This is a genomic window from Thalassotalea fusca (assembly GCF_053485835.1).
In genome coordinates this window covers 1-57,671 of the sequence record NZ_JBQRUN010000005.1, presented here as the reverse complement: position 1 = coordinate 57,671, position 57,671 = coordinate 1, and the positions used below count along the sequence as shown (strand labels likewise).

The window sequence follows — 57,671 nt, the reverse complement described above, 5'->3', positions numbered from 1 at the left end:
AGCCGATCCGCTCGTTTAATTCTATGCTTTTCCTTTGCTCGTGAATTAATACCTCGACCAAGATTAGTCACAGTGGCATTAGCGCCAGTTAACAAGCTTTCAATCGAAGAAATTAAGGAAGTTCTTCATCTAGCATGCATATTGGGGGTGACAAGGGTTAAAGTTTTCTTCAGTATAGGGAGAGCATTCATGGTGTTTCCAGTTGGTTAGTTTTGTTTGGCGATAGATCTGATCACCAAACACCATGAATGTTCCCTCATTTTAAAATTATTTAATTGATATATAAGAAATATTTGTGGGGATAGCTCAGGGTCAGAGTCAATAAACTGTATGCTTTGCTTGAATGTAAGTTTGGATTTTCGTTTAGTTGATTCTGACCCCAGTTCGATTTTGATTTGTAAGAAAAGTTCAAATGCCTAAGACATTTGCACTTCTCTTACATGTAAGCTCGAAGTTCAACCACACAGCGTTTGTAAATTTCCCCCCATCGTATGGCTAGTGTTATTTAAAGTGATTTTATCACTTACCAATAGCGCAACATTTTAAGTAATCCTAACTAGAAGTACCTAGTACTTGCTGATGGCGTTATTGGCATAGTAATTCTAAATATTCGATAGTTGTAACTATCAAAGTTCTCGACGTCGCATATTCGGGGCTTGTTATGAATTTAAATGATTTATCTAAAAAATTAGTTCTTTATAAATGCTAATATTTGTTAATACTTTCTAATATAGGCTATACGTACGCTTTTGATTAATAGATTCTAGTTACGCTCATGGTTTTACGAGCGTCTTACAACTGAAAGTTTCCTGTGGTTTATCCTTATGGGAAGTGAAAACTTAAATATGGCTAGCTAATATTTGTGCGTTTAACCTAGTTAATTTTGACGGTACTGACGCATACACATGAAGAGTGTTTTAGTGACATATTTAACTTAGCCAAAATCAGAGGGAACTGTATTTTATAACTTATAAAGCAAAAGGATTCTATTGTGAAAAAGACACTATCGACTATAGTTTTTTCTTCAGTTATAGTCTTAACTGGCTGTTCTTCAACGGGGGGGGAAAGTAAAAGGAGGAGCTGAAATCAAGAATACTCCTAATGGACAAGAACAAAGAATATGGGTTGAAGGGGAAGTAACGTTTGGAGCTAGGTTACTTAGAAACGCTGGAAATTTAATTGCGAGCCTAACAGGGTTTAGTTATGAAGATTGGATGGGATTAGATCCTAGTATCTATTCATTGACTATCGAAGATCCTAATTCTACTTTTACAATAGTCCAGAATAATGAGGCTATTGTGAGTGTTTATAGTGGAGGAGATTTAGTGGACTCTAAAAGGTTCAGTTTGAATAAGTCAGGAAGTGTGTTAACTTTCAGTAACTCTTCATCGGTTAAATCATGGTCACAACAATTTGTGGATATAGCGGATAAAGTGGTAGTTGAAGTGGTTGCATCGACAACTAATTTAACAGCAAACGATGTATTGGTTGCTGCAAAATGGAAAGAGCGTAATAGTATATTGTCCAGTCTTACTTATAGTGTTCCTGCATGTCCTGGAGAACAATACCCAACACCAGAACAACCATATTGCGGAAATTATTAGTAATAATTGGTGCGTGACTTTTTACTAGTCACGCTTTTTAATTGTCATGAAAACCGAAAGTCTCTCATTAGCGCTAATATTAATTCTTGTATGTGCATGTTCTTCCTCAAGAATAAGTTCGCCAAGTAATTATGAATCCAAAATTTCTCACTTTTTGAGCTTAGAAGAGAATATTAGCCTAACTTCGTTATTTACTTTACCCGGTCAAGAGTATGGGCGCTCTAATTTATTCACAAAAGAAAACGCCATAAAAATACTGAGTGTCGAAAAGGAATGGATTAAATCTAATTTTTACGTGGAGCGTAGAATCAAAGATTGTTTTGACAGTGAAATATTCAATTGGAACAGTATTGATCGCATTTTTGCCGATAAGTTATTGCCTCGTAACGAATATTTGTTCAATGTATATATCCTAGATAGGAAAAGTTTCAGTTTCAATAGTCGTTTGTCCGACAATCAAGAGTTAGACATCTACTTTGCGCTGGATGAATGTAATAAAGATGGTGCGGCTAATACATTTAAAACTATCAGAAATCAACTTGTTCATGAATTGTCACACCTGATTTTGCATTCTCAAAAAACACCAATAAAAATATCAGATAGGAAAGAAGAAGAGTATGCTCACACTTTAGAAGTATGCAATACAATTAATTCAGCTGCTTTCACAGGGCTCAATTTTAGCCAAGACTTTAATAGAAACTATTCAATAGACATTTATAAAGCCAGAAATATAGATTTCCAAAATGCAGAAAAGCTATCTGAATTAGGGAAGATAGATGCACATATTAGGGCTCAAGATATATCAGAAAGTATTATTGCTTATGAAATTGACAAAGAGTTATTCACTAACGAGTTTAAGGCACGCTTTTGTGAACCTGTTATCAAAATCTATCATATTGATTAGCTTTAGTTCCTTTGCAATTTATTCATCGGAAAACCAAGTTTTTTACGGTGAAAGAGATGAATTGATGAATATCGATTCTTGTTACGGCAATCTATGGCTTGATCACATTAAAGGTAAGAGGATAAACATTAATGACTGCAAACTATGTAGTTCAAAGTTTTCAATATCTTATAATTGCATACACTTCAAAACAAATGAACTTTGGTATGAAAAAAAGTACTTGAGTGCTTCAAGAGTGTTGGAAGCTTTCTTAAACGGAAAGTATTTAGGTAGCGAAGAACTTGGGTTTGTACGAGTCCCACTAGAAGAAAAAAGTCAACTCTTAAATTACTTATCGAAACATCGTTTCAGTGATACTAACTTATCTAAAGAAAAAAAGTTATTCTTTGATGATTTTGAAACAACAATACGAGTGGATGGTGTAGATATAAATTTTAGAATTGATACCGCCGCTAGATATTCGACTATTACCAATATTTCAGCTAATTCTTTCACAACAGGAATAGCTACTTATAGCGGTAGAGATGTAAGTGCGGAAATTGCTATTCTACAGACTGAATATGGATACCCAATTGTTTCTTTTGTTGGGTTAGGAGATAATTTACTAGGCATCGACTATTTACTTAATTTTGCTTTACTCGAATTCGCAAATGGTCTTGAAACCGATCATAACTATGAAAAAGAATTGTTTATTGATGATGCAAATATGTTTTTTGACGGTGAGATTACTATAAAAGGAGAAGTATTTAAGAGTCGTAATTTTTGTATAGATACTGGGGCAACTCAGTCTATATTGATGCCCAAGTTTTACAAGAAAGTTCGCAAATTGATAGAAAAAAAGCCTATAAAAAAGCTATCAGCGAATGAAATAGATGGTGAAATGAATCAATTGGGAAAAATAGTAGATCTTATTACTTTAGCTGTGGACGGTAATGAGATTGGTCAACCTAGGGATATTCCTATACTGTTCAGAAGCGGTACGTCCAGCATATGTGATATCATTTTAGGGAAGGATATTCTTGTAAATAGAATAAGTTATATTGATTTTGAAAACAGAAAGTTATCATTAGAGATACAAGAATAGGCTCTTATATATATGGGGTCACAAATTGAGTTAGTTCAGACTCTGGCCCCAAATAGATTGGTGCGAATGTTAAAATATTCGCCCTGAGTAGGAGGTACGACGTATCGAAGGGTAGTTAACCATTCAGACTAAAAATCACGGTAAACGTCACCAACCAAATACTAATGGCAATGATGCTTGGTCGCCAGAACACAGCCGTTTGACGCGGCTTATCCGATCGACCCGTGATAATGGTTTTAATGATATTTTCGCCTTTGAATAGGTGCCAAATTGCTGCCATCACGTGCAAGGCGATGAGTATCAGTAGCCAATCAAAATTTTGTTTGTGCAGTGCCGTTAATGTCAATGCCAGTTCGTCATTAATTAAATTATAAAGTGGACCTTCATAAAGCACTTCATCGGTACTGAACAACCCTGTTGTCAACTGCAGGCACAAGCTTAATAACAACGCGATAACCATATAGCTAGCTAATGGATTGTGGCTGACATAGTCATGGTTCTTGGTTTTTGACCGCAGGTATTCTTTTACTTTCTTGTGATGTAACGCTAGTTGGCTAAATCGAGCCGTTTGGCTGCCTATAACGCCCCAGATTAATCTGGCGATTATAAGTGCAATTAGGGCATATCCATACTGAAAATGACGCTCAAAATCCCCTTGGTCTGCGCTGTACCATAATAAACCTAGGAGAATAATTTGGCTGGCATGGAAGAGACGGATAAATCCGTCCCATACCTTATTGCTCGATGACATTACGCGTCACAGTCCATCTTAAATGCTTTGTGGCCTTGCTTGCTAGCGCTGCCAACAAGCTTTAACGCAGCCTTTTTCGCCATTGGGTTGTTTGCTTCACTTAGCTGTACAACGGCATCTTTTAATTTTTTCATGCCTTTCTTGTATTTTTCTACTAAACCTTTTTGTTCTTCAGTAAGCGAAAGGTTGTCAGAGATCTGTAATGGAATTAACTCACTGCCTTGATCAATTAATGTCAGCAAATTACCTGTTATTTCAAGCTGCTTTGACGTGTCATTTTCTTTAAGCGCCTTTTTATATGCCTTCATCGCATCTTTCATGTCACCCATGATGCCAGAGAGTTCAGTTTCACCACACTGTGGGTGAGCTGCGTAGGCAGGTGCCAAAAATGTTGTTGCTAGTAATAATGTCGCAAGTGTTTTTTTCATATTTACATTCCGGTTGTTTTTATTTGTGAGCGTTAGGTTCACATTTCTAATAATCGGATGCATCTTAGCGAGGAATTCAATTGCTGACTAGTTTAACTAGACTAATGGTCGATCTTGTACGATTAGTGTACTTATCCGCACACGAAAATTGCAGCGTTGTGTTATAACTGCCTTCACTAAGCAATAAATATTTAGCCAACATTAATTTGTTGTTTGCTATTTTTGCTGTAAATATTCTGATACATCGAAATTATATTCTCGGCAAATTGCCGAATTTTCGAGCATTTTTAAATAGAGAACACTTTTATTCCTTTTTGGAATTAAAAAGCCTTTTCTATTCTTTTTGTTTTTAAATGGAAACGTCTATTCTTGCATCATTATTTTGTAATGGGTGAATTGACGGCATGTTGTCAGATCAACAGAATTTAAATCAAACGATGTTAGACGCCAATCAACTGGCGCAGTTAAAAGACGTAACCAGTAAATTAACACCACTTCAGTTGGCGTGGGCAAGTGGTTATCTTGCAGCTAAAAGTGAAGCTGGCAACGTGTTGCCTGTCGCTGCAGCAAGCGCTGTTCAGGAAGCGTCTGTTTTGACTGTGTTATATGGTTCTCAAACGGGGAACTCGAAGGGCGTAGCTAAGGCAGTAGCAGAGCAAGCTCAGGCATTAGGTTTAACTGTTGAACTGAAAAATATGAGTGAGATCAAGCCAAAAGGCTTCAAAAATCTTACACATGTGTTGATTGTTGCCAGTACTAATGGTGAAGGCGAGCCGCCTGATGATGCCATTGCATTGCATGAATTTTTAGGTTCTAAAAAAGCCCCTAAGTTAGATCATTTGCATTACAGCGTACTTGCTCTAGGCGACAGCAGCTATGAGTTTTTCTGCCAAACAGGTAAAGATTTTGATGAATACCTGAGCAAGTTAGGCGCCAAACAAATTTCACCGCGCGTTGACTGTGACGTAGATTACGACGGCGATGCAGAGACGTGGTCGAAAGGTGTTTTAGCGCTAACAAAAGAACTACTTGGTGAGCAACAAACCGCAAGTAACGTTGTACCTATGCCAACTGCTGCGGCTGAAAGTGTTTACAGCAAAACTAACCCTTATGCCGCCGAGTTAAGCGTGAGCCAGAAAATCACTGGTCGCGACTCAGCAAAAGACGTTCGACATATCGAAATTGACCTAGGTGAATCTGGATTAACTTATCGTGCGGGCGATGCACTAGGTGTGTGGTTTGAAAATGATGACGAATTAGTCGCTGAGATCCTTGAATTGATTCAGGTTAAACCGAGTGAGCAAATTAAGGTCGGTGATGAAAATTTGGCTATCGCACAAGCACTTCGTAGCCAATTTGAAATAACGCAGTCAACGGTAAATTTCGTTGAGTTTTGGGCGAATCACACTAGCGATGAATCATTGTTAGCATTGCTAAATGATAAAGCCAAGGCGCGTGATTATACGAGCAACCATCAGATTGTTGAAATAATCAAAGTTGCACCAAAAGCAATCGACGCTCAAAGCTTCGTTGAAGCATTGCGCAAACTTACACCGCGTTTATATTCAATTGCGTCAAGTCAGGCAGAAGTGGAAGAAGAAGTCCATTTAACCGTAGGTGTGGTTTCTTATGAGCGAGATGATGTGGAGCGTATTGGTGGTGCGTCAGGGTTCCTTTCTTCACGACTAGAAGAAGGTGGCACGGTAAAAGTATTTGTTGAGCACAACGACAATTTCAGATTGCCAGAAGACGGCAATACACCTGTCATCATGATTGGGCCGGGCACAGGCGTTGCGCCGTTCAGAGCCTTCATGCAAGAGCGTGAAGCGCAAGATGCACAAGGGGATAACTGGTTATTCTTTGGTGATCAAACGTTTACACAAGACTTCTTGTATCAAGTGGAATGGCAAAACTACCTCAAGTCAGGTTTGCTGACGCGCATTGATTTAGCATTTTCTCGTGATCAGAAAGAGAAAATTTATGTACAGCATCGTTTAAAAGAACAAGCGCAAGACGTTTTTGCATGGCTTGAGCGTGGTGCACATGTTTATGTGTGTGGCGATATGAGTCGTATGGCAAAAGATGTTGAGCAGGCATTAACAGAGATAATTGCTGAACAAGGTCAAATGTCTGACGAACAAGCTGTTGACTATTTGAAAGAACTACGTAACGCGAAACGCTATCAGAAGGACGTTTATTAATGACTACCGAAAACCAAGCAGTACAATTAGTTGTTGAAGGCAAACTTGCTGATAACGAACGCTTAAAACGTGAAAGTAATTTTTTACGCGGCACGATTGAACAAGATCTAAAAGACCCCATTACCGGCGGTTTTACGGCTGATAATTTTCAGCTAATCCGTTTTCATGGCATGTACCAACAAGATGATCGTGATATTCGTGCTGAGCGTGCTAAACAAAAGCTTGAACCATTGCACAATGTGATGCTTCGTGCGCGGATGCCAGGCGGCATTATTACGCCTAAGCAATGGTTAGCGATCGATGAATTTGCCACAGATCATACAATGTATGGCAGCATTCGTTTAACGACTCGCCAAACCTTCCAGTTTCATGGGGTGTTAAAGCCGAATATTAAATTGATGCACCAAACGTTGAACAAGATCGGTATCGACTCAATCGCAACTGCTGGTGATGTAAACCGAAACGTACTATGTACTACGAATCCGGTTGAATCTGAGTTACATCAGGAAGCCTACGAGTGGGCGAAGAAAATCAGCGAGCACTTACTACCAAAAACACGCGCCTATGCAGAGATTTGGTTAGATGGTGAGAAAATTGAAGGTGGTGATGAAGAGCCAATCTTAGGCAGTAATTACTTACCGCGTAAATTTAAAACCACGGTTGTGATCCCTCCGCAAAACGATGTTGATGTACACGCTAATGATTTGAACTTTGTGGCAGTTGCCGAAAATGGCAAGTTGATTGGCTTCAATGTCCTTGTTGGTGGTGGTCTTGCAATGACCCACGGTGATAAGTCTACTTACCCAAGAAAAGCCGATGACTTTGGTTTCATTCCGCTTGATAAAACACTAGACGTTGCGGCTGCAGTGGTTACTACACAGCGTGACTGGGGAAATCGTGTAAATCGTAAAAATGCGAAAACTAAGTACACGCTTGATCGCGTTGGTACTGACGTATTTAAAGCGGAAGTAGAAAAACGCGCGGGTGTCGCATTTGCTCAAAGCAAGCCTTATGAATTTACTAGTCGTGGCGACAACATTGGTTGGGTAAAAGGGATTGATAACAAGTATCACCTAACGTTGTTTATTGAAAATGGTCGTTTGCTTGATTACCCCGGTAAACCACTAAAAACAGGTGTTGCGGAAATAGCGAAGGTTCACCAAGGTGACTTCCGTATGACAGCCAATCAAAACTTGATCATTGCGGGTGTTCCAGAAGCGCAAAAAGCGCAGATTGAAGCGATTGCTCAACTGCATGGCTTAATGAATGCGTCAACAAGTGAACAGCGCAAAAACTCAATGGCGTGTGTGGCATTTCCAACGTGTCCACTTGCGATGGCTGAGGCTGAGCGTTATTTACCGGGATTAGTAACAGACGTTGAAGGATTGTTGGCTAAGCACAAAATCCCTGATGAGCATATTATCTTGCGTGTTACTGGCTGCCCTAATGGCTGTGGCCGTGCGATGCTAGCGGAAGTAGGCTTAGTCGGTAAAGGTCCTGGCAAATACAACATGCATTTAGGGGGCAATATTGGGGGAACCCGTGTGCCGAAAATGTATAAAGAAAACATGACAGAGCAAGCAATTATCGAGGAGCTGGATAGCTTAATCGGTAAGTGGGTAGCCGAACGTGACGAAAATGAAGCATTTGGTGATTTCGTGATTCGTGCCGGCGTTATTCAAGAAGTGAAAGTAAGTAAGCGAGATTTCCATGACTAAAGTGGCAATTAATAATCGTTTTCCAGCATCTCTTCCCGAGCCGTGGTTAAATCAATGGAATGAGTTACTTGAAAAACAAAGTGCGACAGAGCGCGTAGAGTGGGCGATGGAAAATCTCCCTGGCGCTTTTGTTTTATCATCGAGTTTTGGTATTCAATCGGCTGTAATGCTGCATATGTTGACTCAAGTGGATGCTGATATCCCCGTGATCGTAACTGATACTGGGCATTTGTTTCCCGAAACCTATCAATTTATTGAGCAATTAACAGAGCGCCTGAATCTAAATCTTCATGTATATAGCGCCAAAGAAAGTGCCGCGTGGCAAATGGCGAAATACGGTGAAGAATGGAGCAGAGATTCAGACTCGTTAAAGGCCTATAATCGTCGGAATAAAGTAGAGCCATTAGAGCGAGGCTTAAGCGAACTAAACGCTAACACTTGGTTTTCAGGTGTTCGCCGACAGCAAACGTCACATCGTGAAGGCTTACCTGTTGTTAGTATTTTACGCGGTCGATTTAAAGTGCACCCAATTATCAATTGGTCAAACAAAGATGTGCATGAGTATCTAACCAAGCACAAGTTGCCTTATCACCCGTTATGGGACAAAGGTTATGTTTCGGTTGGCGACACGCATAGTACCCGCCCGTTAACTCTGGGGATGGATGAAAGTGACACGCGCTTTGCCGGATTGGCACGTGAGTGTGGTCTACATACCGATGGTGGTGGTATTTAGCCACTAAGTTAATAGAATAGAAAGCCGAGCCAGTACACCTGCCTCGGCTTTTATGTACAGGCCCTTCGACGAGCTCAGGATCGAACGGTTAAGGTATGACGTGGTGCCATGGATGGCAAGGAGCGTCGATGTACAGGCCCTTCGACGAGCTCAGGATCGAACGAGAGTATGTATTAGACTGGATGACTTAAACTAGCTTTATTCCGTTCGCCTTGAGTAGGAGGCACGACGTATCGAAGGGGGAATGTTTGTTCACGCCCTGACAATATTTAACTAAGACGTAATCGAAAAATGGTGCTGCAGGTGATGCTTCAGCAAGCTCAGGTAATCCGAATCAGGACTATCTGATATTAGTCGCGCCAATTCAACGCCTATTGGTGTAAATTTATAAAAACGCAAAATACAGTCGGATTTTGTGGTAACCAACGACAAATTTTGGCCATTGTAGTTGAAATTAACCGCTTCTTCTTTAGCCATAGGTGAAGATTCAGTTTCTTGCTCATATAGCAAATGGTTATCCGCGAGCGTCAATATATCGCTATAGCTAAAGCCACGTTGACTCAAATTTATCGTTTGTTCTCTCTGTTTATCGAAAAAATTGAGTAACCCAGGAATTTGATAGCAACCAGAAATGATACGAATATTCTTTCCTCTGTTATCTCTTACAGACAAGTGACAAGCTTTGGCTAGTAATTTTGCCTCATGAATGCTCATAGTCTTAAATGCTTGGAGGGTTTTTATCGAAAAAGCGCCCGGTTGTGAGAGTTCGCCTGCCAGAATTTTCGCCCAGAGATCTTGCATGACGTTGCTGCTTATGTCTTCAGCAAGCTTGGTAAACTGAGAAAACCAATCAGGATCGGCGCGTTCAGCAGCTTCTTCGGTAGAACAATACGGGATAGCTTTATGAACAATGGATTCAAGGTTTTGTTGTTTGCGTAATCGACTAATTCGCGCACGCTTTGAGGCGCGATCTTCGAGCGGCATTTGCTTTTGTTGTTCCAACATGCCCCCGTCAAGAGCGAATGTTCGGGCTAGCGATAATAGCTGCATCTGAGTTGAGTGACTATTCGTTTTACGATCGGTTGTTTGTTGTGTGGCCTGAGTGACAACCTCTGTTTTACTATCGCCATCTGTGCTTGAAACTACTGGAGTGTTTGTCTTGGGCGGGGTAACTTTCATCATAACTCCTTTTCGCTACCAGTAACCGTCGAGATAATTCGCTTTACTGCATGCTACGCCTATTATTTCTTGGGGTCGAGCCTAAAAAATAATTATCTTTATTTACAATAGTGATCAATTGCAATATATCCACTAAACTTTACTGATAGTTAACATACCATTGATAGAATTCATTTTATTGTATTGTTTTGTTGAATAATGTTTTAGTGACTCTTATTATGTAGAAGATAGTACACTAAAATTCATAAAAATATTCGTTACTTTTACGATTTGATAATAGGCCAATTTCGTATTGGGTTTTGAGGGCAATATGCAGGTTTCTGAAGATACTAACGACGATTTTTTGTTTATCGATGATAGTGACGAAGATGAAATTCTTGATGAATCGGGCGCGGATACATGGAAAGTACTGATAGTCGATGATGACCCTGAGATACATTCAGTAACTCAGCTAGCATTGTCTGACCTTGTCGTTTTAGGTAAGCGGTTAGAATACATTCATGCGTATTCAGGTAGAGACGCTTGCCAGCTGATTGAGCAGCACAATGATATCGTATTAGTGCTACTCGATGTTGTCATGGAAACTGACGATGCGGGCCTAAATGTTGTTAAACATATTCGAGAAACGTTGCTGCGCCAAGATATTCGTATTGTTCTTAGAACAGGGCAGCCTGGGTATGCGCCGGAAGAGAGCGTAATTAAAGATTACGACATCAACGATTACAAAACTAAAACAGAACTCACCCGCCGAAAACTCGTTACCACAGTTTACGCTGCTATCCGCTCTTACCAACAAATTGATACCGTTACCCAAAACCGCACAGGCTTAGAAAAAATCATTGCCTCATCGGCTGATTTACTTGAACTGCATTCTGTACGCGAATTTGCTGAGGGCGTTCTGACCCAAATTAATAAACTGGTAACGGCAAATACCAGTGTGTTCTGCGCGCGGGGGCAAGGTATTGTTGAAGGCGCGGACGACTTAAGCCTGTACATTCTAGGCCAGCAAGGATTGTCATCAATTCTAGTGAGTCAGAAACTAGATACGCTTAAAAACTTATCTGTACAAAATCAAATTTCTACGTGTTTTCAGCACAAACAGCATCAATATGAATCAGGTGGTGTTGCGCTTTACCTTAGCAGCGGTGGTTTTAGAGCGGTTGTTTATTTAGAATTAATTGGCGCATTATCGGATATTGAACGTCAGTTGCTTGAAGTGTTCATGACTAATATTGCCGTTGGTTATGAAAATGTTCATTTGTTTCAAAAACTACGCAATGCGGCTTACAAAGATTGGCTGACCGACTTACCAAATCGTCTTGAGTTTGTTAATTTACTCGATGAATTTGGCCAAAGCCAAGACAACAATCTAGTAGCAGGACTAATCGACATCAATCACTTTAGTGATATCAACGACGGCTTAGGACAAGATGTAGGTAACCAGCTACTCATGGCTGTAACTTCGCGCTTGAAAGCGTTAGGGGAACGTTGCCAGTTTGCTCGAGTTGGTGCCGATGTGTTCGGCATTATTGGCCCGAATGATTGTGTTACGCCGGAAAAACTTGTCGACTTATTTACCGAGCCGTTTTCTGCTGGTGAGCAATTCTTACCTATCAATGCCACCATTGGTTTATGTACTAAGGAAGATGCGGCAACTCGCGGCGTTAAAATTCTTAATCAAATTAACATTGCACTTAATCTTGCCAAAAAGAGCCACCAAGATCATTTTGTCTATTACAAAAGTGAAATGGAAGAGAAGACTTTATGGCGTCTCGACAAGATCCGTCAATTGCGTACAGATTTTGCTGAAGGTCGCCTAGAGCTATGGTATCAGCCACAATTAAGTTTAGAAACTGGTAAAGTAATTGGGGCGGAAGCACTGCTACGTTGGAAAACAGTTGACGGGAAATTTATATCACCTGCCGTTTTCATTCCATTAGCCGAATACTCTGGGTTGATTATTGACATTGGTGATTGGGTAATTCATCAAGCATGTAAGCAAATTAAAGAACTAACGCAGCAAAATTATGATCATGTTGGCATTTCGGTAAATGTGTCTATTCCGCAATTCAAGCGTGATAACTTTGTAGATAATATTATTGGGGCTATTAAAGAGCATCAAGTGCAGCCCAGCAAACTTGAACTGGAAATCACTGAAAACATTTTAATGGATGAGCCGCAAGTGGTTATCGATGCTTTAGTTCGTTTAAAGCGTGAAGGCATCAGTATCGCACTAGATGATTTTGGCACGGGGTATTCATCTCTCAGCTATTTACAAAAACTTCCTTTAGATCGTCTAAAAGTTGATAGATCATTTGTTACCGATATTACTCAACCGGGCGAATCTTTGATCGCCGACACGATTATCAATTTAGGCAAGCAGATGAACCTCAAGGTTATCGCTGAAGGTATCGAAGACGAGCAGCAGCAAGCACATCTAAAAGCGCAAGGTTGTCACGAAGTGCAAGGATTCTTCTATGCTAAACCCATGCCTAGCGACGAATTTTTAGCTTTCTTAAAGGATAACAGTTAGGTTACATTGCTCATTGTTATTCGATTTTTCTTGAATGTTGCAATGCAAGCTGAAATAAAAAGCACAATGATTTCATTGTGCTTTTTTATTGGTGCTAGTTAACTGTTGAAGATAACTTCTTGAGTTCTTTATGTCGTAATTCAATGCCCGGTTCAGGATTTACCGGTATTAGTGAAGACAAAATCAATGAACACAGCGCAAATCCAGCACCTACATAAAATACCCAAGAAGGGTTGGTTAACCATACCAACCCTAATAACGCCGGAATGAAAACGGCAGCGATATGATTAATTGAGAAACTCACCCCTGCTGTTGCGGCAATATCTTGTGGTTGCGCTATCTTTTGAAAGTAAGTTTTTATGGCAATCGCCAAAGCAAAAAACAGGTGGTCAATCACATAGAGAACAGCGGCTAATGTAGCGTTTTCGGCCAAGCCGTACGCGATAAACAGAATGAACAATCCTATATATTCAATTCGTAGTACAGTGCGTTCGCCAATTATGCCAATTAGTTTGCCTATCTTTGCAGCAAACAACCAGTTGAACACGTAGTTAATGAGATACAGTAGACTAATTTCAGCCACGCTATAATGAAACTTTTCCACCATCAAGAAGCCCGCAAACACCACAAAGATCTGCCTTCTCGCACCGCTAAAAAATGTGAGTGCGTAAAACAGCCAGTAGGACTTCCTCAATACAATTCCTTTGTGTTGCTCGTGAGTGATAGGAAAAGATTTAAAGCTCATAGCAATAAACAACGTCATTACTAGTGCGGTGCCACCAAATAATAGGTAGGTGGCTTGGTAGCTCCACGCCCAAGTATCCATCAATAGGTAAATTGAGCCAAATGCAATTAAAGAGGCCGCTGATTTCGCGGCTAACATGCGTCCCATAAAGTGCGCAGTTTCTTCTTTTTTCATCCACTGCATTGTCAGTGATTGATTGACAGTTTCGTAATAATGAAAGCCAATCGACATGATTATGGTAGTAATATACAAGCCATACTCAGTAGGAAAGTAACCTGTAATTGCAACACCAAAAGCCGTTATGCCGAGAGATAGTACAGCTAATTTTTGCTCCTTGATAAACAATAAAACATAGATAGCAGTAAATGCCAAAAAGCCAGGGATTTCACGTAGGCTTTGTAGAATGCCAATTTCTTTACCTGTAAACGCGGCCTTCTCAACAACAAAGTTATTGAGCAATACCATCCACACAGAAAAGACGAGTGGCAAAATAAACGCCATAGCAAGTAGCAGGTTTTCAGGTTTATTCGTGAAATTTGTTAACAGCTTCATTAGTATGTTCCCTAAAACCCCTTCGTTGTGGTCATGGTTAACGCTAGTAAAATCAATAATGTAGCAAGGCGGTATTCAGCTCGAAATATATGTGAACAATAAATAAAAATTTTGTTACATTTTAGCTTGCTTCACACGTGATTCACCTTGTAATGATAAATGAGGCGATTTATATTGATTCTAACACGAATACTTGGCGTCAAATATTAGCAATATAAGACGTATAAGAAAAATAAGAAATAAAACAAACGACAGCAGCAAAAGGAGGTTCAATGATAAAAATTGAACATGTCAATCGCCACTATGGATCGGGTGAGACGCAAGTGAATGCATTGTCTAATGTGTCATTACAGATTAACAAAAATGAATTTGTTGCCATCATGGGAACGTCTGGGTCAGGTAAGTCGACTCTGATGAACATATTGGGATGTCTGGATTCACCAACATCGGGCGAATATTGGCTTGATGGAAACTCTGTAAAAGCCATGGATGATATTGAACTATCCCGCATTCGTAATCAAAAGATTGGATTCATATTTCAAACATTTCATTTGTTACCTCGATTGACTGCACTCGAAAACGTGATTTTGCCACTGCGTTATACCGACACATCACCAGAAGAGGCGAAAGAGCGCGGCGCAGAAATGTTGGCAAAGGTTGGTTTAACTGAACGTGGGCATCATAAGCCATTTGAAATGTCTGGGGGGCAACGCCAGCGTGTTGCAATCGCAAGGGCGCTGGTTAACCGGCCTAGTGTGATATTTGCGGATGAACCAACCGGTAACTTAGACTCTAAAACTTCATATGAAATTATGGATTTACTCTGTGATTTACATAAGCAAGGACAGACCATCGTGATGGTAACGCATGAAGATGATATTGCTTCATATGCCCAACGTACGATACGCATGAAGGATGGTCAAATTATGGAGGATAGCCTGTGTCAGGTCGCGTAATATCACTTATCTCTCTACTTTTTATCTTTAACTGCAGTGCCTCAACGCCTGTTGTACTAACAGGGCAGATCAAGGCAAGTGACAATCAAACGTTTTATGCGCCAAAGAGTGATACTTGGCAAGTACAAGTACAGTGGATGAAACCTGAAGGAGAAATAGCAGAAAAAGGCGAGCTCGTGGTCGTGTTTGACAGTGGCATGATCCAAAATACGATTGAGCAAGAAAAGGTGAGTTTGCATGCAGCGAAAGAAGAACTTCATCGTACTAAAAGTTCGGCAAAACAAGCTATGTTAGAAAGCGAATTTGCGCAAAAGCGCACCGCACTGCTGTTAGAGAAAGCGAAAATAGACGCCAACATAGGGCAGGAACATATAAGCCAGTATGATTATGAGCAAAATCAACTCAACTATGAAAAGGCGGTAGTGGCCAATGCCAAAGCTAAAGAGCAACTCGCGCAAACTAAGATCAAAAATCAGGTCGATATTAAGAAGCAAGAGATTACGGTATTAAAGCTGGAAGAAAGCTTGCGTTATAACGAAGCAAGACTTGCCAAAATGAGTCTCAGCGCAGAGCGCAGTGGCCCTGTACTATATGCTAACCATCCTTGGAATGGTGAAAAAGTATTTGTTGGTATGACAGCTCAGCCCTCATGGAAAATCGCCGAGATTCCTTCAATGAATGGTTTATACATTGAATCTTGGGTGCATGAAGTTGACTACAAGCACATGATAAAAGGCAAACAAGCCGCGATAAAACTAGATGCGTATCCTGCACATACTTTTTCAGCGAGCATAGATGAAATTTCGACGCAACCCGAAGAGAGAAAAGATTGGGGAAATGACGTTTACTATCGGGTTAGGTTCCAATTTGAGCGCCAACCGGATATTTCACTCGTTCCTGGCATGAGCGTTCAAATAGCATTAGCAGGAGCTGCGTCATGAGAAAAGCTATACTAATTTCTTTATTCTTACTTGTAGGCTGTGGCGAAGACAATATCACCACAGTTGAGCGCAAATCTTTGGACGTAGTGGTCAATGCGAGTGGTGAGTTAGAATCAAAAACTACAGCAATCATAGCGCCACCATCAGTTTCGCGCATGTGGCAATATAAAATTAACTTCTTGATCCCCGAGAATACCCAAGTGACTAAGGGAACAGCCGTGGTGTCGTTTGATGATAAAACAGTTAGTGACTCACTAACTGACAAAAAATCTGAACTAGAACGCGCACAAAAAGAACTTGAAAACAAACGACTTAAAGAAGAAGAAACTGAAGAAGAACTTGTCCTTGCGGCTGCTGAAATGGACATGGAATACGAAAAAGCAAAACGACGGGCAGAAATTGTTGATAACAGTCGTTCGGAAAATGACCGTAAGAAAGTAGCAATAGATTTTACCATTGCCGAAAATGATCTATTTCTTGCAAATGAAAAACTGAAGTTTCATCGTGAAAATACCAAACTTAACCTCAAGCTAGCGCAAGGAAAAGTCGATAGACTTACCGCTGAAGTTAACGGTCTACTGCACGATATGGAGCGTCTTAAAGTCGTCGCACCAATAGACGGTATGGTGATTTACAAAGCCAATTGGCAGGGGGAAAAGCCTGCGGTAGGAGAGAGTGTGCAATTTGGCCAGCCAGTTATTGAGCTTTCGGTTATTGAAGAAATGCAAATTAAAGCGCAAATCAACGAGCCTGACAGTGGCAAAGTGAAAGTAGGGCAACTAGTCAAAGTCGTTGTAGATGGTGCGCAAGAATATGCGTTCAATGGCAAAGTTGAAAGTTTGGGCAGAGTTTTTCGCGATAAATCTTATCAAGACAAACGACGAATAGTCGATGCAATCATATCGTTTTCGCCAACAGAAGATTTTGTTGCTCGACCGGGTATGTCAGCCCGTATTGAAATTATCACTAATTCCCTAAATAACGTTTTGGCGATTCCAGCCGATAGCATTCGCTATCAAGATGAGCAGCCGATGGTTACCGTAAATTCAACTTTTTCTAGTGAACAGCGAACTATCAAAGTTGAGCAAGTCGTAGGTAATAGCGCTATTGTCAGCGAGGGATTGAAAGAGAATGAGGAGATAGTGCTGTGAAAACTCGTCTAAAAAGTGTGGTTGCGAGCATTATCTTCATTGGCTTGAGTGCCTGTTCTGATAGCGTTGAAAAACCACTGGTTTACCAAGTAAACAAACAGACTGTTGCGGTGAATGTGCCCGCAAAAGGTGAGCTTTTTGCCGCCAAGGCAACGGTGATCACTACGCCTATCACCAGTAACGGTGTACAAAATATTGCATGGCTTGCCCCTGAATTTTCCCGCGTGAAAAAGGGCGATGTAATCGTACGATTCGATGGCGAGGCAATGCAGGTTCAAAGCCAAAAGAAACAACATGAGCTGGCAATTACTGAACAAGATATCTTGGAAAAAAACGGTGCGTTAGAGCAACAGTTGTCCATTATTAATAAAGACATTGGGGTTGTTGACAAAGAAAAAGACTTTGCTGATAGATTTTCTATTGAAGATATCCGCATACGCTCAAAACTCGATATTCTTGAATCGATGCAGAACAAGGAATATCTGGGCACCAAGCAAGCGTACCTTCAATGGAAGAATGAAAGTTTTAGCGAAAGTTCTGAAGGTGAGATAGGTTTGCTCAACATGCAACAACAACAGCATCAGGCAAAAATCAATCAACTCGCAGAAGGACTCACTCAGTTGGAAGTGTTGGCACCACATGATGGCTTGTTAGCATACAAAGCAAACTGGCGTGGTGAAAAACCACGCGCTGGACAATCCCTATGGCCTGGGCAAAAAATCGCTGAGCTTCCGGATGTTAGTGACATGAAAGCTAAATTGCATGTCGCTGAAAGCGAGGCTATTGGGCTGAAAGAGGGGCTAGAAGTGACTTTTTATTTGAATGCTCATGCAGACAAAGAATTCAAAGGAACTATTGAATCAGTCGCTACGTATCCCAAATCCATCAAACGTGGCGATCCAAGAAAATATTACGAGGTAACGGTGACGCTAGCAGAGCAAGCCCCATCGCTATTTGTGCCGGGTCGAAAACTTGCTGCAACCATTGGTGTTCATGCCGCGAGTGAAAAGCTAGTGGTGCCGCTGCAAAGTATTCACACCGCTGAAAATCAGCATTTTGTTTATGTATATCAAAATGGTGATTTTAACAAAGTTCAGGTCGAACTCGGTATCGCTAACTTAAGCGTGGTAGAAGTGGTAAATGGCATAAGCGAAGGGCAAGAAATCGCGTTAACAAATATGGAGCAAGGGTCATGAAATACCTTAACATGCTAAAAGATACTTGTGCAGAACTTGCCCAACACAAACTAAGGACCTTGTTAACTTTATTGGGGATGATTTTTGGTGTTGGAGCCGTCATTGCCATGCTCAATATCGGTGAGGGGGCTGAGCGTGAGGCGCTGAAAATGATCGATACCATGGGCTTGCAAAACCTGATTGTTGAAGCCAAATCCTTTGAAGAAAAAGAGCTAAAGGAGCAGCGTAAGCATTCATCTGGGCTGTCAATTCGCGATGGTGAAGTGAGTGTAGAGTCATTGCCTTTCATTGAGCAGTACAGTGCGGAAAAAGTCATTGATACATACTCTATCTTTAGTGCACACGGTAAAAGTGATGGCGAGGCCGTTGGCGTTAGTCCAAACTTTTTTGAACTGTCTGCGTATGAGGTGAGTGAAGGGCGCGTGTTAAATGTGTCGGATGACCGCCATTTTGCACAAGTCGCGCTTATTGGCGCGGCAATGTCAGACCAACTGTTCCCAATGGGAAATGCCATTGGGCAATATATCAAAATTAATCACTTATGGTTTGAAGTGGTCGGGGTTTTGCAGCGTCCTTACCTGAAAAAAGAGGAGTTTCAAGGGATAAAACTTGGCGGTGAACAGCATCGGGTTTTTGTGCCATTAACTACTGCTATCCATAAGTTTCCAAGCAAGTTGCTCGAAAGCGAAGTGTCTAGTTTGAAATTACAAGTGAGCAAAGATGTAGACCCAGTAAAAGCTGCACAGGCTGTAAGTCACTTGTTGACCAGGCGACACAATGACGTCAACGATTTTGAGTTAATTGTGCCTGCGGCTTTGCTCGCACAGCAAAAGCAAACCCAGCAGATATTCAATATCGTGATGTCGTGTGTTGCGGGTATTTCGTTGCTTGTTGGTGGCATTGGTATCATGAATATCATGCTGGCAACGGTATTAGAGCGCACTAAAGAAATTGGCTTGCTGAGAGCCATCGGTGCAACGCAAAAAGACATCCAAACACAATTTATTGCAGAGAGTTTCACGATTTCGATTCTTGGTGGAATACTAGGGGTGGTATTTGGTATTTTACTGTCAGAGCTGATCTCATTTTATTCGGAATGGGCAGTATCTTGGTCGCTTGGTGCCATTGTGCTGTCGTTCTCAATATGTGCAATGGTAGGGGTTGTATTTGGTGTGTATCCAGCGGTAAAAGCGTCGAAGCTTGATCCAATTGATGCGCTGCAAAGTGATTAATGCGATTATAGCGAGAATGCACAGGAGAAGCCGATGAATTCGGCTTTTCTATTTAATTTATCTCATAGCGAATCAAGCAACTTATTACTCTCACCATAAGCTTAGCCCTTTATATTCATAGCGAGTTGTTTAGTTTGATACGTTCGATTAAAACGCCCGTTTAAAATATTTGCTTTTCATTTTGTTTCAAGGCACACTCAGTCGACTATTATTAATAACAACCGAAAATTCACCCAAAAATATGTGAGGAGACAGGCATGTTATTTCAGGGCAAAAGCCTTTCTGCCGAGTTACTGGAAGACGGTATCGTTGAATTTAAATTTGACGCTGAAGGTTCAGTAAATAAGTTCGATCAGGCAACATTTGAAGAATACATTGCAGTAGTAAATGCAATTAATAATTGTAGCGAAGCAAAAGGGGTACTCGTTACTTCAGGTAAATCAGCTTTCATCGTTGGCGCTGATATCACCGAATTCTTAGAAACATTCAAGCAGCCAGAAGAAGCCCTAATCCCTTGGGTGAAAAAAGCCTCTGACGTTTTCGATTCATTTGAAGATATTCAATTACCAACTATCGCAGCTATTAATGGCTTTGCCTTAGGTGGTGGTTGTGAGATGACACTCGCCTGTGATTTTCGTATCGCAGACACCACAGCCTCTATTGGCTTGCCTGAAGTCAAATTGGGCTTGATGCCAGGTTTCGGTGGTACGGTTCGTTTACCACGTTTAATTGGTGCTGATAATGCGATTGAGTGGATGTCGACAGGTAAAGCGCATAAGCCAGCACAAGCATTTGCTGTGGGTGTATTAGACGCTGTAGTTGAACCTGAGCAGTTACGTTCGGCAGCCATTAAAATGTTGAAAGACGCGATTGCCGGTAAGTTAGACTGGCGCGCTAAACGCCAGCCTAAGCTTGAGCCGTTGAAATTGTCCCCTACTGAAACAGTGATGACATTCAACACCTGCAAAGGCATGATTGCAGCAAAAGCGGGCAAACACTATCCGGCACCTATGCTGACGGTAAATACGATTGAAGCTGCGGCAGGATTAGATCGTGCTGGTGCGATGGCGCTTGAGAATCAGGGCTTTGCCAAATTAGCAAAAACAGAAGCCGCAACGGCACAAATTGGTTTGTTCATGGCCGATCAGGTGATCAAAGGCAAAGCGAAAAAAGCAGCCAAAACCGCTACCAAATCAGTGGAGCGCGCAGCTGTTTTAGGCGCAGGTATTATGGGCGGTGGTATCGCTTATCAGTCTGCGTCTAAAGGTACACCAATTGTCATGAAAGACATTAACAACAATGCGCTTGATCTTGGCTTAACTACTGCAGCAGGTTTGCTGAGTAAGCAAGTTGAGCGTGGTCGTATGGACGCGAAAAAGATGGCTAAAGTACTCAACAACATTACGCCAACTTTAAGTTATGACAGCGTGAAAGATGTTGATATTGTGGTCGAAGCGGTAGTTGAAAACCCAAATGTGAAAGCAGCTGTCCTAGCCGAAGTAGAAGCACAGGTAGCAGATGATGCTGTTGTTGCATCAAACACTTCAACGATTTCAATTGATTTACTGGCGGAAAGCGTTAAGCGCAAAGACAAGTTCTGCGGCATGCACTTCTTCAACCCAGTGCACAAAATGCCATTAGTAGAAGTCATTCGTGGTAAAGAAACTTCCGACGAAACTGTTGCTACGGTAGTAGCGTACGCCGCTAAAATGGGTAAATCACCGATTGTGGTTAATGATTGCCCAGGCTTCTACGTAAACCGCGTATTGTTCCCTTATTTTGCGGGCTTTAGTCAATTATTACTTGAAGGTGCTGATTTCACTGCCGTCGATAAAGTGATGGAAAAACAGTTTGGCTGGCCTATGGGCCCTGCTTATTTACTTGATGTTGTGGGTATTGATACCGCAGATCATTGCACAGGCGTCATGTCGGCTGGATTCCCAACTCGCATGAAGAAGATTGAAAATGATCCTGTGAGTTTGTTATATCGTGAACAGCGTTTTGGCCAGAAAAATGGTGCCGGCTTCTATGACCATGGAAAAGACAAGCGAGGTCGTCCAACCAAAGCACCTGCAGAAAAAGCGTATGAGCTATTTGCAAGTGTTACAAACGACAAGCAAGAATTCACAGCTGATGAAATTATCGCTCGCTTGATGATCCCAATGGTGAATGAAGTGGTACGCTGTTTGGAAGAAGGGGTAGTAGATACCGCCGCTGAAGCAGATATGGGCTTGATTTACGGCTTAGGTTTCCCTCCGTTTAGAGGTGGCCCTATTCGTTACCTAGAAACATTAGGTTTAGATAAGTTCATTGAAATGGCCGATAAATTCGCGCATTTAGGTGAAATTTATCAAGTGACTGATGGTATGCGTGAAATGGCGGCGTCAGGCAAGTCTTACTTCAACACCGACGTAAAAACAGCGTAAGCTTAGGAGAATAACATGAAAGAAGTCGTGATTGTCGATTGTATTCGTACACCGATGGGACGCTCCAAAGCGGGTGTTTTTAGAAACGTACGTGCAGAAGCTTTATCTGCACACTTAATGCAACAATTATTGGTACGTAATCCCAACTTAGATCCTGCATTAATTGAGGATATTATTTGGGGTAACGTGAAGCAAACTAAAGAGCAGGGCTTTAATATTGCCCGTAATGCTCAGTTACTAACAGATATTCCAAAATCTGTTGGCGCGGTAACGGTAAACCGTTTATGTGGTTCTTCAATGCAAGCACTACATGATGCAGCTACGAGTATCATGGCTGATCAAGGCGATGTGTTTATCGTGGGCGGTGTAGAGCATATGGGTCACGTACCTATGATGTACGATGTTGATTTTGATCCGGCACTAAGCAAATACATTTCTCGCGCTGCGGGCAACATGGGTTTAACTGCAGAGCTCCTAGGACGCCAACATGGTGTTACGCGTGAGCAGCAAGATGCTTTCGGTGCGCGCTCACATCAACGTGCTCATCAGGCAATGTTAGAAGGTCGTTGGGCAAATGAAATTGTTGCAACCGCAGGCCATGATGACACTGGTGCATTAGCGATGATTGAACATGATGAAGTTATTCGCCCGGAAACAACAGTAGAAACGTTATCTGGGCTACGCCCGGTATTTGATCCAGCAAACGGTACAGTAACGGCAGGAACGTCGTCTGCGCTTTCTGATGGTGCATCGGCGATGCTAGTAATGTCTGCTGACAAAGCTAAAGCACTTGGCTTAACACCTAGAGCGAAGATTCGAGGTATGGGAGTTGCAGGTTGCGATCCATCTACTATGGGTTACGGACCGGTGCCAGCCACTAAGAAAGCACTTAAACGTGCTGGCTTAACGCTGGAAGATATTCAACTGGCAGAATTTAACGAAGCGTTCGCTGCGCAAGCGTTATCTTGTGTTCGTGCATTAGGCTTAGAAGACAAGATGGACGATATGATCAACCTTAACGGCGGTGCGATTGCGTTAGGTCATCCGCTGGGCTGTTCAGGTGCGCGTATCTCGACGACTTTGATCAACTTAATGGAAGGGCAAGACGTTAACATTGGCTTAGCCACTATGTGTATTGGTTTAGGTCAAGGTATCGCAACGGTATTCGAACGCGTTTAACCGTTAAACTTCTTAGATAATATGAAAAAGCGATGGGTTTTAGCCCATCGCTTTTTTTTCGGGTGAACGGAAGGTTAGTTCCCGTTCGCCATGAACCGGACGCACGACGTATCGCAGTGTGCGTGCCTCCCAGTTCACCTAATTCAAGATTACGTAATTCAATATTACCTAAACATGGCCAAACACATTTCTTTCACACTAGGCTCTTTGCCATACATCGTCATTCCTGATTTAAACAGCTTACCGGCGGCTGTACGCATCCAATAACAAGCTAATAAACCAAGTGCCAGAGATAGCAGCGGCTCCCAAAGGGCAACGTCAACTAGCGACATTTTTACTGGCATGGCAACAAATGATGTGATCGGTAAATAACTTAATACCGCCAATGCCCAACCACTAGGCGTGTCCATAGTGATAAAGGTTATGATGAGTGGTAACAATGGTATCAGCATAATGCTGGTCTTGGCGCTATGATTAGGATCGTCAATCGCAGCAGCAACTGCCGCCATAAAGGCCGTGCATAAATATAGCCCCATGCATGCGAACAGCATAAACCAAGGGAGCATTTGCCAGTCAATAATCGACAGATCAAACGAACCGTTGTAAACCACAACAGAAAAGAAAGCGTAACTGATCATACTCGTTATCAGCATTGTTATCATGGCTTTTACCGCATGGAACAACTGACCTAATATTTTACCGTCAATCCAGGTTTGAGCGTTCATACAGGCATATAACTGCTCGGTTACGCGCTGTTGTTTCTCGCCAGTGATGCTGACAAAAATCAATCCGAATGAAGTAAAAATACCCACACACATCAACACGATAAGACCAATGGCAGTAAAAGTCGCAGGGCTATTTTCTGACTTAATTGATTGATCAAGGTAAACGTTTTCAATTTGTGCTGACAGCTGAATGGCTGCAAGTTGCTCAGGCGCAAGCCCTAAGCTCTTCGCATAGTTGAGCGTAAATTGTTGTTGAAGAATAGGGGTTAATTGATTCAACCATTTTTGTTTATCACGGCTATGCACAACCACCTTTGCAGGTGACGGCTGTGCTGTATTGGTTGCTAGTTCATTTTGCAATTCCAAAACCGCATGCCATTCCTCGTTTTCTTGAAGCTGTGTGAGCAATGCCTTGGTTGGTTCATCGGATGAAATAAACTTAAATTCACCTATTTGTTGGTTTGCCATAGCCAATTGGCTTGGCACAACAACTTGATATAAAGTCTCGGTGTCGTCTTTGACTTGTTGCCACACGAAAATAATAAGGCCAAATGCAAGTAAAATAAGTTTTGAAACAAGCTCTTGCTTCCATTTGAAAAAGTGCATGAACTCCCATTTAGCAACGAGAAGCGTTTGTTTTGTAGAAGAGTTTTTACCAGACATCTTAAGCAGCTCCGTGGTTTTCAATGGCGTTTAAATAAAGTTGGTGAAGGTCAATTTTGGCGCTTTGTAAGCCAACAATTTCTCCAAGCTTTGTTAATTGGTCAATCAGTTCGTTCACCATTTGATTGTGCTTTAAACGCACTTTAATTTTTACGTCGTCAATGTGGTGAAGTTCAAATGCTGCAAGCTGTTCTTGTGCGTGCACTTTATCAATACATGCTTGATATTGTGCGGTAAGTTCAAGTGAAGTATCAGCTTCGCTTTGAATTTGCTCCAGCGAGCCATAAAACACTTTTTCACCTTTGTTCATTAGCAGCATTCTGTCGGCAAGCTTTTCTACCATCGCCATTTGGTGCGCACTGAGCAGTACCGTCATACCTTTAGCTTTTAATTCAGAGAGAAACTGCACGACCTTTTCCTGATTAACCGGATCCAAACCAGAAAAAGGCTCGTCAAGAATTACCCACTTGGGTTTATGTAACACAGCAGTAATCAGCTGAACCTTTTGCTGATTACCTTTAGAAAGTGATTTGAGTGGCTGGTCATGGCGGTCAGATAAGTCGAAACGCTCAAGCCAGTATTCCGCTTCTTTAATCGCATCTGATTTTGCGACTCCATGCAATTGCGCAAAGTACAGTAGGTTTTTCATGACCGACTTTTCAGGGTATAGACCGCGATCTTCAGGCAAATACCCTAAGTTGTGACTTGGAATCGCAGAGTGTTCTTGTTGACCATCACGAACAATAATTTGACCTGAATCAGGGGAGGTAAACCCTACCAGCATGCGCACAAGAGAAGACTTTCCTGCGCCATTGGGGCCAAGTAAGGCAAATATTTCTCCTTCGTTTACCGTGAGAGATAGTGATTTGATTGCCGTGACATTGGCGTAAGTCTTTTTAACGTTATCGACAACGAGTTCCATTTATATTCCTTCAACTTGTTGGTGAGCTTTAGTCCGCGTAGTCTCAGTGATAACAATTTTATTACAATATTTTTCAATTAATTTTTTACGGTCGAAAATGAAGTACGTCTGATAAACGTGCTAAATCATCGATTTGAATGATATGAGTGGTTGTTTATCCAACTGAATACGCTAGAATCGGCAGTTCTAATAAAAATAGTGATGAGGAAACTATGCGAAAACTAACCCCTGTTTTAGCGCTTGCAATGGGAATGTCGGCAACTTCTGTGTTTGCCAGTGACACTATTACCATTGAAGATATACCCAAAATTCAATCAGTTATTCAAAGTACGGTAAGCCCAGATGGTGATTGGGTGGCATTTACCCGTTCAGTACCGCGTACCCTGTATGTCGACAAAGATGGTCGTAATTTCAGTAACTTGTTCTTAGTGAATGACAAAGGGGAAGAGAAACCGTTCATCACAGGCAGGCAAAGTGTTAGCAGCTTACAATGGTCTGCTGACGGCCAATTCGTATACTTCCTTGCCAAATTTAAAGAAGATAAATTCACCAAGCTTTACCGAATTCCGGTCAATGGTGGTGAACGTCAGGCGGTATTAGCACTAAAAGACAGCTCTATTTCCAGCTATCAGCTAAACCCAGATGGCAAAACTGTTGCGTTACTTGCTATGCCTGCAAAAGATAAGTCCGAGAAAAAGCTTAAGGAACTAGGTTTTAAAGCCGAAGTTTATGAAATGGGGCTTAAAAACAAGCAGTTGTTTATCACTGATTTAGCGGTTCAAGCGAAACCTGTTACTTTGGACGCCGTGGGTGTTGAACAATATGTGAGTCAAGTAAATTGGTCTCACGACGGCGAACAGTTGCTAATCAAAACACAAGCGTCAGCATTGATTGACGACTCGTATATGAAGTCGCAATGGCACGTGCTTGATGTAGACCAGCAAAAAGTCACGATGTCTTTTGCTACCGAAGGCAAGTTGGGCACGGCTGAGTTTTCACATGATGATAAATACATCGCGATTATTGGTGCGCAAGATAAACATGACCCTGCTACAGGACGCTTATATTTAGCTGAAGCCAATACAGGTAAAGTAAGCGAATGGTTACCTGATTTTAAAGGGCACGTAAGCGATATTGAGTGGGCAAATAAATCAAATAGCTTGCATTTCGTTGCGAATATTGGCACTCAAAGTGTGGTAGCAACCATAAAGCCAGGTTCGAAGAAATATAAAACGTCTGTGAAAGCGGGCAAGATGATTGCGTCTAACTTGTCTATTTCAGATTCAGACAAAACCATTGCTTTTAAAGGCCATACAGCTACGCATCCAAACGAAGTGTTTATGTTGCGTGGACGCAGCAAAACAACACGTTTAACCGATTCAAATGAATGGCTAAACGATAAGCGCTTTGCCAAGCAAGAAACGATTTCGCTAAAAGCGCGTGACGGTGTTGAAATTGACGGTGTACTAATCTACCCACTTGATTACAAAAAAGGTGAGCGTTACCCGCTTATTATGTCTGTACACGGTGGTCCAGAAAGCCATGATAAAGACGGTTGGTTAACGGCATATTCTCGTCCGGGTCAAATGGGCGCTGCGCGTGGTTATGCAGTATTTTACCCAAATTACCGTGGTTCAACGGGTAAAGGTGTTGAATATTCTAAGCTAGGTCAAAACGATTATGCTGGTAAAGAATTCAACGACTTAGTTGATTTCAAAAACCACTTAGTTGACATGGGTTTAGTTGATACTAAGCGTGTAGGTATTACTGGTGGTTCATATGGTGGTTATGCGTCTGCATGGGCGGCAACCAAATTAACTGACCATTTCGCTGCGAGCGTAATGTTTGTAGGTATTTCTAACCAATTATCTAAGTTTGGTACGACCGACATTTCTAACGAAATGCATTTAGTACACGCACGCTCTTATCCTTGGGATAAGTGGCAATATTACTTAGAGCGTAGCCCTATTTACTGGGCACATCAGTCAAAAACACCATTACTAATCATGCATGGTAAAGACGACCCACGTGTACACCCAGCACAATCAATGGAAATGTACCGTTACATGAAGGTACAAGGGAAAGACGTGCGTCTTGTGTATTACCCAGGCGAAGGCCATGGTAACCGTCGCGTTGCGGCACAATATGACTATAGTCTTCGTTTAATGCGATGGATGGACAACTACCTAATGGAAGGCAACAAAGCTATGCCTGACTATGAAATTGATCATAAAGGTAAGTTGAAAGCTGTGAAAGACGCTGACAAGAAGGATGCGGCTGAGAAAGCTGAATAGTTTTTACCTTTAGTTGAAGAACAGAAGCCCTGAAATATCAGGGCTTTTTTATTTGTGTTTTTCTTAATTGGTATTAAATTCAACTAATAGGTTACTTTCACATAGGTTACTTAATGACTGATTATATTGACGGCTTTGCCTTTCCAATATCCAGCAACAATATAGACGACTATAAGATTCTGTCTGAAAAGATCGCGTGCATTTGGATAGAATATGGTGCACTGGAATACCGAGAATATATTGGCGACGATATGCAAATCCAAGGCACTCGTAATTTTACAGAGACGTTGGATAAAGCAAATGACGAAGTTGTTATCTTTGGCTGGGTTAAGTTTGAGTCAAGAGCGTCACGCGACTTAATACATGAGCAAGTCGCGTCTGACCCGAGAATAGTAGCGCTAATGTCGAAACATGATACCGGTTTTGATGCAGCGCGCATGGCGTGCGCTGGGCTTAAATCTTTAGTATCTGTAATCTCGGATAATTAAACTTATGCATTGATTTTCGTAATGTCTACTAAGTGCTCACTCAGCAAGAAGACTCAAAATATTCCGTTCGCGCTGAGTAGGAGGAACGACGTATCGAAGTGTGTGTAACCAGTAGAATTACACGTTCACGCGATAATAAACAACGAGTTCACCCTCAAACAGTGGGTCATCATTTATCGCTTCTTTGATAAAGGTCATACCCAGTTTTTTCATTACCGCAATAGAAGCAACATTCTCTTTAACTGCAATTGCCGAAAAACTTTTGATGTCTTGTGTTTTGGCTATTTCAGTCATTAGATGCTTGGCAGCTTCAGTGGCATACCCTTTACCCCAGGTATGTTGGAAAAATCGCCAACCTGTTTCCAAATCTTGCTCGTCAGGTTTTCCTTCGAAAAAGCCCATGGGTCTCATTAAAATGAATCCCAAAAACTCACCCGTATCGGTTAACGTTACATGCCATATACCCCAGCCCTTTTCTGGTGTCGCGTATTTCTCCATGCGAGGTATCCAGATATTCTCGATTTCTTCCATCGTCGTTGGTTTACCACCATTTAGGTGTTCCATAACAGCCGGATCTTGATCTAAATCGAATAAATCCTGCTTGTCATCGCGCGTGACAAGACGGTATGAGAGTCTGTTTGAAGGTGTGATTTGCATGAAACTTCCTTTTGACCATTTTGAGGGATAAAAAAACTCAGCGAGTGCTGAGTTTTCATATTATTCTTTTTGCTCAATGCAAATCAATTGATTTTTATCGATTAAGCGAAAGATTCTTGCAGTGGTGGAACAACTTGTTTCTTACGGCTCATTACGCCGTCTAACCACACGCGACCATCTGTCGCTTTGGCGCCATAAGCGCGTTCTGAAAGGTTTTCATCGTCACTTACGTAAAGTAGTTCTGAACCTTCTTTCATGATGTCGGTAAGCAGCAATAACACACTGTGGCGATCGCCCTCAGTTTTAAGCGCAGCAAGATCAGCATGAAGGTCATCTTTCATTTTGTCGAAAATGGCTAAATCAATTACTTCTAATTGACCAATGCCGACTTTGTTACCGTTCATGTCAAAGTCTTTAAAATCGCGCAGAACTAAATCTCTGATTGGTGTACCTTCAACAGCAGACTTCACTTTGAACATTTCCATACCCAAAGCTTTTGGGTCTTCAATACCCGCGATTTCAGCCAATGCTTCAACACACTTAATGTCAGCAGTGGTACACGTTGGTGATTTGAAAATTACCGTATCGCTTAAAATAGCGCACATCATTGCACCCGCGATATTCTTTGGAATTTCAACGCCGTGGAAATCGTACATCATTTTGATGATCGTATTGGTACAACCAACAGGGCGGATCCAACACTCTAACGGGGTAGAAGTCGTAATATCGCCAAGTTTGTGGTGATCAATAATACCTAAAACAGTTGCTTCGTCGATATCATCTGGACCTTGAATGCGGTCAGAGTGGTCAACGACGTAAATGCCTTCACCTGCAAAGCTGGTTTTTAATTCAGGCTTTTCAAACCCAAATTTGTCCAAAATGAATTGAGTTTCAGGCGACAATTCACCTAAACGCGCAGGAACGGTCTCTTCACCGATCGTTGTTTTAAGGTATGAAAGTGCAATCGCAGAACAGATTGAGTCTGAATCTGGCACTTTGTGACCTACAGCATATGCTGGCATAAAAATGCTTCTCCGAGAAATATAATTTGAGTAATAACCCTATTCTAACAAAAACTCTCGCGGCTCTACTAGTATTGGAAAGGCAAAAGTTGCACACAATTTCATCGATGAAAGAATTGCTCACAGTCTGGTAGGGAGCAGGCCAATAAAAAGGCTGAATCCATTGTTCAGCCTTTGATCACATTTTCTTATTTAAAAATATGTTAGTAATTGAGCTTGCTGGTTTTTCCTGAAAACACACGATACGCAAATATGGTATAACCTATGATGATTGGTAGCACGATTACCGCACCACCAAAAATTACCATTAATGATTCTCTTGAACTGGCTGCATCGAAGATTGTCATTTTATTTGGCACTATGTAGGGATAAAAGCTATAGGCAAGGCCGCAAAAGCACAAAGTAAAGATAACAACGGCGGCACTAAACGGATACCAACAGCCAATGTCATCTTTCACGGGCACGCGTTTCAAATACAAGTGCGTAGTAACAAAAGTAAAGCCAAATAGCACAGTGATAGGTACTAAAATAAACACCTGCGGAAAGCCGAGCCATTTTTCCTGAATTTGTTGGTCGATGGTTAAATTGGCGATACACACAGCAACTATACCGACGCCCATTAAGATGTTGGTAATTCGTGCCCAACGCGCTGCGCGAACCTGCAATTCACCTTCAGTTTTCATCACCAGCCAACAAGCGCCAATGTAGCAATAGCCTGCGGTAACGCATACAGCTGATAGCAGTGAAAACATAGTGCTTTCAACACTCGAGGTAAACCCGGTAATAAACTGCCCCAACATATAGCCTTGGCTTAATGTTGCCATCAAAGAGCCTAACTTAAACGCGAGATCCCAGCGTGACTTCTCATGGCTTGGTGCTTTGGTGCGAAAATCGAATGAAACACCACGAATAATCAACCCAGCGAGCATAAATGCAACGGGCAAGTACAGTTGTTGCAAAATAATCGAGTGCGCAACAGGAAAGGCGATAAGCAGCAACCCAACCGCTAACACAAGCCAGGTTTCGTTGGCATCCCAAAATGGACCAATTGAGTAAATCATGCTGTCGCGCTGACTCTGCGAATTTCTAGGCAACAATACACCCACGCCTAAGTCGTAGCCGTCTAAAATTGCATAAACCAGAAAAGATAGACCCATTAAAGAAACGAATACAATTGGTAACCAGTCAGTTGTCATGATTATGCTCCTTTACCGCTAACGTTGAGTGCATCGTGCTGATGTTCAATTGCATCAGAATTTGAATTATCGAGCACTTTTAAATTCTCTTGCTCGAGTTTGACTGCGCGATTTGCCATTACGTATAGCGTGCGAATATAGGCAAATAACAAGAACCCGTAGATAAGCACGTACATCGTTAGTGATAATGCGATGTTTTCAGGCGGTGTTGCGGTAACGGCATCACGCGTACGTAATACGCCAGTGACTAAATAAGGCTGACGACCTATTTCCGTCACATACCAACCTGCGAGTGTCGCAATCCAGCCGGAAAAAGTCATCGCAATTGCGCCTTTAAGCAACCATGTTGGGTATTGCTGACGAAAAGCAAACTTGTAACTGGCAAACCACGAAAACAGCAACATCAGCATGCCTAATCCAACCATCATTCGAAAGCTATAGAACACTGGTGCTACAGGTGGATGTTCGTTTTCAAACTCTTCTAGTCCACGAATTACACCGTCAAATTCATGGGTTAAAATCAAACTAGCTAATTTGGGGATTGCGACCTCAAAGTGGTTAGTGCGCTGCGTTTCGTCGGGAATCGCGAATAATAACATTGGCGCGCCAGACTCTGTGTGCCACGTGCCTTCCATTGCCGCAACTTTAGCAGGCTGATGTTTAAAGGTATTGAGGCCATGAAGATCGCCAACAAATATCTGTAGCGGAATAAGCGCCGCGGCCAGTACAACACCAAAATTGAGCGCCTTTCTCGCTGACGATTTTTTATCACCTCTTAATAGGCGGTATGCAGAAATGCCACTAATAAGGAATGCTGCGGTAAGTCCAGAAGCCAGTAACATGTGGGTTAAACGATAGGGCATAGATGGGTTAAAAATTACATCCCACCAGCTAGTGACGTAGGCTACGCCGTCACGCATTTCAAAGCCTGTTGGCGTTTGCATCCAAGAATCAAGCGCGATGATCCAAAATGCTGACATCGTGGTACCAAAAGCGACTAAAAATGTTGCCAAGGTATGCACGCGGTTTGACACACGCTCCATGCCAAATAGCATGATGGAAAGGAACGAGGCCTCCAAAAAGAATGCAGTCATTACTTCATAACCTAGCAGTGGCCCTGCAATATTGCCGACTGTTTCCATAAATCCAGGCCAATTGGTGCCGAACTGAAACGACATGGTAATGCCACTGACAACACCTATGGCGAAAGTAAGCGCGAAAATCCGCACCCAAAAGCGATAGATGCGAAGCCAGGCATCGTCGCCTGTCTTGTTGAAACGGAGTTTAAAGAATAATAACGCCCAGCCAAGTGCGATAGTAATGGTGGGAAAGAGAATGTGAAAACTGATATTGGCAGCGAATTGAATGCGAGACAGCATAAAACCCGTTTCACTTGCCACAGGGGAAAAATCGATCACGGGAGTACCTCCAAGTGAATCATATTAAGATTTAGAATTCGGTAGTAATTTTTCTTTAACGTCTAAAATTTTACTGATGCCTTCGCCTAGCTTTAACAGTGCTGACAGCTTTTCTGATGACATGTGCTGTAATTCATTTGACCATAGTGTGACCATCTCCATTAGATCATGCATTTCTTGCACACGTTGTTGTGCATAGCGGTCAGTGTCGTTGCTTGGCGTTTGTAGCAAAGCGTCTCTTAATGTTGATAAGGTAGGGTCAATTTCACGTTTTCTGCGTTCAACAACAAGTGTGCGGGCAATCTGCCAGATGTCTTTTGGTGCGGAAAAGTATTCTTTGCGGTCGCCCGGAATGTGCTGGAGCTTAATCAGACTCCAAGATTTTAGCTCTTTCAACCCCATAGATACGTTCGAGCGAGAAATTTGCAAGGCATCGCTAATTTGGTCAGCGTTTAACGGTTCTTCGGTTAGTACAATGAGTGCGTACATTTGCCCTAATGTGCGGTTTAGTCCCCATTTTGAACCCATTTCACCAAAGTGAAGGATCAGCGATTGTGTCATTGGCGTGATAGTCATAGCAGCGATTCTCGATAAGTAATGCTTAAAAATATCTTTCTTTTCTGAATTTTCAGTAATTACTGAAAATTGTAAAACTTAATTGATCTAAGTCAAGAAAAAACGATCAAAAATGTGGAGATAATTTAACTTGGGGTAATTTGTCCCTGTAGAATTTGATGCCCTTCGATTTGTTCGTTCCTCACACTCAGACGTACGGATTATTTATCACAACACACCAATTGGTTTGCACTGAGCGCGAAGCAGTCGAAGTGTAATTATTTGAAAACGCATAAAAAAACCTGCTTACATCGTGCAACGCAAGCAGGTTTCTCGTGATTAGTTGAAATAGAGCTATTTATAGTAGCTCAAACATTTCTCTACTTCGTTCTTAGAACCTAAAATAACCTCAACGCGTTGGTGAATGTCAGTAGGCTCAATGTCCATGATGCGGCCTTCACTAGTCACACTCAAGCCACCTGCTTGCTCAATTAAGAAGCTCATTGGGTTGGCTTCATACATTAAACGTAATTTGTATGGTTTTTTCGGATCTTTAGTGTCAGCAGGGTAGGTAAAAATACCGCCGCGTGTAAGCACACGGTGAACGTCGCCAACCATTGCCGCAATCCAACGCATATTAAAGTTTTTACCACGTGGACCCTCTTTACCAATAAGCAAATCGCTGATGTAGTTTTGCATTGGTTCTTGCCAGAAACGTTGGTTTGACATGTTAATTGCGAATTCTTGTGTATCTTCAGGTACACGGACATTACGCTCAACTAATAAATAGCCGCCATGTGTACGGTCAAGTACATAAAAATGCGTTCCACTGCCAGTAGTCATTACCAGCATTGTTGATGGACCATAAAGCACATAACCAGCACAAACTTGCTTGTGTCCTGCTTGTTTAAATAGCGCAGGATCATCAGCCGCAATGCCTTCTGGCGCTTCATGAATGGAGAAAATGGTACCGATAAGCGAATTAATTTCGATGTTTGAACTACCATCGAGTGGGTCAAAAGATACAATATAACGACCGTCTGGATCACCTGCTACCGATGTGTCTTCTTCTTCTGATGATATCGCCTTAACAAAGCCTGACTCTAATAAAATGTCTTTAATTAACTCATTAGCTACAACATCTAGCTTTTTTTGTACTTCGCCCTGAATGTTTTCATCGAGCGTTGAGCCCATTAAGCCCCCTAAGTGCGCTTGACTGACGCGAAATGAAATCTCTTTGGTTGCCGCTAAAATGGTTTTGATCAACGAAATCAAATCTAAAGGTACGTTATCTTGACGTAATGCAGGTGCGAGTCGTTGCATAGGAGTTCCTAATTTGCTTTATAGACAATGTATATTTTATATTATGTTAGCTTTTTAACTATTCAAGAAAGCTAAAGCGTGTATTTTTACCCGAGTTTATAAAAGTAAATTGAAAGTTTACGTGTAACTTTTCATCTCTGGTTTCGCGCTAATTATAACAATAATATCGACCGTATCGGTAGATTAAATATTAACTAAATTTCAGGATAAGGGACGCTAAATGGTTCGCATACGTCATTGGTATTTGTTTGTTTTGTGCTGTGTATTCTCTGTGACAGCCTCAACAGATTTCAAAGAGTTCATTAAAGATAAATCGCACTATTCAGGCTTTTACTCGTATTATCTCGATGATAAAGAGGGCAAGGTGTACCTTGAGATCAAACAGTTTGAGCACCCCTTTATTTTTCAATCAAGTTTGCCTCATGGCATTGGCTCAAACGACATTGGCTTAGATCGTGGCCAACTTGGCGATACCCGCTTAGTGCAATTCGAGCGAGTCGGCGACAAAGTATTGTTGCGCCAACTCAATACGACTTATCGAGCCAATAGCGATAACCAATTGGAGCAGCAAGCAATGGATGAAGCGTTTGCTAGCTCGATCATTTGGGGTTTTAAAGTCGCGTCTGAAAACTCTGCCAGCAATGCTACGGTGATAGATTACACGCCATTCTTGCTGTCAGATATTCATAACATTAGCGATACGCTAAAAGAAGGTAAGCAAGGCAGTTATGCTATCGACAACTCTCGTAGTGCACTGTTTAATAAGCGTATTAAAGCGTTTCCTAATAATACTGAGTTTGAAGCTACGGTCACGTATAAAGGCAGCAATGCAGGTAACTACCTGAAATCTGTAACGCCTGACAATAAAGCTGTAACAGTGAACTTACATCATTCATTAATTAAGTTGCCAGACGATAATTATCAACCGCGACAGTTTCACCCATATAGTGGTTTTTGGCAGCACAGCTATGCAGATTATGCCACGGCAATTGACCAACCTTTGGTGCAGCGCCTAATTCCACGCCACCGTTTGCAGAAAAAGCATCCTGAAAAAGCGAAAAGCGAAGCCGTAGAGCCAATAATTTATTACCTTGATGCGGGTGTACCTGAGCCTGTTCGTAGCGCACTTCTTGATGGCGCTCGTTGGTGGAATGATGCGTTTGAAGCTGCGGGCTTTATCAATGCATATCAAGTGAAAATGTTACCTGCTGACGCCGACCCGATGGACGTACGTTACAATGTGATCCAATGGGTACACAGAGCAACACGTGGTTGGTCATATGGCTCGTCAGTTATTGATCCCCGTACAGGAGAAATCATAAAAGGGCATGTTACCTTAGGATCGCTTCGTGTTCGTCAGGATTATTTGATTGCGCTGGGTTTAACCTCTCCTTTTTCCTCAGAAAATACAGATACGTCGGCGATGAAAGAGATGGCGTTAGCACGTATTCGTCAATTGTCTGCTCACGAAGTGGGGCACACTTTGGGCATTGCTCATAATTTTGCCGCGAGCGTAAATGACCGCGCTTCCGTGATGGACTATCCACATCCTTATGTCACATTGAAAAACGGCAATATCTCATTAGAGAACGCTTATGGTGTTGGCATTGGCGAATGGGACAAACATGTCGTTGCTTATGGTTATGCAGATGTTTCGAAAAATGACGAAGCTGCATATTTGAAAGCTACCATTGCCAAAGCGAGAGCAGCAGGGCTACTTTATGTATCAGATCCAGATGCAAGACCACGTTCAGGTGCACATAATACGGGCCACCTATGGGACAACGGTAATGATGCCACTGAAGAGTTACTTCGTGTACTTGAAGTAAGAGAGCACGCATTAGCCAACATGGGCGAGAATAGTATTCCTCAAGGCTCACCGTACTCGGAGCTGGAACAAGTATTGGTGCCAATCTATAACTTTCATCGCTTTCAGGTGGAAGCGGCCGTTAAATTAATTGCTGGTGTAGATTACCGTTACGCCATCAAAGGTGAAGACCTAGCAGTTGCAGAGGCTGTTGATGGCAAGGCGCAGAAAAAAGCATTGGCTGCACTAATAAAAACACTATCAACGGAAACGCTTACGATGCCAGCGCATATTGTTGCTTTAATTCCGCCAAAAGCATATGGCTATAGCCGTGATAGAGAGAGTTTTGTCAGTAAAACAGGGTTAACTTTTGACCCAATTAGCGCCGCAAGCGCTAGTGCTAAACATACATTGAGTTTATTGCTTGATGGTGGTCGACTGGCGCGACTAGCACAGCAATCAGCTGATAACAGCGAAATTCCTTCAGTCGGTGATGTTCTGTCTGCGTTGGTTAGTGCGACTGTAGAGCAATCCGTTAAGAAAGGACAGGCGCGGTTGGTACAACAGCGAGTAAACCAACAACTTATCAGTCAGCTACTCAATTTGTGGCATGCAAAACAATCAGCGATTGAAGTGCGAGCAGAAGTTTACGCGACATTAACGCAGCTTAAAACATGGCTTACTGAACATAAGAGTAAAAAGCCTTATCGCGGCTTGTCTGCACACTTTAACTTGTTGGCCGCACAAATTGACTACGGATTAACGCATGATAAGCAAATGCTGCCAGAATCAAACGTAAAATTACCGCCAGGTTCACCAATTGGTGGTTAAACTGTCTATTATAAAAAAGGCGTGGAGGGAAGGATTCTCCACGCCGTAGTGCACACGCAATGAGTAAGCGTAAAGCACGGACTTGTTGCTACCTCGCCAGAGAGACTAAGACAGCATTTGTTCTGATGATTGACGCTAGTTAAACGTTTTTATTATCAACCAATTGAGTTTTTGACGTTTCGCCTAACGCATCATTTGCATAGTCAGTCGTAGACTCTTTGGGTTTACTCTTAGGTTTGGTGAGCACAACGATGTTACCAATAATGATAAAAACAAATCCAATCACAGTGTAGCTATCCCACTGAAACCCTTCAAATAATGTTGATAAGACAACGGCAACGCCCGGAAACATGATTGACGCATAGGATGCTCTGTGTGCTCCAATGGTATTGAGTAAGGTCAAATAGCTGGCAAATGCGATGACTGAACCGAAAATGGACAAAAACAATAGCGACGATATATATGGGACGCTCCAATCGAAAGTGAACGACTTGCCTTGAAGTACCATCATTATTGCCATGAAGCTTGCACCATAGGTCATTCCCCATGCAGTCGCCGGAAATAACGCGTATTGCTTTTGCTGATTCTTCATCGAGATCATATTGCCTGTTGATGCAAATGTAGCGGCAATGAGACAAAACATCAGACCATAAAGTGTTTGTGAGCCCAGCTGGGTATCACTTAATTGTGGCCAAAATAGCGTTGCTATGCCTGCAATACCAATTACTGCGCCTAAAACTACGTTGCTGGTTATAGCTGTTTTAAACCAAATTCGTGCGTTAACTATGTTGAAAAACATAATGCACGAAAAAGCGATACAGGTTAGTGCTGAGTTTATGTAGTGTTGACCAACATACAGAAAATAGTAATTGCAGCCAAATAACGTTAATCCAAAAAGAAAGAACTGAATATGTGCCCGTAGTTCAAAGTTGAGTGACAACTTTTTCCAACGACAATAAGCGAGTAACACAATGGCAGCTAAACCAAATCGATAAACAAGTGACGCTTCTGGCGGTACTTTGCCTAACTGAAAGTTAATAGCAAACCAAGTTGAACCCCAGATAAGTACGGTGATGACATATAAGAAGGTATTGTTCATCAAGCTTTCCCTACACAGTTGGTAAAATTCTGTAATAAATTAGTGCTTTGGTTGAGTGTTCGATGAAGTACCCGGGTGATTGGCAATGGTATACCATGAATCATCGTTAGCTCCTATATATATGGTTTACATAGTTTGCAAACACTTGCTTACATAGATCGGCGAGCCGAAGTATTGAGTAGCGTAGACAGTGTACGGTAATTTTGTTCTAATAACATATACAGAAATGTAAAAACGGAACCTATACAGTTTATGAGAGTACTGGATCGCACATCCCCTGGTTTTTTGTATCAGCAAGTGATCGACTTTATTGAGCAGCAAGAGAAGAGCGGAGCCATCTTGCCTGGCGATAAGTTGCCGAGTTTACGCAAACTGAGTAAACAGTTTGAAATTAGCGTTCCAACGGTAAAACAAGCTTATTTAGAGCTTGAGCGGCAAGGGAAGATCAGCGCAAAGCCACAATCTGGTTATTACCTCAAAGCCAAACAGGTACGAAATCTGTTGCCGATGCGCGCAAAGTGGGCAGGGAGCTCTCCTGTTGAAGTCTCTTGTCGCACGCTTATTCAACAAGTGTATGATGCTCTGCACAGACCCGATACAGTAGAATTAGGGATATCAAACCCTGTACACGCTCACCCACCCGATAAAACACTGGCTCGCTTGATGCGCTCGGTACTTGGTCGTGTAGCTGAAAAAGCGGTTAGTTATGGCCCTTCGGCGGGTTGTCCTAAATTAAGGCTAACATTGGCCTGCCGTTATCAAGAGCAGGGTGTGGCTGTTGATAATGAGGACATTGTCATTACCAGTGGCGCTCAAGAAGCGTTATCAATTGCGCTGCAATGTGTCGCAAAACGCGGTGATATTATTGCGGTTGAATCGCCTGTTTATTTTGGCTTAGTTGAACTCATCGAAAGCTTAGGCATGAAAGCGCTTGAAGTATATACCTGTACAGAAGATGGCGTGAGTTTGTCTGATTTGGAACAGTTGCTAGACCAACATAATGTAACCGCGTGCTTGTTTTCAACAGCGATTAACAACCCGCTAGGTTCGATGATGACCGACTCACAGCGCCAACAGATGGTGCGACTACTTGAAGCTCGCAACATACCTTTGATAGAAGATGAAGTGTACAGTGACTTGTATTTCACAGATAAACGGCCGATTCCAGCGCAACTATACTCCGAAAAAGGATTAGTGATGACTTGCTCGTCTTTCTCAAAAACTGCGGCACCCGGCTATAGGGTAGGTTGGCTAATTCCAGGAAAGTTTGCGCTTGAAGCTAAGCGATTAAAGCGCGCGCTGTCTTGTTCAACACCTATGTTACAGCAGTGGACGTTAACCGATTATATAATGTCGGGGGACTATGATCGTTATATTGCAGTGTTGCGCAAGCAACTGAGGTATAACTGCGAACGCATGCGTGCATTAATTGCTGAGCATTTTCCTCCTGAAGTGTGCATTTCAACGCCTCAAGGAGGAAGTGTGCTCTGGATAAGGTGCCGTTCACATGTTGATACCGGAAAATTCTTTCATCAAGCAATAGCGAATGGGGTGAGTTTTGCGCCGGGTGAGATATTTTCACCGTCAGGTAAATATAAGAATTTTATGCGTATAAGTTTTGGTGTGCAGTGGAGTGAACAGGTAGAGCAAGCAGTTGCCGTACTAGGCAAATTAGTGCGTGATTATCCACTGCCTGAAATGCCGAAAGAACTGACAGAGATTTGTTGTTAATGAGAGTGTTAGTTGAGCTACTTTTGCGCTGTAGCTCTTTTCGTTTTGTGAATTGCTAGTCAGTTGATTGCTGCTCGGTTGCTTCACGCAATTTAGCTTGTGCTATGCGCCATTCTTGTAATTCTGCGTAATAATGATCCCAAACGCATGGGTTACAGGCTCCACCGCCACAACAATCATCATCGGCAGGTGGAATTGGCTTTTCTAACTCTTGACTCATTTTACACTCATAAATTGTGATGCTGTCGGCATTATACCGAATTTGTTCGCGAATTAAAAAGCGTTGTGGTCAACTAGTTCCGTACGTCCTGAGAAGGAGGTACGACGTATCGAAGGACAAAATAACTAGCTCATACGTTTCTTTCAGACATAAAAAAACGGTGAATAAGGTACCTTATTCACCGTTTTTATTAGACGCAAATGCTATTCTTCTGCTGCTAGTTTCTTTTCTAGGTAGTGGATGTTAGCACCACCATTAACAAAGCCCTGATCATTCAAAATATCAATGTGCAGTGCAATGTTAGTTTTAATGCCATCAACTACTAATTCACTCAATGCATTGCGCATACGTGCAATTGCAACGTCACGGTTATCACCGTAAGTGATCAATTTACCGACCATTGAGTCATAGTATGGCGGTACTGAGTAATCAGCATAAATATGAGAATCCCAACGTACGCCCATGCCACCTGGTGGGTGGAAACGTGTAATTTTACCCGGTGAAGGGATAAATGTACGAGGATCTTCCGCGTTAATACGACACTCAATAGCGTGACCGTTAATTTTGATGTCATCTTGTGTGTAAGATAACGGTTGGCCAGCAGCTACACGAAGTTGTTCTTTGATTAAGTCTACACCAGTGATCATTTCAGTTACTGGATGCTCAACCTGAATACGGGTATTCATTTCAATGAAATAGAACTCGCCATTCTCATACAAGAACTCAAATGTACCTGCACCACGGTAATCAATTTCGATACATGCGCGACAACAACGTTCACCAATTTGCTTACGCATTTCTGGTGTAATACCTGGCGCTGGTGCTTCTTCAACAACTTTTTGGTGACGACGCTGCATTGAACAATCACGCTCACCTAAGTGAATGGCGTTGCCTTGACCGTCAGCAATAATTTGTATTTCAACATGACGAGGATTTTCAAGGAATTTCTCCATGTAAACCATGTCGTTGCTAAAAGCTGCTTTAGCTTCGGTACGCGTCATTTGAATCGCTTCAACCAATTCACTTTCTTCACGAACAACACGCATACCACGGCCACCGCCGCCGCCTGACGCTTTAATAATTACCGGGTAACCGATACGCTTGGCGTGTGCCAAGTTTAATTCATTGTCGTCGGTTAATGGGCCATCAGAACCAGGTACACACGGTACACCGGCAGCTTTCATCGCTTTGATCGCTGATACTTTATCACCCATTAAGCGGATACTGTCTGCTTTTGGGCCGATAAATGTAAAACCTGAATTTTCAACTTGTTCAGCAAAGTCAGCGTTTTCTGCTAAGAAACCGTAACCTGGGTGAATCGCAACAGCATTCGTTACTTCCGCTGCAGTGATGATTCGAGGAATATCTAAATAACTCTCGTTTGCTGGTGCTTTACCGATACAAATCGTTTCATCTGCTAATAAAACGTGTTTCAAATTTCTATCGGCGGTTGAATGCACCGCAACAGTTTTAATACCGAGTTCTTTACATGCACGCAAAATGCGTAATGCAATTTCACCTCGGTTTGCGATAACTACTTTATCTAACATGGAATTACCCTTATTTTAGTGGGCTTATTCAATGATGAATAGCGGTTGGTCAAATTCAATCGCATCTTCATTATGCACTAAGATTTCTTTGATAACACCAGACTTATCTGCTTCGATTTGGTTCATCATTTTCATCGCTTCGATGATACATAATGTGTCACCCGCATTTACGTGTTGGCCAACTTCAACAAACTTAGGCGCATCAGGAGATGGCGCTTCGTAGAACGTACCAACCATTGGAGAACGTACAATATGACCAGAAAGTGCTGGTGCTGCATTGCTTTCTGCCGCAGGTGCTGCTGGCGCAGGAGCAGCAGCAGGCGAAGGCACGTGCATAACTGGTTGTGGTGCTGTTACAACTGCACCACCACGACTAATTCTTACTGACTCTTCGCCTTCAGCGATTTCCAGCTCGTTAATGCCTGATTCTTCTACTAGTTCAATCAGTTTTTTAATCTTGCGAATATCCATGAGAACACCTTATTTATATATATTTATATATTTTTTGTGGCTATGTTAGCTTAGTTGCCAGCATTAGCCTTTTCTAAAAACTGTTTTGCTGCATCAACAGCAAACGCGTAACCTTGATCCCCAAAGCCGCAAATCACACCTTGCGCAATGTCCGAAAAATAAGAGTGATGACGAAACGTTTCTCTGGCATGCACATTAGATAAATGCACCTCAATGAAAGGAATCGCTACCGACAATAATGCATCTCGGATTGCAATGCTGGTGTGCGTGAAAGCTGCGGGATTGATAATAATAAAATCAACTTTGCCGTAGGCTTGGTGAATTGCATCAATAATTTCATATTCAGCATTAGATTGAATATGCGACATCTGCATGCCTAAGGCGTTTGCCTTTGCATTAAGATCTTCTACAATTTGAACTAGAGAACGTGCACCATAAGTGCCGGGTTCACGTATACCTAGCATGTTCAAATTTGGACCATTAATTAATAAAACATTAAACTTTGCAGACATCTTCACCAATCTTGTTTGTAAAATTTAAAACTTGACTTATCTTCGCATAATTGTGAAGAAAGTAAAGCCGAATAAACATTTTTAAACAGGTTTGCCGTATTTGTTGCATATTATAGTGATTTCGAAGATTTTCGCAGCAAAATAGTGGTCTAATCACTTGGGAGGGACTCTCGTGATACTAGTTAAAGCAATAATAAGCGTGTCATATATTTAATTAAGTGTATAATGTGTGACAATTTGTTATTAATTATTAGTTACTTAAAATTGCTGTAAGGTAATAATAATGATTGTTAAGCACATTTATATAATGTTTGATAACTGTTTATAACAAGGAATTCGTTATCCGAAGCTCAATAGTTAGAATAATGATATTGTTGTTGTGCTGCTTTTCCCCCCACATCTTAGCACAACAAATCATTGTTAATTCGTCAGTGACAGTAGACTCACTGACCACATCACAGTTACGTCGTATTTATTCAATGAGACAGGTTAAATGGCCTGATGACTCACGTATAGTCGTGTTTGTTTTGCCCAACAAACACCCCGTGCATCAGGCGTTTTGTAAAGAAACATTACGCATTTTTCCGTATCAAATTGAACGAATTTGGAATAAGTTAACATTCTCGGGGTTAGGAACCGCGCCGAACATCGTACAAACGCAACAAGAACTTCTTGACGCTGTCTCACGTACGCCGGGTGCTATCGGTTACATTGATGATAAAGTTAAAGGAGATAGCGTAAATGTTATCAAGATCTCTCAGTAAACACAGTGCGTTGAGTACTGTGCTCTTGTTTTTGTGTACCGCAAGTGCATACGCAGCTAGTGGAGACATTGCTGAAGATTTACAGGTACATGGTTTTCTTGCACAAGGTGTCATTGACGTTAGTGGCAGTGATTTTGTGAATGACGAGCAGGAAATTTCAACGGAACTAACCGAAATTGGCTTCAATGCCTCTTACCAGTTAAATAATGATTTTCGCTTAACTGGCCAAGTTGTTTATTTGGAAGGTGGCAATCGATATAGCGCAGGTGCCCGACTCGATTACGCCTTACTTGATTGGAATTTATATGATTCCGAAAGTTGGAGTGCCAATTTATACCTAGGCCGCTTTAAGAACAACCATTGGCTATATTCAAGTACACGCGACATTCCATTTGCTCGTCCTTCGATAATATTGCCGCAAGCTATCTATTTTGATGGCTTACGAGATGTTGCCGTTGGTGGTGATGGTTACGCGATCAAGATAAGTCATAGCTCAGATACATATGGTGACTTTGATTTCAATTTTAGCCGTGGTTCGTCAGATATTTCTGACAAGCAAAAAGACATCATTGCAGGCCCTGAACCGACAGGTGGTTTGGAACACGATCTAGATTTACAGGCAAGTTTATACTGGCGACCCAATTTCTCGCAGTGGCGCTTTGGTATGTCGTTGCTTGATTCAGACTTCCACTACTTACAAGGAAAAAATGATGGCTTTACCAATGGAGACTTTACGTATCAATTTTATACGGTAAATGCATTGTTTGAAGGCGAAAAGTTAGAGTTTGCGATGGAAATTTTGCAACAGCGTTTGGCGATAGATAACTTCTATTTTACTGGCTTTGCCATGGATAATATTGGCCAAGGGTTTTACACTCAGTTTCGCTACAAGTTCACCAATAATCTTGTTGGTTTGATCCGTTATGATGATTTTTATTCCAATAAAGATGATAAAAAGGGTCATGAACTTGAAGAAACTACCGGCTTGCCAAGTTACTTTGGCTACCAAACAGACAGAACCATTGGCTTGGCCTACGACATTGATACTAACTTACGGGTAAACGTTGAGTATCATTGGGTTAATGGTACTGCCAGATTAACGCCACTTGTTACACCAAATCCTGAACTAAATGACAGTGAAGACTGGCAAATGTGGGCAGTACAACTAATGTATTGGTTCTAATGTATGAAGCGCCTATTTGTTAGTGTACCCAACAAACTGCTGATTTTAGTTGTCGGCGCTCTATTACTTTTGAGCGCGGGCATTTCTGTGCTGTCGCTCTCTCGCCTTAATGTCGAGTTTAAACAGCATCAGGCTCAAACCGTTCGTCAGGGAACCGCACAATTTGAGCTTCATAGCGGCATTGTGAAAGATAAATTCTTGCTGTGGCTAGAATCATTTGCAGACGTCGTAGATATCACGTCACAAAATAATTTCACAGGCTTTTCAAAAGTACTTTCGCAGCAATATGATGCCTTGCAACTGCACCACAATATTGAAAACGCATGGCTAATCAGTCCCGAAAAAAGGGTCATGTATAGCACTGCACCACTAAAAGAGCAGATTATTGAGAGCATTGAAGTTGTCAGCAACCGGCAAGAACCGTATCACCAGTTGGCGTGTGAGGCGATGTGTGTGCAATTGATCGCGGTGCCGATATTAAATGCCAAAGGTGATATGGCGGTAATGGTCGTTGAAATATCATTAGTTGATGTGATTTATGCCATAAATCAAGCGTCAAACAGTGATATTGCCGTGGTTAGCTTTTCTGCGGGTGAAAATGCTCGGATTCATCAGCTTGAGGTAATGTCTGCGTCGAATAATCGCTTAGTGTCGCAAATTTTTGCAAAACGCGTAGACAGTGAACGTGTAAATGATGTGAAAGAATCAGGCCTACAGCGAGATCTTAAAACGGGCAGCTATTTAGTGAACTTGCTTTCGCTCTATCAAAGCAATCAACGTCACTATTTTATTGCATTGATTGATGACGTGACCAGCATCAAAGAAGAATACCAACAAACACGCTTACAGTTCTTGTTATCAGCGTTGTTGATATTCTTGACCTTGGCTATTCTTGTTTATTTTGTTGCTAGCCCGTTTACCAATCGAATCTTGATGCTTTCTAATGCATTACCGCTTTTAGCGCGCAAAGAATTTGAACAGTTCAGACAAATACGTCTCAAGCGTCGCAGAATGTTTGCGGATGAACTCGATGTGGTTGCCAATGCTGCAACAGAACTAAGTTTTGAACTTGAACAGCTCAACATCGAAGTCGAACAAAAAACCAAAGAGCTCGAGAATATTGCGATGTACGATATTCTGACCGGTTTACCTAATCGAAACATGCTCAATTATCAACTCAGGAAAGCAGTCGCCAACATTGCTCGTTTTCAGCGTGGCGTGGCAGTTCTGTTTTTAGACTTAGAAGATTTCAAAAAAGTAAATGACAGCCATGGTCATAGTGATGGTGACAAATTATTAATAGAAGCGGCCAATCGTGTGCGCTTAAGTGTACGTAATATCGATGTTGCGTGTCGATTCGGTGGTGATGAATTTGTCGTAATTCTTGGGCATGTTGACGGTATTGAAGATGCTATAGCGGTTGCCGAAGAAATTTTAGAACGCTTTAGAGCACCGATCAAAATTGGCAGCAGTATTTTTTATGTTTCAACCAGTATTGGTATTGAATACACCAAAGAAGAAGTAGTTAAGCCAGAAGAACTTGTGAGCCATGCAGACATTGCGATGTATGAAGCCAAAGACAATGGTGGCGCGCAATACCATGTTTATCATAGCGATATGTATAAACGAGTGGCACAACGTGTAATGCTGGAAACGGAAGTACGCCAAGCATTAGCGAAAAATCAATTTAGCCTAAGTTTACAACCTCAGTTAACGGCTAAAACAAAGAAATTATACGGATTTGAAGCGCTGCTACGTTGGCAACATCCAGAGCGCGGAACGGTTTCTCCTGACGATTTTATCCCAATTCTAGAGAATTCAGAGCACATGGTGGAACTGGGCTATTGGGTGATTCGTCGTTGTTTTGAAATTAGTAAAGACATCAGAAAACGTGGGCTCACCGATGTACGTATTGCCATCAACTTGTCTGCTGGTCAGTTTATTGATGTCAATCTACCGCACTATCTAAAAACGCTGCTACACGAATTTAACTTGCCTGCTACAGCGTTCGAATTAGAGCTAACAGAGCAAACACTTGTTAAAGATATCGATCGCGCGATAGATATGATGAATACGCTTCGCCAACTAGGTTTTACTTTTGCAATTGATGATTTTGGTACGGGCTATTCTTCTTTAGCTTACTTGAAGAAGATGCCAGTAGATGTGATAAAAATTGATAAGAGTTTCGTATTCGGTATGTTAGAAAATCATGCAGACTATCAAATCATCATGTCAACCATTGCGATGGTGAAAAACCTTGGTTTGCAGGTGATTGCCGAAGGTGTAGAGAGTAGCGCACAGCTACGTAGTTTGTCTGAAAATGATTGTGATATTATTCAAGGCTACTATTTCTCAAAGCCAGTACCACAAACTGAATTGTACGACTTTATTGATAGCACCATTATCGACGGTTATTGGAAAACAAAAGCCCAAATTGCAGGATAAAAAACGTTAGGATTAACGGCGATGGCAGCGAAATAAAAAACAGGAAATTGTTAGTGCAATTTCCTGTTTTGTTTTATGTGAGACTAGCAGTGGGTGACACTACTCATTAGCAAATGCTGACGCAACGTGCTTAGCAAAGTCTTCAGCGCCCATAAAGCCCGTTACACGTTGTTGGGCAAGCTCGTTACCTTGGCTGTTGAAGAGTAATATTGACGGTAAGCCGAATATCTCGAAATGCCCCATAAACTCAACACTTTCTTTAGTGCCGGTATCGGTTAAATCTATCTGTAGAAGCACCGTATTGTGCAGTGCTTGCTGTACTTTTGGATCTGGGAATGTGTACTCTTCGAATTCTTTACAGGCAATGCACCAGTCGGCATATAAGTCGACCATCACGCTTTTTCCGGCCTTACTTGCTTGAGCAATTTCAGCATTAAGCTCACTCAGGCTACTAATTTGCTTGAACGTTGGATGTGCGTTTGTTTGCGCCACTATTGTTGCAGACGTTGATGGCCACATTAACTGATACCCTTTATTCAAACCAACAAATAGCAGGGCGAAAATAACTAAGCTGCGCATGCCAAACCAAAATGACGGCTTAGTTTGCTGATTAAAGGTGTACAGGTACGCGCCACTGGCTAATAACAACATCACCCATAGTATCTGACTGATTGCTGCTGGTAAGAAACGCTCTAATAAGAAAATAGGCACCGCTAGCAAAAGTAGGCCAAAAATATTCTTTATTACGTTCATCCAAGCGCCCGCTTTGGGTAACAACTTACCACCTGAACTACCCAAAACTAACAGTGGTAAACCCATACCAATACTTAATGCGTAAAGCGCTGCAGCACCAAGTGCTACGTCACCTGACTGAGAAATATAAAGCAGCGCACCCGTTAATGGCGCAGTAGTACACGGAGAGGCAACTAACCCTGAAATTGCACCCATTGACAGCACCCCCAAGAACGACCCACCTTTTTGCTTTTGGCTGAGGTTATTTAGGGTGTTTTGCCAACTTGCAGGTAATGCAAGATTGAACAGCCCAAACATCGCAAGTGCTAGGAATACAAATAAAATACTCAACAAAATCAATATTAAAGGATGTTGGAACATCGCCTGAAACTGCGCGCCCGCTAATGCAACGACAATACCCAACGCGGTATAGGTGAGTGCCATACCTTGCACGTAAATAAAACTTAAGCTAAATGCCTTCTTGTTTGACAACTGTTTGCCTTGACCAACGATAATGCCGGTAAGTATCGGGTACATTGGAAATACGCAAGGGGTGAAAGATAGTAGTAGCCCGCCAACAAAAAATGCGATCAGCGTAAACAATAAATCACCTTCAGCTAACATAGCCGCTAACTGAAACTGTTCACTAGTATTTTCAGTGTTTGTTCCTACTGTTGTTGATTCATTTTGGCTAGAAAACGCTGTATTGCTTTGGGACACATCTGTACTGGGTTGTGCACTAATCGCGGATAATACAGCGGCATTATCGGTTGTTGGAAGTAACGCTTTGTATGCCGACAATTGGACTGTTCTAATTTCAGGCGGGTAACATAACCCTTTTTCAGCACAGCCTTGATAGCGAACCGTTAAGGTGGCGTTGTCTGCAATTTCTGAAAAATTAAGTGTGGTACTTACAGACCCAGTGTATATTTCTTGAACACCAAAAAACTCATCTTCGTGTGTTTTGCCTGTTGGAAGCACAACTTCTTCGTGTGATGCATTAGTAGCGTCAAAAATGAATTGCTTCTTATATAAATAGTATCCATCGGCAATGTCGAATGACACGCTGAGCTGATTTTCTTTTTGATGAAAATTGAATATGAATGCCTGATCAACTTTTAAGTATTCGCTTTCGTTATTAAATAGCGAAGGTGAGACATCAAATATGGATTGTTGCGCGTGGCTTATCGCGCTACTGCTAATTAATAGCGAAAACAAACAAAGCTTAACTACAGAAAAAAACTTCATAATACCTAACTTACGGATTGTTGAACCCAATCTAAATATGCTGCATTACCATGTGATACATCAACGGCAATGATTTCCGGAACGTCGTATGGGTGTTTGCTGCAAATGGCAGTGTTTATATCCTCAAACAACGCGTTCGTTGACTTGATTAATAGCTGTACTTCAGTATCTTGCTGTAACGCGTCCTGCCATATATAAAATGACTCAACCTGAGGCACCATTTTGACACAAGCAGCGAGTTTGTTTTCAACTAAATGCTGTGCGATGGCTCTGGCACTGTCTACATTTGGGCAAGTACACAATATTACGGTGAACATAGTGGTAATTAACCTTTATGGTTTCTGTCTGAAGCAACAATCGCTTACTGAATCTTTGAGGTCAATACCTTAAGGTTAACAGTAAGCAAAAACAAGTTTACGCTTGAAAATGACCCGAATAGCCGCATATTTGTTTCATCGACTATGAGAGATTGTATATGTTTAAATTATTATTTGTCTTATTTGTTATTGTTCCAATCATAGAAATTTTCGTTTTAATGCAAGTTGGTGCGGTACTTGGAGCTTGGCCAACCATCGCTATTGTAATAGCCACAGCTTGGCTTGGCGCGAAGCATGTACGCCAACAGGGGCTTGCAACCATGCAGTCTGTACAAAATAAAATGGCGGTAGGTGAAATGCCGTCAGAAGACATAGTAACGGGATTATTATTGCTTGTTGCTGGCGTATTACTGGTAACACCGGGGTTTGTTACCGACTTTTTCGGGTTGTCTTTACTTGTACCCTCCGTTAGAAAGGGCTTGATTGCGTCGGTACAGCAACACCTTTCGACGTCTGCCACGCAATCGGGATCTGTTTTTTTTCATCACCAGCAATCACACACATCGCACCAATCTTTTGAGCAAAAAGAAGTGTTTAGCAAACAGAGCAAAAGCAATGGCGATGTAATTGAAGGTGAATTTGAACGCAAAGATTAAAAAAATTTCATTTGGGGCTTGTGAACGCTAGTTTTATCCCCATTTCTTCAATCAACTATGATTTTTAAATCAATTTTTATTGTGAACACTCTCAGGAGAGAAAATAAATGAGCATTCGTCCATTACACGATCGCGTAATTATCAAGCGTAAAGAAGTTGAATCAAAGTCTGCAGGTGGAATTGTTCTAACTGGTAGTGCGGCTGAAAAATCAACTCGCGGTGAAGTAGTTGCTGTTGGTAACGGCAGAATTCTAGAAAATGGTGAAGTTCGTCCATTAGACGTAAAAGTAGGTGACCAAGTTATCTTCAACGAAGGCTATGGTGTTAAAACTGAAAAGATTGATGGCGAAGAAGTATTGATTCTAAGTGAATCAGATATTTTAGCTATTGTAGAGTAATCAAATAAATCGAATTTAATTTATGGCCGAATCTGTTCGGCGGTAACTAAAAAAGAATAGGAAAGTAAAAATGGCAGCTAAAGACGTATTATTCGGAAATGACGCACGCGTAAAAATGCTTAACGGTGTGAACATTCTTGCTGACGCAGTTAAAGTAACATTAGGCCCTAAAGGTCGTAACGTTGTATTAGACAAATCATTCGGTGGCCCAACAATCACTAAAGACGGTGTTTCTGTTGCAAAAGAAATTGAACTTGAAGACAAGTTTGAAAACATGGGCGCACAAATGGTAAAAGAAGTGGCGTCTAAAGCGAACGATGAAGCGGGTGACGGTACAACAACTGCAACTGTACTTGCACAGTCGATTGTTACTGAAGGCTTAAAATCAATTGCCGCGGGCATGAATCCAATGGATCTTAAGCGCGGTATTGATAAAGCAGTAGTTGCAGCGGTTGAAGAGCTTAAAGCCCTTGCAACTCCATGTACCGACAACAAAGCAATTGAGCAAGTAGGTACTATTTCTGCGAACTCTGACAAAACTGTAGGTGAAATCATTGCGACTGCAATGGACCGTGTTGGCGCGGAAGGTGTTATTACAGTTGAAGAAGGCCAAGCACTTCAAGACGAATTAGACGTAGTTGAAGGTATGCAGTTTGACCGCGGTTACCTTTCTCCTTACTTCATCAACAACCAAGAAAATGGTTCTGTTGAGCTAGAAAACCCATTCATTTTATTAGTAGATAAGAAAGTATCTAACATTCGTGAATTGCTTTCTACGCTTGAAGCTGTTGCAAAAGCAGGCAAGCCGCTACTAATTATTGCTGAAGACGTTGAAGGTGAAGCACTTGCGACATTAGTAGTTAACAACATGCGCGGTATTGTTAAAGTAGCTGCGGTTAAAGCACCTGGCTTTGGCGACCGTCGTAAAGCAATGTTACAAGACATCGCCACATTAACTGCTGGTACGGTAATTTCTGAAGAAATCGGCATGGAGCTTGAGAAAGCATCATTAGAAGATTTAGGCCAAGCGAAGCGTGTTGTAATCTCTAAAGACAACACAACAATCATCGACGGTATTGGTGAAGAAGCTGACATTCAAGCACGCGTTGCACAAATTCGTGGCCAAGTTGAAGAATCAACTTCTGATTACGACAAAGAAAAGCTTCAAGAGCGATTAGCTAAACTAGCTGGTGGTGTAGCCGTTATTAAAGTAGGTGCTGCAACTGAAGTTGAAATGAAAGAGAAAAAAGCACGTGTTGAAGATGCATTACACGCAACTCGCGCAGCGGTAGAAGAAGGTGTTGTTGCTGGTGGTGGTGTTGCGCTGGTACGTGTTGCTGAAAAGATTAAGTCACTTGAAGGTGATAACGAAGATCAAAACCACGGTATTAACGTTGCACTTCGTGCAATGGAATCACCATTACGCCAAATCGTAACAAACTGTGGTGACGAAGCTTCTGTTGTATTAAACGAAGTACGCAACGGCGAAGGTAACTACGGTTACAACGCAGGTAACGGTACTTATGGCGACATGTTAGAAATGGGTATTCTTGACCCTGCTAAAGTAACGCGTTCTGCACTGCAATTTGCTGCATCGGTAGCAGGCTTAATGTTAACTACAGAAGCCATGGTAACTGACGCACCAGTTAAAGATTCAGCTCCTGCAATGCCTGATATGGGCGGCATGGGCGGAATGGGCGGCATGGGTGGTATGATGTAGTGCAAAGTGCACTATTAAAGCTACTTAATTTCGCTTAATAAGCTTATTTAGTATAAAAAACCTGCTCCGGCAGGTTTTTTGCTTCTGTTACATTCAATTGTTCAATATGACTCTATTAGACAGTTAATTCGAGCATTTTAATGTTCTACTTTCTATCCACCGGACTTATTGTATGTGCGAAGCGAGACCCCGTAACATGGGTATAGATCTCTGTCGTTTTTATATCTGTATGTCCTAATAATTCTTGAACGGTACGAATATCAGAACCATTTTGCAGTAACTGCGTAGCAAACGTATGCCTAAATGTATGGGCTTTTACCCGTTTGTTGATGTCGCATTTAAGTACTGCAGCACGAAGTTTTTTTCTAAATGCAGTTTCATGAATATGATGCCTGCAAACATAACCATCATGCGGGTGCGAACATCTGGTTGAAGATGGAAAAAGGTATTGCCATGAAAAGTCTCTAGCAGCAGCCCCGTATTTACGAATTAAGGACGCGGGTAAAGAGGTTAACCCAAATCCTTCTAGTAAATCTTTTTTATGAGTGTTTTTCGCTACTTCAATTTGCGCTTTTAACGGATTAATTAGTGATTTAGGTAACAAAGTGTACCTGTCTTTCTTACCTTTACCGCGAAAAATAAACAATGTACAGTCGGCAAGGTTAATATCTTTCACCCTTAAATGAAGTGCTTCATTGATTCTTAAGCCGCAACCATAAAGTAACGATGCTATTAGCCAGTATTTTCCGTCAAGCTGGCTAATAATTTTGGTTGCTTCTTCGTGGGTCAATACGGTTGGTACTGATTTTTCACGTTTGGTAAATGAGTACTTTAATCCGCTTATGTCACGCTTAACGATATATCGATATAAAAATATCAAGGCGCAAAGCGCTTGATTTTGAGTGGCTGCGCTTACGCGCCTATTAACAGCTAAGTTGTTTAAAAATCTCTCGATTTCATGATTGCCCATATCATCAGGATGTTTCTTGTCGTTAAACAAGATAAAGCGTTTGATCCAATCGAGATATACTTTTTCTGTTCTTAAACTATACCTTCTAGTTCGAAGCTCTGCCCTAACCAGAGACAAAAAAGGGGATTGTGACATAAATATCCTTATAAATGTGATAACTGTTTTTATACACAGTTTTAGCCCAACAATGATCAAAGAACAACATTTGGCTCGCTATGTAATTTGCAAATATGGCACGAATATCTGCTGTTAGACGATAGCCATTTGATGTTGTTAGGTTTTTCATATAAAAATTTTTTGCATAGCGAGTCCAACTAGTTCTCGAATAATTCTCAGGCTCGCTATGTAAAACCACTGTAATATTGCTGACTCGGCATATTGCTGTTAAGCTCTTAAAATTATTAGATTAAAGCGTGAATTCTTCGATTAATTTTTTGATATTGTCGACAGTTTAATTCGGTATTCACGCTAATAAGCTGTTAGAGAGAGCTATGGATTGGTTATCTAATAAAGTATGGGTGTTATTAGTTCTGTTGACCGGTTGTTCCGTTGTCGGTTATATAGATGAAGTGCCATACAGTTACATCGAAATATATCGCTTAGAAGAGGGAAAATATCATATTAGACTTCCCTATCGTGTAGAAGGTCGCGGGAATCCTCACGATATTTTTGAGTATGATAAATATGGTTATGATGCGGCTAAGTGGCTCATAGTCGAATCAATATCTGGAGAGATTGTATTAAGTGATGAGGCTAAAATTGGTCAATGCCCATTCAAGGATGATCTATATTCATCTTCCCGTGTATCTGGAAAGTTATTGTTCTCTGAAAATACAGCGACCTTACATTTAATGCCACCTTTTGACAAGTTTAACCGTAGCTATGTTATTGAGTTTCCAAAAACTTCATACAAAAACGCTAGAAACCCAAGTGCAATGAAATGCTCTCTCTAACAAGAGAATTAATCGTGATTCGCCATAGTTTTTCATTTTTAGTTGCAAACGACGCAATAAAATTGCCAAACTAGGCTCACACATTATTCAGGCGTTAGCCGGATGAAACAATGAAACAAAGTATGATGGAAATATACAGCGCGACTAGTACTGGCGAAAACCGAATTAGTTATGCAGATTTCAAAATCGGAAGTATAGAGTTAGCAAAACATTTAGATGTTACTGATCTTCATGGTGTTTTATCGGTTAATAAAAAGTTTGTTAATCAACTTTTATTAAATGAAACCTCAGAATTAGAAAGCGGTAGGGTACCTATATATGTTTGCAACTGCTGTGGTGATTTGGGTTGCGGGGCTCTGACGGTTAAAATTGAGTTTATTGACGGCTTTTTTGTGTGGAGTGATTTTGGTTACGAGAACAACTATGAAACTGGTTTTCACCAAAATGATTACATGAAGAGAACTGGTCCTTTTAAATTTAGTAAAGAGAATTACCAAAATACAATTAATGCTTATACTTAAGTGCATCAATCCGCGGCTAACAAGTTGCTGCTACGGACAGTTTTTAGTTGGCGCCTTTTGGGCGTGGCAAGCCACTTTAGCCCAAAAGTCACCAACTAAAAACTGCCGCAGAGCAATGCGTTATGTAGCTAATCATGAATCGAGCAGAAGCATTAGAACAGATAGTCACATTCGGAACTGAAAAAGAAGCTGCGTATTCTGAATTAGTTAAATTCGGGTACGATTCTGAGGTCGAGTGTTTTGTTGTTTCTAAATTAATTTTAGAGTCTGTATTGTTGAAGTACTTGTCGGATAAAATTACTGGTGATGAACTTGAAGAATGGGCGAACTTTATTGAGTGTCGTGATGATTTAAATTACGAAGTCATCGAAGGTTATATTTATAAGCTTGCAAATCCATATCTAGTTGGTGACATAAATAAAGAACAAATAGCAAAAATGGTCAATTTGTTAAAAGCTACATAACAAGCCATTTAAGCGGGAAAATTTACAGTTGGCTTTTCTCGCTTCGCTCGTAATTTTAGCCAACTATAAATTTCCCCTTAATGGGGCGTTATACGTACCTTAATGATTGAGATTGAATTCGAAACACCAGAGAAAGAAATATGTGAGTGCTGTGGAAAAGAGTCCACTAGGTTAACTCGCTTTGTGTATCAAAATGATGATGCGTTTGCAGTGTATTATGCAAAGTTCACGGAAAGCCATGATGATAAAGTTCTGTATGGTCTTATTGGTTTAGGTGAATGGGGAGACGACGAAAAAGGTCCGGAGTACAGGACTGCATTCGCGTTTCGAATTTGGCTGAATGAGGACAATTATCAAGTTGGCATAATTGACGCTGAGGAATGCCCATGGAGTCACGTAACGTTTTTAGGTCAAATTCTTGATCGTGAAGATGCTCTAAAACACGAATGGCTTTCTGATGTATTTCACATAACCGATCACATGGTTACAGACGATAGGGAAATTATTCGTTACTTCAGCGATTAGTACGTATAACAAGGCCATTAAGAACGGAACCGTAATAGTTGGCTCGGTTTCGCTCCGCTTCACATTGTAGCCAACAATTACTTGTCCGCTTATGGCGGCGTTAGAGAGAGCTATGGATTGGTTATCTAATAAAGTATGGGTGTTATTAGTTCTGTTGACCGGTTGTTCCGTTGTCGGTTATATAGATGAAGTGCCATACAGTTACATCGAAATATATCGCTTAGAAGAGGGAAAATATCATATTAGACTTCCCTATCGTGTAGAAGGTCGCGGGAATCCTCACGATATTTTTGAGTATGATAAATATGGTTATGATGCGGCTAAGTGGCTCATAGTCGAATCAATATCTGGAGAGATTGTATTAAGTGATGAGGCTAAAATTGGTCAATGCCCATTCAAGGATGATCTATATTCATCTTCCCGTGTATCTGGAAAGTTATTGTTCTCTGAAAATACAGCGACCTTACATTTAATGCCACCTTTTGACAAGTTTAACCGTAGCTATGTTATTGAGTTTCCAAAAACTTCATACAAAAACGCTAGAAACCCAAGTGCAATGAAATGCTCTCTCTAACAAGAGAATTAATCGTGATTCGCCATAGTTTTTCATTTTTAGTTGCAAACGACGCAATAAAATTGCCAAACTAGGCTCACACATTATTCAGGCGTTATGTCTCTGGGAAGCATATGAGAAAAATCATAATTTCATTCTCTTTATTATCCTTATTCTCTTTTTATTCTGTTGCTGATGATGAAAAACATTTGGAGCTGATTAATGGGAGTTGGAACTGTTCAGATAATTTTGTTGATGGTGAAGTATCAGGAACAATTAAATCTAAATATATCTACGATGCGACTAAGTTGGCTTATGAAATTCATGTGACAATGGAATTTACTTATCTAGACAACCCTCCTTTTGGATCTATTAGTGTAACTGAGAAAGGCCGTTTTTCTTATAACTCCGCGAAAATGATTTATATGCCAAACAGTGCAAAGGCAAAAGTACTCGAAGATCCATTTGAGTCTTTTACTGACGATATGCTTACAGATATGGAAAACGAACTAACGGCAGAAGATAATACTGAGTATCAAACTACGAGTATTAATAAACTAGAGTGGGAAACGTTAGACCCAACCGATAATACCAAGTCCGTTTGTTTTCGAGACATAACAAGCCAATAAATCAGATTCACCAAGGCATGTCATGCCATTTGCTGAGCAAATCGCCCGCCAGCACTTGGTTCACTTATTATTGGGGCGTTAGGTGTATTGAAATGGAGTTCATCACTCAGCATTGGTTTTTGACGATAATCATCTTGCTATTTTTAGGTGTTCTGTGGCGTTTCTCTATGAAAAACTCTCAAGGAGAAAATAAATTGATGAGCATATTTATAGCTTTATTCATATTTGTTCCCCCTTGGTTTTTATCATCAGAAAATTCGTTAGCCTCAGTAGTATATGCAATGCTGGTCGGCACGATTCTGCTTTTGGCATATTACAAAACTAGTTTATGTATGTTATTTAGAGGCTTTGTAGGCGTTGCTGAGTCTTTGTTTTATCCACCTAGCAAAAAATGGTTATTGGTTATAGGCTACCTTTTATTAGCGACCCCTTTGCTCCAATACTTAGCAAGCATGGTATAAAATACACCTAACACATATGAGCCGTAACTCTGTCAATAAGCAATAGTGTTTTTTTTGCCCGTTTCAAGTCAGTGACGGGCAAGGTTAAATCAATAAGCAAACTCGTTTACTTCGTCTGTCGATGTGGTCGTTAAG

At 41.4% G+C, this 57,671-nt stretch carries 51 protein-coding genes; 31 read left to right on the top strand and 20 right to left on the bottom strand.

Annotated features, from left to right (window positions below; genetic code table 11):
• Window positions 1–1,325: 1,325 nt before the first annotated feature.
• The 3 genes from ACSLUK_RS07980 to ACSLUK_RS07970 all read left to right on the top strand — a co-directional run bounded on the left by ACSLUK_RS07980 (window position 1,326) and on the right by ACSLUK_RS07970 (window position 3,592).
• On the top strand, window positions 1,326–1,604 hold the full coding sequence (locus tag ACSLUK_RS07980; protein ID WP_448548022.1) for a hypothetical protein: 279 nt from the start codon (window positions 1,326–1,328) through the stop codon (window positions 1,602–1,604).
• 46 nt (window positions 1,605–1,650) lie between these two features.
• The gene (locus tag ACSLUK_RS07975; RefSeq protein ID WP_448548021.1) at window positions 1,651–2,508 is read left to right on the top strand and encodes a hypothetical protein; all 858 of its coding nucleotides are present in this window, start codon (window positions 1,651–1,653) and stop codon (window positions 2,506–2,508) included.
• 64 nt (window positions 2,509–2,572) lie between these two features.
• Window positions 2,573–3,592: a pepsin/retropepsin-like aspartic protease family protein gene (locus tag ACSLUK_RS07970; RefSeq protein ID WP_448548020.1), complete on the top strand. Its 1,020-nt coding sequence runs from the start codon at window positions 2,573–2,575 to the stop codon at window positions 3,590–3,592.
• A gap of 115 nt (window positions 3,593–3,707) precedes the next feature.
• Here the strand turns inward: ACSLUK_RS07970 and ACSLUK_RS07965 are convergent, their stop codons facing one another.
• Together ACSLUK_RS07965 and ACSLUK_RS07960 are read right to left on the bottom strand one after the other, a co-directional pair.
• Entirely contained in the window at window positions 3,708–4,343 is a 636-nt protein-coding gene (locus ACSLUK_RS07965; RefSeq protein WP_448548019.1) for a cytochrome b/b6 domain-containing protein, read from the bottom strand.
• Entirely contained in the window at window positions 4,343–4,771 is a 429-nt protein-coding gene (locus ACSLUK_RS07960) for a hypothetical protein (protein WP_448548017.1), read from the bottom strand. Before ACSLUK_RS07960 ends, ACSLUK_RS07965 begins: the two co-directional genes overlap by 1 nt.
• A 404-nt stretch (window positions 4,772–5,175) precedes the next feature.
• On the opposite strand from ACSLUK_RS07960, the gene ACSLUK_RS07955 reads away from it, so the two are divergent.
• The 3 genes from ACSLUK_RS07955 to ACSLUK_RS07945 are packed head-to-tail and all read left to right on the top strand — an operon-like array spanning window position 5,176 to window position 9,423.
• On the top strand, window positions 5,176–6,972 hold the full coding sequence (locus ACSLUK_RS07955) for an assimilatory sulfite reductase (NADPH) flavoprotein subunit (RefSeq protein ID WP_448548016.1): 1,797 nt from the start codon (window positions 5,176–5,178) through the stop codon (window positions 6,970–6,972).
• Window positions 6,972–8,690 (top strand): assimilatory sulfite reductase (NADPH) hemoprotein subunit, encoded by a 1,719-nt coding sequence (gene cysI / locus ACSLUK_RS07950; protein WP_448548015.1) that lies wholly within the window; start codon window positions 6,972–6,974, stop codon window positions 8,688–8,690. The genes ACSLUK_RS07955 and cysI overlap by 1 nt, the downstream gene beginning before the upstream one ends.
• On the top strand, window positions 8,683–9,423 hold the full coding sequence (locus tag ACSLUK_RS07945) for a phosphoadenylyl-sulfate reductase (protein WP_448548014.1): 741 nt from the start codon (window positions 8,683–8,685) through the stop codon (window positions 9,421–9,423). The genes cysI and ACSLUK_RS07945 overlap by 8 nt, the downstream gene beginning before the upstream one ends.
• Before the next feature lie 273 nt (window positions 9,424–9,696).
• On the opposite strand, the gene ACSLUK_RS07940 is transcribed toward ACSLUK_RS07945, so the two are convergent.
• Window positions 9,697–10,605, bottom strand: a complete 909-nt coding sequence (locus ACSLUK_RS07940) for a TIGR03899 family protein (RefSeq protein ID WP_448548013.1) — start codon at window positions 10,603–10,605, stop codon at window positions 9,697–9,699.
• Between the two features lie 307 nt (window positions 10,606–10,912).
• On the opposite strand from ACSLUK_RS07940, the gene ACSLUK_RS07935 reads away from it, so the two are divergent.
• On the top strand, window positions 10,913–13,135 hold the full coding sequence (locus tag ACSLUK_RS07935; protein WP_448548012.1) for a bifunctional diguanylate cyclase/phosphodiesterase: 2,223 nt from the start codon (window positions 10,913–10,915) through the stop codon (window positions 13,133–13,135).
• A 94-nt stretch (window positions 13,136–13,229) separates the two neighbouring features.
• On the opposite strand, the gene ACSLUK_RS07930 is transcribed toward ACSLUK_RS07935, so the two are convergent.
• On the bottom strand, window positions 13,230–14,432 hold the full coding sequence (locus ACSLUK_RS07930; RefSeq protein ID WP_448548011.1) for an MFS transporter: 1,203 nt from the start codon (window positions 14,430–14,432) through the stop codon (window positions 13,230–13,232).
• A 272-nt stretch (window positions 14,433–14,704) separates the two neighbouring features.
• Between ACSLUK_RS07930 and ACSLUK_RS07925 the strand changes: the two genes are divergently transcribed.
• From ACSLUK_RS07925 to fadA, 7 genes are all read left to right on the top strand, one after another.
• On the top strand, window positions 14,705–15,388 hold the full coding sequence (locus tag ACSLUK_RS07925) for an ABC transporter ATP-binding protein (RefSeq protein ID WP_448548010.1): 684 nt from the start codon (window positions 14,705–14,707) through the stop codon (window positions 15,386–15,388).
• Window positions 15,373–16,329: an HlyD family secretion protein gene (locus tag ACSLUK_RS07920; protein ID WP_448548009.1), complete on the top strand. Its 957-nt coding sequence runs from the start codon at window positions 15,373–15,375 to the stop codon at window positions 16,327–16,329. The genes ACSLUK_RS07925 and ACSLUK_RS07920 overlap by 16 nt, the downstream gene beginning before the upstream one ends.
• Window positions 16,326–17,480: an efflux RND transporter periplasmic adaptor subunit gene (locus ACSLUK_RS07915; RefSeq protein WP_448548008.1), complete on the top strand. Its 1,155-nt coding sequence runs from the start codon at window positions 16,326–16,328 to the stop codon at window positions 17,478–17,480. The genes ACSLUK_RS07920 and ACSLUK_RS07915 overlap by 4 nt, the downstream gene beginning before the upstream one ends.
• Complete coding sequence (locus tag ACSLUK_RS07910) at window positions 17,477–18,676, top strand: efflux RND transporter periplasmic adaptor subunit (protein WP_448548007.1); 1,200 nt, start codon at window positions 17,477–17,479, stop codon at window positions 18,674–18,676. Before ACSLUK_RS07915 ends, ACSLUK_RS07910 begins: the two co-directional genes overlap by 4 nt.
• Window positions 18,673–19,908, top strand: coding sequence for an ABC transporter permease (locus ACSLUK_RS07905; RefSeq protein ID WP_448548006.1), 1,236 nt, complete (start codon window positions 18,673–18,675; stop codon window positions 19,906–19,908). Before ACSLUK_RS07910 ends, ACSLUK_RS07905 begins: the two co-directional genes overlap by 4 nt.
• A 257-nt stretch (window positions 19,909–20,165) precedes the next feature.
• The gene (gene fadB, locus ACSLUK_RS07900) at window positions 20,166–22,334 is read left to right on the top strand and encodes a fatty acid oxidation complex subunit alpha FadB (protein ID WP_448548005.1); all 2,169 of its coding nucleotides are present in this window, start codon (window positions 20,166–20,168) and stop codon (window positions 22,332–22,334) included.
• Between the two features lie 15 nt (window positions 22,335–22,349).
• Window positions 22,350–23,513, top strand: coding sequence for an acetyl-CoA C-acyltransferase FadA (gene fadA / locus ACSLUK_RS07895; protein ID WP_448548004.1), 1,164 nt, complete (start codon window positions 22,350–22,352; stop codon window positions 23,511–23,513).
• A gap of 164 nt (window positions 23,514–23,677) precedes the next feature.
• Here the strand turns inward: fadA and ACSLUK_RS07890 are convergent, their stop codons facing one another.
• A complete protein-coding gene (locus ACSLUK_RS07890; protein ID WP_448548003.1) occupies window positions 23,678–24,901 on the bottom strand; it encodes an ABC transporter permease in 1,224 nt (407 codons plus the stop codon).
• Between the two features lies 1 nt (window position 24,902).
• Entirely contained in the window at window positions 24,903–25,823 is a 921-nt protein-coding gene (locus tag ACSLUK_RS07885; RefSeq protein ID WP_448548002.1) for an ABC transporter ATP-binding protein, read from the bottom strand.
• A 212-nt stretch (window positions 25,824–26,035) separates the two neighbouring features.
• On the opposite strand from ACSLUK_RS07885, the gene ACSLUK_RS07880 reads away from it, so the two are divergent.
• Together ACSLUK_RS07880 and ACSLUK_RS07875 are read left to right on the top strand one after the other, a co-directional pair.
• Window positions 26,036–28,117 carry a S9 family peptidase gene (locus ACSLUK_RS07880; RefSeq protein ID WP_448548000.1) on the top strand — a complete coding sequence of 694 codons (2,082 nt, stop codon included), beginning with the start codon at window positions 26,036–26,038 and terminating at the stop codon, window positions 28,115–28,117.
• A gap of 113 nt (window positions 28,118–28,230) precedes the next feature.
• Window positions 28,231–28,605, top strand: coding sequence for a DUF1428 domain-containing protein (locus ACSLUK_RS07875; protein ID WP_448547999.1), 375 nt, complete (start codon window positions 28,231–28,233; stop codon window positions 28,603–28,605).
• A 117-nt stretch (window positions 28,606–28,722) separates the two neighbouring features.
• On the opposite strand, the gene ACSLUK_RS07870 is transcribed toward ACSLUK_RS07875, so the two are convergent.
• The 6 genes from ACSLUK_RS07870 to ACSLUK_RS07845 form a co-directional block, all read right to left on the bottom strand.
• Window positions 28,723–29,262 carry a GNAT family N-acetyltransferase gene (locus ACSLUK_RS07870; protein ID WP_448547998.1) on the bottom strand — a complete coding sequence of 180 codons (540 nt, stop codon included), beginning with the start codon at window positions 29,260–29,262 and terminating at the stop codon, window positions 28,723–28,725.
• A gap of 101 nt (window positions 29,263–29,363) precedes the next feature.
• Window positions 29,364–30,284 carry a manganese-dependent inorganic pyrophosphatase gene (locus tag ACSLUK_RS07865; protein ID WP_448547997.1) on the bottom strand — a complete coding sequence of 307 codons (921 nt, stop codon included), beginning with the start codon at window positions 30,282–30,284 and terminating at the stop codon, window positions 29,364–29,366.
• Window positions 30,285–30,487: 203 nt separating this feature from the next.
• A complete protein-coding gene (locus ACSLUK_RS07860; protein ID WP_448547996.1) occupies window positions 30,488–31,480 on the bottom strand; it encodes a cytochrome d ubiquinol oxidase subunit II in 993 nt (330 codons plus the stop codon).
• A 2-nt stretch (window positions 31,481–31,482) separates the two neighbouring features.
• Window positions 31,483–32,859, bottom strand: coding sequence for a cytochrome ubiquinol oxidase subunit I (locus ACSLUK_RS07855; protein ID WP_448548226.1), 1,377 nt, complete (start codon window positions 32,857–32,859; stop codon window positions 31,483–31,485).
• A 63-nt stretch (window positions 32,860–32,922) separates the two neighbouring features.
• On the bottom strand, window positions 32,923–33,474 hold the full coding sequence (locus tag ACSLUK_RS07850; protein WP_448547995.1) for a GbsR/MarR family transcriptional regulator: 552 nt from the start codon (window positions 33,472–33,474) through the stop codon (window positions 32,923–32,925).
• A gap of 333 nt (window positions 33,475–33,807) precedes the next feature.
• Window positions 33,808–34,776 (bottom strand): class 1 fructose-bisphosphatase, encoded by a 969-nt coding sequence (locus tag ACSLUK_RS07845; RefSeq protein ID WP_448547994.1) that lies wholly within the window; start codon window positions 34,774–34,776, stop codon window positions 33,808–33,810.
• A gap of 220 nt (window positions 34,777–34,996) precedes the next feature.
• Here ACSLUK_RS07845 and ACSLUK_RS07840 point away from each other — a divergent pair, with 220 nt between their 5' ends.
• On the top strand, window positions 34,997–37,414 hold the full coding sequence (locus tag ACSLUK_RS07840) for a zinc-dependent metalloprotease (protein ID WP_448547993.1): 2,418 nt from the start codon (window positions 34,997–34,999) through the stop codon (window positions 37,412–37,414).
• Between the two features lie 139 nt (window positions 37,415–37,553).
• Here ACSLUK_RS07840 and ACSLUK_RS07835 read toward each other — a convergent pair whose 3' ends face one another.
• The gene (locus ACSLUK_RS07835) at window positions 37,554–38,513 is read right to left on the bottom strand and encodes a DMT family transporter (protein ID WP_448547992.1); all 960 of its coding nucleotides are present in this window, start codon (window positions 38,511–38,513) and stop codon (window positions 37,554–37,556) included.
• 252 nt (window positions 38,514–38,765) lie between these two features.
• Between ACSLUK_RS07835 and ACSLUK_RS07830 the strand changes: the two genes are divergently transcribed.
• Entirely contained in the window at window positions 38,766–40,244 is a 1,479-nt protein-coding gene (locus ACSLUK_RS07830) for an aminotransferase-like domain-containing protein (protein ID WP_448547991.1), read from the top strand.
• 55 nt (window positions 40,245–40,299) lie between these two features.
• On the opposite strand, the gene ACSLUK_RS07825 is transcribed toward ACSLUK_RS07830, so the two are convergent.
• The 4 genes from ACSLUK_RS07825 to aroQ form a co-directional block, all read right to left on the bottom strand.
• The gene (locus ACSLUK_RS07825; RefSeq protein WP_448547990.1) at window positions 40,300–40,464 is read right to left on the bottom strand and encodes an oxidoreductase-like domain-containing protein; all 165 of its coding nucleotides are present in this window, start codon (window positions 40,462–40,464) and stop codon (window positions 40,300–40,302) included.
• A 203-nt stretch (window positions 40,465–40,667) separates the two neighbouring features.
• Entirely contained in the window at window positions 40,668–42,014 is a 1,347-nt protein-coding gene (gene accC / locus ACSLUK_RS07820; protein ID WP_448547989.1) for an acetyl-CoA carboxylase biotin carboxylase subunit, read from the bottom strand.
• A 24-nt stretch (window positions 42,015–42,038) separates the two neighbouring features.
• The gene (gene accB, locus ACSLUK_RS07815; protein ID WP_448547988.1) at window positions 42,039–42,485 is read right to left on the bottom strand and encodes an acetyl-CoA carboxylase biotin carboxyl carrier protein; all 447 of its coding nucleotides are present in this window, start codon (window positions 42,483–42,485) and stop codon (window positions 42,039–42,041) included.
• A gap of 50 nt (window positions 42,486–42,535) precedes the next feature.
• Window positions 42,536–42,997 (bottom strand): type II 3-dehydroquinate dehydratase, encoded by a 462-nt coding sequence (aroQ, locus tag ACSLUK_RS07810; protein WP_448547987.1) that lies wholly within the window; start codon window positions 42,995–42,997, stop codon window positions 42,536–42,538.
• 431 nt (window positions 42,998–43,428) lie between these two features.
• On the opposite strand from aroQ, the gene ACSLUK_RS07805 reads away from it, so the two are divergent.
• Genes ACSLUK_RS07805 through ACSLUK_RS07795 form a run of 3 tightly spaced genes read left to right on the top strand, consistent with a single transcriptional unit; the run spans window position 43,429 to window position 47,389 of the window.
• Window positions 43,429–43,761, top strand: a complete 333-nt coding sequence (locus ACSLUK_RS07805; protein ID WP_448547986.1) for a type 2 periplasmic-binding domain-containing protein — start codon at window positions 43,429–43,431, stop codon at window positions 43,759–43,761.
• Window positions 43,739–44,944 carry a hypothetical protein gene (locus ACSLUK_RS07800; RefSeq protein WP_448547985.1) on the top strand — a complete coding sequence of 402 codons (1,206 nt, stop codon included), beginning with the start codon at window positions 43,739–43,741 and terminating at the stop codon, window positions 44,942–44,944. Before ACSLUK_RS07805 ends, ACSLUK_RS07800 begins: the two co-directional genes overlap by 23 nt.
• 3 nt (window positions 44,945–44,947) lie before the next feature.
• Window positions 44,948–47,389 carry a putative bifunctional diguanylate cyclase/phosphodiesterase gene (locus ACSLUK_RS07795; RefSeq protein ID WP_448547984.1) on the top strand — a complete coding sequence of 814 codons (2,442 nt, stop codon included), beginning with the start codon at window positions 44,948–44,950 and terminating at the stop codon, window positions 47,387–47,389.
• 99 nt (window positions 47,390–47,488) lie between these two features.
• On the opposite strand, the gene ACSLUK_RS07790 is transcribed toward ACSLUK_RS07795, so the two are convergent.
• Both ACSLUK_RS07790 and cutA read right to left on the bottom strand, forming a co-directional pair.
• Window positions 47,489–49,369 (bottom strand): protein-disulfide reductase DsbD, encoded by a 1,881-nt coding sequence (locus ACSLUK_RS07790; RefSeq protein ID WP_448547983.1) that lies wholly within the window; start codon window positions 49,367–49,369, stop codon window positions 47,489–47,491.
• 5 nt (window positions 49,370–49,374) lie between these two features.
• Entirely contained in the window at window positions 49,375–49,686 is a 312-nt protein-coding gene (gene cutA / locus ACSLUK_RS07785; RefSeq protein ID WP_448547982.1) for a divalent-cation tolerance protein CutA, read from the bottom strand.
• Window positions 49,687–49,844: 158 nt separating this feature from the next.
• On the opposite strand from cutA, the gene ACSLUK_RS07780 reads away from it, so the two are divergent.
• The 3 genes from ACSLUK_RS07780 to groL all read left to right on the top strand — a co-directional run bounded on the left by ACSLUK_RS07780 (window position 49,845) and on the right by groL (window position 52,460).
• Entirely contained in the window at window positions 49,845–50,342 is a 498-nt protein-coding gene (locus tag ACSLUK_RS07780; protein WP_448547981.1) for an FxsA family protein, read from the top strand.
• Between the two features lie 107 nt (window positions 50,343–50,449).
• On the top strand, window positions 50,450–50,740 hold the full coding sequence (locus tag ACSLUK_RS07775) for a co-chaperone GroES (protein ID WP_448547980.1): 291 nt from the start codon (window positions 50,450–50,452) through the stop codon (window positions 50,738–50,740).
• Between the two features lie 70 nt (window positions 50,741–50,810).
• Window positions 50,811–52,460, top strand: coding sequence for a chaperonin GroEL (groL, locus tag ACSLUK_RS07770; protein ID WP_448547979.1), 1,650 nt, complete (start codon window positions 50,811–50,813; stop codon window positions 52,458–52,460).
• A 145-nt stretch (window positions 52,461–52,605) separates the two neighbouring features.
• On the opposite strand, the gene ACSLUK_RS07765 is transcribed toward groL, so the two are convergent.
• Window positions 52,606–53,565, bottom strand: coding sequence for an integron integrase (locus ACSLUK_RS07765; protein WP_448547978.1), 960 nt, complete (start codon window positions 53,563–53,565; stop codon window positions 52,606–52,608).
• 356 nt (window positions 53,566–53,921) lie between these two features.
• Here ACSLUK_RS07765 and ACSLUK_RS07760 point away from each other — a divergent pair, with 356 nt between their 5' ends.
• From ACSLUK_RS07760 to ACSLUK_RS07730, 7 genes are all read left to right on the top strand, one after another.
• Window positions 53,922–54,383 carry a hypothetical protein gene (locus ACSLUK_RS07760; protein ID WP_448547974.1) on the top strand — a complete coding sequence of 154 codons (462 nt, stop codon included), beginning with the start codon at window positions 53,922–53,924 and terminating at the stop codon, window positions 54,381–54,383.
• Between the two features lie 110 nt (window positions 54,384–54,493).
• Entirely contained in the window at window positions 54,494–54,904 is a 411-nt protein-coding gene (locus ACSLUK_RS07755; RefSeq protein WP_448547977.1) for a hypothetical protein, read from the top strand.
• A 134-nt stretch (window positions 54,905–55,038) separates the two neighbouring features.
• Window positions 55,039–55,368 carry a hypothetical protein gene (locus ACSLUK_RS07750; RefSeq protein WP_448547976.1) on the top strand — a complete coding sequence of 110 codons (330 nt, stop codon included), beginning with the start codon at window positions 55,039–55,041 and terminating at the stop codon, window positions 55,366–55,368.
• Window positions 55,369–55,470: 102 nt separating this feature from the next.
• Window positions 55,471–55,893: a hypothetical protein gene (locus tag ACSLUK_RS07745; RefSeq protein WP_448547975.1), complete on the top strand. Its 423-nt coding sequence runs from the start codon at window positions 55,471–55,473 to the stop codon at window positions 55,891–55,893.
• 112 nt (window positions 55,894–56,005) lie between these two features.
• Window positions 56,006–56,467, top strand: a complete 462-nt coding sequence (locus ACSLUK_RS07740) for a hypothetical protein (RefSeq protein WP_448547974.1) — start codon at window positions 56,006–56,008, stop codon at window positions 56,465–56,467.
• A 113-nt stretch (window positions 56,468–56,580) separates the two neighbouring features.
• Window positions 56,581–57,075 carry a hypothetical protein gene (locus ACSLUK_RS07735; RefSeq protein WP_448547973.1) on the top strand — a complete coding sequence of 165 codons (495 nt, stop codon included), beginning with the start codon at window positions 56,581–56,583 and terminating at the stop codon, window positions 57,073–57,075.
• 167 nt (window positions 57,076–57,242) lie between these two features.
• Complete coding sequence (locus ACSLUK_RS07730) at window positions 57,243–57,536, top strand: hypothetical protein (protein ID WP_448547972.1); 294 nt, start codon at window positions 57,243–57,245, stop codon at window positions 57,534–57,536.
• The last annotated feature ends 135 nt before the right edge of the window (window positions 57,537–57,671 follow it).

What these genes read in the sequence shown, in the direction of transcription:
- ACSLUK_RS07975 (WP_448548021.1), top strand. Translation starts at nt 1,651, where the DNA reads ATGAAAACCGAAAGTCTCTCATTAGCGCTAATATTAATTCTTGTATGT.
- ACSLUK_RS07970 (WP_448548020.1), top strand. Translation starts at nt 2,573, where the DNA reads ATGAATATCGATTCTTGTTACGGCAATCTATGGCTTGATCACATTAAA.
- ACSLUK_RS07965 (WP_448548019.1), bottom strand. Translation starts at nt 4,343, where the DNA reads ATGTCATCGAGCAATAAGGTATGGGACGGATTTATCCGTCTCTTCCAT.
- ACSLUK_RS07960 (WP_448548017.1), bottom strand. Translation starts at nt 4,771, where the DNA reads ATGAAAAAAACACTTGCGACATTATTACTAGCAACAACATTTTTGGCA.
- ACSLUK_RS07955 (WP_448548016.1), top strand. Translation starts at nt 5,176, where the DNA reads ATGTTGTCAGATCAACAGAATTTAAATCAAACGATGTTAGACGCCAAT.
- cysI (WP_448548015.1), top strand. Translation starts at nt 6,972, where the DNA reads ATGACTACCGAAAACCAAGCAGTACAATTAGTTGTTGAAGGCAAACTT.
- ACSLUK_RS07945 (WP_448548014.1), top strand. Translation starts at nt 8,683, where the DNA reads ATGACTAAAGTGGCAATTAATAATCGTTTTCCAGCATCTCTTCCCGAG.
- ACSLUK_RS07940 (WP_448548013.1), bottom strand. Translation starts at nt 10,605, where the DNA reads ATGATGAAAGTTACCCCGCCCAAGACAAACACTCCAGTAGTTTCAAGC.
- ACSLUK_RS07935 (WP_448548012.1), top strand. Translation starts at nt 10,913, where the DNA reads ATGCAGGTTTCTGAAGATACTAACGACGATTTTTTGTTTATCGATGAT.
- ACSLUK_RS07930 (WP_448548011.1), bottom strand. Translation starts at nt 14,432, where the DNA reads ATGAAGCTGTTAACAAATTTCACGAATAAACCTGAAAACCTGCTACTT.
- ACSLUK_RS07925 (WP_448548010.1), top strand. Translation starts at nt 14,705, where the DNA reads ATGATAAAAATTGAACATGTCAATCGCCACTATGGATCGGGTGAGACG.
- ACSLUK_RS07915 (WP_448548008.1), top strand. Translation starts at nt 16,326, where the DNA reads ATGAGAAAAGCTATACTAATTTCTTTATTCTTACTTGTAGGCTGTGGC.
- ACSLUK_RS07905 (WP_448548006.1), top strand. Translation starts at nt 18,673, where the DNA reads ATGAAATACCTTAACATGCTAAAAGATACTTGTGCAGAACTTGCCCAA.
- fadB (WP_448548005.1), top strand. Translation starts at nt 20,166, where the DNA reads ATGTTATTTCAGGGCAAAAGCCTTTCTGCCGAGTTACTGGAAGACGGT.
- fadA (WP_448548004.1), top strand. Translation starts at nt 22,350, where the DNA reads ATGAAAGAAGTCGTGATTGTCGATTGTATTCGTACACCGATGGGACGC.
- ACSLUK_RS07890 (WP_448548003.1), bottom strand. Translation starts at nt 24,901, where the DNA reads ATGTCTGGTAAAAACTCTTCTACAAAACAAACGCTTCTCGTTGCTAAA.
- ACSLUK_RS07885 (WP_448548002.1), bottom strand. Translation starts at nt 25,823, where the DNA reads ATGGAACTCGTTGTCGATAACGTTAAAAAGACTTACGCCAATGTCACG.
- ACSLUK_RS07880 (WP_448548000.1), top strand. Translation starts at nt 26,036, where the DNA reads ATGCGAAAACTAACCCCTGTTTTAGCGCTTGCAATGGGAATGTCGGCA.
- ACSLUK_RS07875 (WP_448547999.1), top strand. Translation starts at nt 28,231, where the DNA reads ATGACTGATTATATTGACGGCTTTGCCTTTCCAATATCCAGCAACAAT.
- ACSLUK_RS07870 (WP_448547998.1), bottom strand. Translation starts at nt 29,262, where the DNA reads ATGCAAATCACACCTTCAAACAGACTCTCATACCGTCTTGTCACGCGC.
- ACSLUK_RS07865 (WP_448547997.1), bottom strand. Translation starts at nt 30,284, where the DNA reads ATGCCAGCATATGCTGTAGGTCACAAAGTGCCAGATTCAGACTCAATC.
- ACSLUK_RS07860 (WP_448547996.1), bottom strand. Translation starts at nt 31,480, where the DNA reads ATGACAACTGACTGGTTACCAATTGTATTCGTTTCTTTAATGGGTCTA.
- ACSLUK_RS07855 (WP_448548226.1), bottom strand. Translation starts at nt 32,859, where the DNA reads ATGCTGTCTCGCATTCAATTCGCTGCCAATATCAGTTTTCACATTCTC.
- ACSLUK_RS07850 (WP_448547995.1), bottom strand. Translation starts at nt 33,474, where the DNA reads ATGACTATCACGCCAATGACACAATCGCTGATCCTTCACTTTGGTGAA.
- ACSLUK_RS07845 (WP_448547994.1), bottom strand. Translation starts at nt 34,776, where the DNA reads ATGCAACGACTCGCACCTGCATTACGTCAAGATAACGTACCTTTAGAT.
- ACSLUK_RS07840 (WP_448547993.1), top strand. Translation starts at nt 34,997, where the DNA reads ATGGTTCGCATACGTCATTGGTATTTGTTTGTTTTGTGCTGTGTATTC.
- ACSLUK_RS07835 (WP_448547992.1), bottom strand. Translation starts at nt 38,513, where the DNA reads ATGAACAATACCTTCTTATATGTCATCACCGTACTTATCTGGGGTTCA.
- ACSLUK_RS07830 (WP_448547991.1), top strand. Translation starts at nt 38,766, where the DNA reads ATGAGAGTACTGGATCGCACATCCCCTGGTTTTTTGTATCAGCAAGTG.
- ACSLUK_RS07825 (WP_448547990.1), bottom strand. Translation starts at nt 40,464, where the DNA reads ATGAGTCAAGAGTTAGAAAAGCCAATTCCACCTGCCGATGATGATTGT.
- accC (WP_448547989.1), bottom strand. Translation starts at nt 42,014, where the DNA reads ATGTTAGATAAAGTAGTTATCGCAAACCGAGGTGAAATTGCATTACGC.
- accB (WP_448547988.1), bottom strand. Translation starts at nt 42,485, where the DNA reads ATGGATATTCGCAAGATTAAAAAACTGATTGAACTAGTAGAAGAATCA.
- aroQ (WP_448547987.1), bottom strand. Translation starts at nt 42,997, where the DNA reads ATGTCTGCAAAGTTTAATGTTTTATTAATTAATGGTCCAAATTTGAAC.
- ACSLUK_RS07800 (WP_448547985.1), top strand. Translation starts at nt 43,739, where the DNA reads ATGTTATCAAGATCTCTCAGTAAACACAGTGCGTTGAGTACTGTGCTC.
- ACSLUK_RS07795 (WP_448547984.1), top strand. Translation starts at nt 44,948, where the DNA reads ATGAAGCGCCTATTTGTTAGTGTACCCAACAAACTGCTGATTTTAGTT.
- ACSLUK_RS07790 (WP_448547983.1), bottom strand. Translation starts at nt 49,369, where the DNA reads ATGAAGTTTTTTTCTGTAGTTAAGCTTTGTTTGTTTTCGCTATTAATT.
- cutA (WP_448547982.1), bottom strand. Translation starts at nt 49,686, where the DNA reads ATGTTCACCGTAATATTGTGTACTTGCCCAAATGTAGACAGTGCCAGA.
- ACSLUK_RS07780 (WP_448547981.1), top strand. Translation starts at nt 49,845, where the DNA reads ATGTTTAAATTATTATTTGTCTTATTTGTTATTGTTCCAATCATAGAA.
- ACSLUK_RS07775 (WP_448547980.1), top strand. Translation starts at nt 50,450, where the DNA reads ATGAGCATTCGTCCATTACACGATCGCGTAATTATCAAGCGTAAAGAA.
- groL (WP_448547979.1), top strand. Translation starts at nt 50,811, where the DNA reads ATGGCAGCTAAAGACGTATTATTCGGAAATGACGCACGCGTAAAAATG.
- ACSLUK_RS07765 (WP_448547978.1), bottom strand. Translation starts at nt 53,565, where the DNA reads ATGTCACAATCCCCTTTTTTGTCTCTGGTTAGGGCAGAGCTTCGAACT.
- ACSLUK_RS07760 (WP_448547974.1), top strand. Translation starts at nt 53,922, where the DNA reads ATGGATTGGTTATCTAATAAAGTATGGGTGTTATTAGTTCTGTTGACC.
- ACSLUK_RS07755 (WP_448547977.1), top strand. Translation starts at nt 54,494, where the DNA reads ATGAAACAAAGTATGATGGAAATATACAGCGCGACTAGTACTGGCGAA.
- ACSLUK_RS07750 (WP_448547976.1), top strand. Translation starts at nt 55,039, where the DNA reads ATGAATCGAGCAGAAGCATTAGAACAGATAGTCACATTCGGAACTGAA.
- ACSLUK_RS07745 (WP_448547975.1), top strand. Translation starts at nt 55,471, where the DNA reads ATGATTGAGATTGAATTCGAAACACCAGAGAAAGAAATATGTGAGTGC.
- ACSLUK_RS07740 (WP_448547974.1), top strand. Translation starts at nt 56,006, where the DNA reads ATGGATTGGTTATCTAATAAAGTATGGGTGTTATTAGTTCTGTTGACC.
- ACSLUK_RS07735 (WP_448547973.1), top strand. Translation starts at nt 56,581, where the DNA reads ATGAGAAAAATCATAATTTCATTCTCTTTATTATCCTTATTCTCTTTT.
- ACSLUK_RS07730 (WP_448547972.1), top strand. Translation starts at nt 57,243, where the DNA reads ATGAAAAACTCTCAAGGAGAAAATAAATTGATGAGCATATTTATAGCT.